This window comes from Pseudomonas sp. S44, from assembly GCF_016624805.1.
Lineage (GTDB): Bacteria > Pseudomonadota > Gammaproteobacteria > Pseudomonadales > Pseudomonadaceae > Aquipseudomonas > Aquipseudomonas machongensis.
This window is the reverse complement of sequence record NZ_JACVTY010000032.1, coordinates 1-57250: the sequence shown is the minus strand read 5'-3', so window position 1 is coordinate 57250 and position 57250 is coordinate 1. Positions and strand designations below refer to the sequence as shown.

The 57250-nt window shown below is 63.7% G+C and carries 48 protein-coding genes and 1 tRNA gene (1 of these 49 cut by a window edge); 22 read left to right on the top strand and 27 right to left on the bottom strand.

The window, feature by feature from the left end:
- Window positions 1-1291, bottom strand: partial view of a methyl-accepting chemotaxis protein gene (locus tag IAE40_RS21100; protein WP_197891900.1) — the 5' portion only. 584 nt of this gene lie to the left of the window's left edge; the window shows 1291 of its 1875 coding nt (coding positions 1-1291); the start codon lies at window positions 1289-1291; its stop codon lies beyond the left edge, outside the window.
- Between the two features lie 168 nt (window positions 1292-1459).
- On the opposite strand from IAE40_RS21100, the gene IAE40_RS21095 reads away from it, so the two are divergent.
- Window positions 1460-2935 carry a helicase HerA-like domain-containing protein gene (locus IAE40_RS21095; protein ID WP_200603805.1) on the top strand — a complete coding sequence of 492 codons (1476 nt, stop codon included), beginning with the start codon at window positions 1460-1462 and terminating at the stop codon, window positions 2933-2935.
- Between the two features lie 58 nt (window positions 2936-2993).
- On the opposite strand, the gene IAE40_RS21090 is transcribed toward IAE40_RS21095, so the two are convergent.
- Window positions 2994-4466: an inorganic phosphate transporter gene (locus IAE40_RS21090; RefSeq protein WP_054893788.1), complete on the bottom strand. Its 1473-nt coding sequence runs from the start codon at window positions 4464-4466 to the stop codon at window positions 2994-2996.
- Window positions 4467-4781: 315 nt separating this feature from the next.
- Window positions 4782-4982 (bottom strand): hypothetical protein, encoded by a 201-nt coding sequence (locus tag IAE40_RS21085; RefSeq protein ID WP_081255307.1) that lies wholly within the window; start codon window positions 4980-4982, stop codon window positions 4782-4784.
- Window positions 4983-5396: 414 nt separating this feature from the next.
- Here IAE40_RS21085 and pcaR point away from each other — a divergent pair, with 414 nt between their 5' ends.
- The 9 genes from pcaR to pcaC all read left to right on the top strand — a co-directional run bounded on the left by pcaR (window position 5397) and on the right by pcaC (window position 15099).
- A complete protein-coding gene (gene pcaR, locus IAE40_RS21080) occupies window positions 5397-6266 on the top strand; it encodes a pca regulon transcriptional regulator PcaR (RefSeq protein ID WP_153773157.1) in 870 nt (289 codons plus the stop codon).
- Window positions 6267-6568: 302 nt separating this feature from the next.
- A complete protein-coding gene (locus IAE40_RS21075; RefSeq protein ID WP_063545964.1) occupies window positions 6569-7915 on the top strand; it encodes an MFS transporter in 1347 nt (448 codons plus the stop codon).
- A gap of 327 nt (window positions 7916-8242) precedes the next feature.
- The gene (locus IAE40_RS21070) at window positions 8243-9091 is read left to right on the top strand and encodes a CoA transferase subunit A (RefSeq protein WP_054893784.1); all 849 of its coding nucleotides are present in this window, start codon (window positions 8243-8245) and stop codon (window positions 9089-9091) included.
- A complete protein-coding gene (locus IAE40_RS21065) occupies window positions 9088-9867 on the top strand; it encodes a CoA-transferase subunit beta (RefSeq protein ID WP_054893783.1) in 780 nt (259 codons plus the stop codon). The genes IAE40_RS21070 and IAE40_RS21065 overlap by 4 nt, the downstream gene beginning before the upstream one ends.
- Window positions 9864-11069: a 3-oxoadipyl-CoA thiolase gene (pcaF, locus tag IAE40_RS21060; protein WP_197891932.1), complete on the top strand. Its 1206-nt coding sequence runs from the start codon at window positions 9864-9866 to the stop codon at window positions 11067-11069. The genes IAE40_RS21065 and pcaF overlap by 4 nt, the downstream gene beginning before the upstream one ends.
- 172 nt (window positions 11070-11241) lie before the next feature.
- Window positions 11242-12531: an MFS family transporter gene (locus IAE40_RS21055; RefSeq protein ID WP_054893781.1), complete on the top strand. Its 1290-nt coding sequence runs from the start codon at window positions 11242-11244 to the stop codon at window positions 12529-12531.
- Between the two features lie 9 nt (window positions 12532-12540).
- Complete coding sequence (locus tag IAE40_RS21050) at window positions 12541-13893, top strand: 3-carboxy-cis,cis-muconate cycloisomerase (RefSeq protein WP_200603804.1); 1353 nt, start codon at window positions 12541-12543, stop codon at window positions 13891-13893.
- A gap of 11 nt (window positions 13894-13904) precedes the next feature.
- Window positions 13905-14696 (top strand): 3-oxoadipate enol-lactonase, encoded by a 792-nt coding sequence (gene pcaD / locus IAE40_RS21045; RefSeq protein ID WP_200603803.1) that lies wholly within the window; start codon window positions 13905-13907, stop codon window positions 14694-14696.
- 10 nt (window positions 14697-14706) lie between these two features.
- On the top strand, window positions 14707-15099 hold the full coding sequence (pcaC, locus tag IAE40_RS21040; protein WP_112899050.1) for a 4-carboxymuconolactone decarboxylase: 393 nt from the start codon (window positions 14707-14709) through the stop codon (window positions 15097-15099).
- A 64-nt stretch (window positions 15100-15163) separates the two neighbouring features.
- Here the strand turns inward: pcaC and IAE40_RS21035 are convergent, their stop codons facing one another.
- Window positions 15164-15688 carry an Mpo1 family 2-hydroxy fatty acid dioxygenase gene (locus tag IAE40_RS21035; protein WP_054894504.1) on the bottom strand — a complete coding sequence of 175 codons (525 nt, stop codon included), beginning with the start codon at window positions 15686-15688 and terminating at the stop codon, window positions 15164-15166.
- Window positions 15689-15780: 92 nt separating this feature from the next.
- On the opposite strand from IAE40_RS21035, the gene IAE40_RS21030 reads away from it, so the two are divergent.
- Window positions 15781-16476 (top strand): Crp/Fnr family transcriptional regulator, encoded by a 696-nt coding sequence (locus tag IAE40_RS21030; protein ID WP_054894503.1) that lies wholly within the window; start codon window positions 15781-15783, stop codon window positions 16474-16476.
- On the opposite strand, the gene IAE40_RS21025 is transcribed toward IAE40_RS21030, so the two are convergent.
- From IAE40_RS21025 to IAE40_RS21005, 5 genes are all read right to left on the bottom strand, one after another.
- The gene (locus IAE40_RS21025) at window positions 16376-17359 is read right to left on the bottom strand and encodes a LysR family transcriptional regulator (protein WP_112899049.1); all 984 of its coding nucleotides are present in this window, start codon (window positions 17357-17359) and stop codon (window positions 16376-16378) included. The genes IAE40_RS21030 and IAE40_RS21025 overlap by 101 nt on opposite strands.
- Window positions 17360-17496: 137 nt before the next feature.
- On the bottom strand, window positions 17497-18702 hold the full coding sequence (locus tag IAE40_RS21020; RefSeq protein WP_442798253.1) for an OprD family porin: 1206 nt from the start codon (window positions 18700-18702) through the stop codon (window positions 17497-17499).
- 291 nt (window positions 18703-18993) lie between these two features.
- Window positions 18994-20448 (bottom strand): AdeC/AdeK/OprM family multidrug efflux complex outer membrane factor, encoded by a 1455-nt coding sequence (locus tag IAE40_RS21015; RefSeq protein ID WP_063545955.1) that lies wholly within the window; start codon window positions 20446-20448, stop codon window positions 18994-18996.
- Window positions 20445-23597 carry a multidrug efflux RND transporter permease subunit TtgB gene (ttgB, locus tag IAE40_RS21010; protein ID WP_054894499.1) on the bottom strand — a complete coding sequence of 1051 codons (3153 nt, stop codon included), beginning with the start codon at window positions 23595-23597 and terminating at the stop codon, window positions 20445-20447. Before ttgB ends, IAE40_RS21015 begins: the two co-directional genes overlap by 4 nt.
- Before the next feature lie 3 nt (window positions 23598-23600).
- Window positions 23601-24755: an efflux RND transporter periplasmic adaptor subunit gene (locus tag IAE40_RS21005; RefSeq protein ID WP_054894498.1), complete on the bottom strand. Its 1155-nt coding sequence runs from the start codon at window positions 24753-24755 to the stop codon at window positions 23601-23603.
- 254 nt (window positions 24756-25009) lie between these two features.
- On the opposite strand from IAE40_RS21005, the gene IAE40_RS21000 reads away from it, so the two are divergent.
- Entirely contained in the window at window positions 25010-25642 is a 633-nt protein-coding gene (locus IAE40_RS21000; RefSeq protein WP_065862401.1) for a TetR family transcriptional regulator, read from the top strand.
- A gap of 82 nt (window positions 25643-25724) precedes the next feature.
- On the opposite strand, the gene IAE40_RS20995 is transcribed toward IAE40_RS21000, so the two are convergent.
- Window positions 25725-27176, bottom strand: coding sequence for an MDR family MFS transporter (locus tag IAE40_RS20995; RefSeq protein ID WP_200603801.1), 1452 nt, complete (start codon window positions 27174-27176; stop codon window positions 25725-25727).
- A 377-nt stretch (window positions 27177-27553) separates the two neighbouring features.
- Here IAE40_RS20995 and IAE40_RS20990 point away from each other — a divergent pair, with 377 nt between their 5' ends.
- A complete protein-coding gene (locus IAE40_RS20990; protein ID WP_054894495.1) occupies window positions 27554-28423 on the top strand; it encodes an isocitrate lyase/PEP mutase family protein in 870 nt (289 codons plus the stop codon).
- Between the two features lie 18 nt (window positions 28424-28441).
- On the opposite strand, the gene IAE40_RS20985 is transcribed toward IAE40_RS20990, so the two are convergent.
- Together IAE40_RS20985 and IAE40_RS20980 are read right to left on the bottom strand one after the other, a co-directional pair.
- The gene (locus tag IAE40_RS20985) at window positions 28442-28615 is read right to left on the bottom strand and encodes a hypothetical protein (RefSeq protein WP_172964814.1); all 174 of its coding nucleotides are present in this window, start codon (window positions 28613-28615) and stop codon (window positions 28442-28444) included.
- Window positions 28616-28741: 126 nt separating this feature from the next.
- Window positions 28742-29650, bottom strand: coding sequence for a LysR family transcriptional regulator (locus IAE40_RS20980; protein ID WP_125931524.1), 909 nt, complete (start codon window positions 29648-29650; stop codon window positions 28742-28744).
- 104 nt (window positions 29651-29754) lie between these two features.
- On the opposite strand from IAE40_RS20980, the gene IAE40_RS20975 reads away from it, so the two are divergent.
- A complete protein-coding gene (locus tag IAE40_RS20975; protein WP_200603800.1) occupies window positions 29755-30630 on the top strand; it encodes an MBL fold metallo-hydrolase in 876 nt (291 codons plus the stop codon).
- 30 nt (window positions 30631-30660) lie between these two features.
- The gene (locus tag IAE40_RS20970; protein ID WP_200603799.1) at window positions 30661-31275 is read left to right on the top strand and encodes an NAD(P)-dependent oxidoreductase; all 615 of its coding nucleotides are present in this window, start codon (window positions 30661-30663) and stop codon (window positions 31273-31275) included.
- A 74-nt stretch (window positions 31276-31349) separates the two neighbouring features.
- Here the strand turns inward: IAE40_RS20970 and IAE40_RS20965 are convergent, their stop codons facing one another.
- Window positions 31350-32225, bottom strand: a complete 876-nt coding sequence (locus IAE40_RS20965) for a LysR substrate-binding domain-containing protein (protein WP_065862396.1) — start codon at window positions 32223-32225, stop codon at window positions 31350-31352.
- Window positions 32226-32337: 112 nt separating this feature from the next.
- Between IAE40_RS20965 and IAE40_RS20960 the strand changes: the two genes are divergently transcribed.
- Window positions 32338-33972 carry a 5-guanidino-2-oxopentanoate decarboxylase gene (locus tag IAE40_RS20960; RefSeq protein ID WP_200603798.1) on the top strand — a complete coding sequence of 545 codons (1635 nt, stop codon included), beginning with the start codon at window positions 32338-32340 and terminating at the stop codon, window positions 33970-33972.
- 21 nt (window positions 33973-33993) lie between these two features.
- On the opposite strand, the gene IAE40_RS20955 is transcribed toward IAE40_RS20960, so the two are convergent.
- Window positions 33994-34917, bottom strand: a complete 924-nt coding sequence (locus IAE40_RS20955) for an AraC family transcriptional regulator (protein WP_065862394.1) — start codon at window positions 34915-34917, stop codon at window positions 33994-33996.
- Window positions 34918-35119: 202 nt separating this feature from the next.
- On the opposite strand from IAE40_RS20955, the gene IAE40_RS20950 reads away from it, so the two are divergent.
- Window positions 35120-35413 (top strand): putative quinol monooxygenase, encoded by a 294-nt coding sequence (locus tag IAE40_RS20950; RefSeq protein WP_054894488.1) that lies wholly within the window; start codon window positions 35120-35122, stop codon window positions 35411-35413.
- A gap of 111 nt (window positions 35414-35524) precedes the next feature.
- Entirely contained in the window at window positions 35525-35758 is a 234-nt protein-coding gene (locus tag IAE40_RS20945) for a hypothetical protein (protein WP_125931529.1), read from the top strand.
- Here IAE40_RS20945 and IAE40_RS20940 read toward each other — a convergent pair whose 3' ends face one another.
- Together IAE40_RS20940 and IAE40_RS20935 are read right to left on the bottom strand one after the other, a co-directional pair.
- Window positions 35759-36364 carry a flavin reductase family protein gene (locus IAE40_RS20940; RefSeq protein WP_200603797.1) on the bottom strand — a complete coding sequence of 202 codons (606 nt, stop codon included), beginning with the start codon at window positions 36362-36364 and terminating at the stop codon, window positions 35759-35761.
- 118 nt (window positions 36365-36482) lie between these two features.
- Complete coding sequence (locus IAE40_RS20935) at window positions 36483-36809, bottom strand: hypothetical protein (protein ID WP_200603796.1); 327 nt, start codon at window positions 36807-36809, stop codon at window positions 36483-36485.
- Window positions 36810-37164: 355 nt separating this feature from the next.
- Between IAE40_RS20935 and IAE40_RS20930 the strand changes: the two genes are divergently transcribed.
- Complete coding sequence (locus IAE40_RS20930) at window positions 37165-37917, top strand: COG4705 family protein (RefSeq protein WP_200603795.1); 753 nt, start codon at window positions 37165-37167, stop codon at window positions 37915-37917.
- 117 nt (window positions 37918-38034) lie between these two features.
- Here IAE40_RS20930 and IAE40_RS20925 read toward each other — a convergent pair whose 3' ends face one another.
- From IAE40_RS20925 to bglX, 4 genes are all read right to left on the bottom strand, one after another.
- Window positions 38035-39354, bottom strand: a complete 1320-nt coding sequence (locus IAE40_RS20925) for an MFS transporter (protein ID WP_200603794.1) — start codon at window positions 39352-39354, stop codon at window positions 38035-38037.
- A 279-nt stretch (window positions 39355-39633) separates the two neighbouring features.
- Window positions 39634-40971, bottom strand: coding sequence for a sigma-54-dependent transcriptional regulator (locus IAE40_RS20920; protein WP_153773144.1), 1338 nt, complete (start codon window positions 40969-40971; stop codon window positions 39634-39636).
- On the bottom strand, window positions 40965-42722 hold the full coding sequence (locus tag IAE40_RS20915) for an ATP-binding protein (protein WP_112899039.1): 1758 nt from the start codon (window positions 42720-42722) through the stop codon (window positions 40965-40967). The genes IAE40_RS20920 and IAE40_RS20915 overlap by 7 nt, the downstream gene beginning before the upstream one ends.
- A gap of 116 nt (window positions 42723-42838) precedes the next feature.
- On the bottom strand, window positions 42839-45130 hold the full coding sequence (bglX, locus tag IAE40_RS20910) for a beta-glucosidase BglX (RefSeq protein WP_200603793.1): 2292 nt from the start codon (window positions 45128-45130) through the stop codon (window positions 42839-42841).
- A gap of 201 nt (window positions 45131-45331) precedes the next feature.
- On the opposite strand from bglX, the gene IAE40_RS20905 reads away from it, so the two are divergent.
- A complete protein-coding gene (locus IAE40_RS20905; RefSeq protein WP_200603792.1) occupies window positions 45332-45949 on the top strand; it encodes a TPM domain-containing protein in 618 nt (205 codons plus the stop codon).
- Between the two features lie 103 nt (window positions 45950-46052).
- Window positions 46053-47261, top strand: a complete 1209-nt coding sequence (locus IAE40_RS20900) for a class I SAM-dependent methyltransferase (protein ID WP_200603791.1) — start codon at window positions 46053-46055, stop codon at window positions 47259-47261.
- Between the two features lie 107 nt (window positions 47262-47368).
- Here IAE40_RS20900 and IAE40_RS20895 read toward each other — a convergent pair whose 3' ends face one another.
- From IAE40_RS20895 to IAE40_RS20880, 4 genes are all read right to left on the bottom strand, one after another.
- A complete protein-coding gene (locus IAE40_RS20895; RefSeq protein WP_200603790.1) occupies window positions 47369-49921 on the bottom strand; it encodes a TonB-dependent receptor in 2553 nt (850 codons plus the stop codon).
- A gap of 115 nt (window positions 49922-50036) precedes the next feature.
- On the bottom strand, window positions 50037-50990 hold the full coding sequence (locus tag IAE40_RS20890; protein ID WP_197891925.1) for a FecR family protein: 954 nt from the start codon (window positions 50988-50990) through the stop codon (window positions 50037-50039).
- Entirely contained in the window at window positions 50987-51514 is a 528-nt protein-coding gene (locus IAE40_RS20885; RefSeq protein WP_063545935.1) for an RNA polymerase sigma factor, read from the bottom strand. The genes IAE40_RS20890 and IAE40_RS20885 overlap by 4 nt, the downstream gene beginning before the upstream one ends.
- Window positions 51515-51601: 87 nt before the next feature.
- The gene (locus tag IAE40_RS20880) at window positions 51602-52621 is read right to left on the bottom strand and encodes a DUF4917 family protein (protein ID WP_200603789.1); all 1020 of its coding nucleotides are present in this window, start codon (window positions 52619-52621) and stop codon (window positions 51602-51604) included.
- Window positions 52622-52749: 128 nt separating this feature from the next.
- Between IAE40_RS20880 and IAE40_RS20875 the strand changes: the two genes are divergently transcribed.
- Window positions 52750-53820, top strand: a complete 1071-nt coding sequence (locus tag IAE40_RS20875) for a glycerophosphodiester phosphodiesterase family protein (protein ID WP_200603788.1) — start codon at window positions 52750-52752, stop codon at window positions 53818-53820.
- Here IAE40_RS20875 and IAE40_RS20870 read toward each other — a convergent pair whose 3' ends face one another.
- The 3 genes from IAE40_RS20870 to IAE40_RS20860 form a co-directional block, all read right to left on the bottom strand.
- Window positions 53821-55521 (bottom strand): SulP family inorganic anion transporter, encoded by a 1701-nt coding sequence (locus IAE40_RS20870; RefSeq protein ID WP_200603787.1) that lies wholly within the window; start codon window positions 55519-55521, stop codon window positions 53821-53823.
- A gap of 203 nt (window positions 55522-55724) precedes the next feature.
- A tRNA-Gly gene (locus IAE40_RS20865) sits at window positions 55725-55798 on the bottom strand.
- Window positions 55799-55909: 111 nt separating this feature from the next.
- Entirely contained in the window at window positions 55910-56791 is an 882-nt protein-coding gene (locus IAE40_RS20860; RefSeq protein ID WP_054894471.1) for an alpha/beta fold hydrolase, read from the bottom strand.
- Window positions 56792-57250: the final 459 nt, after the last annotated feature.

The following is a 57250-nucleotide window of genomic DNA, read 5'->3' as shown; positions in this document are numbered from 1 at the left end:
TCATCGCCTGGATATTGTGCTCGACCACCTGCTGCCCTTCTTCGGCGAGCAATCGGGCAGAGCTGGCATGCTGCGAGGCTTGTGCGGCATTGCCGGCGATTTCCTGGGCCGCGGCGCCCAGCTCGTTGATGGCGGCGGCGACGCTGTTGGTGCGGTTGGCCTGCTCGTCCGAGTTGAGCATCGAGGAGTTGGAGGCGCTGACCACCCGCAGCGCCACTTCGTTGACCTGCTCGGTGGCCGAGGAGACTTCGCGAATCGAGCTGTGCACCCGTTCGACGAAGCGGTTGAATGCGCTGCCGAGCACACCGAACTCGTCATGGTTATGGATGTTCAGGCGCTTGGTCAGGTCGCCTTCACCTTCGGCGATGTCCTCCATGGCACGGGTCATGGTGTGCAGCGGTTGCATCAGCACGCGGATCAGCAGGCCGAGCAGGGCGATGATGATGACCACCGCCACCAGCGTGGCTATCACCGCCGAGTTACGGAAGGTGCTGAGCATGCTGAAGGCTTTGTCCTTGTCCACCGACAGGCCGATGTACCAGTTGGCCGAAGGCAGGCCCTGGATGGGGGTGAAGGTGAGCAGTCGCGCCTGGCCGTCGACCTGCACCTCGGTCAACTCGCGGGACAATTTCGGGGTGTTCTGTGGGAAGGCCTCCGACAGCGATTTCATCACCAGGGCATTGTCCGGGTGCACCAGGATCTTGCCCTGGTCGTTGACCAGGAACGCGTAGCCCATGCCGCCGAAGTTCAACGAGTTGATGATCTGTACCAGGCCGTCCAGCGCCAGGTCGCCGCCGACCACGCCGACATCGCTGGAAACCTTGTCGAGGATGCCCATGACCATCTTGTTGGTGGTCATGTCGATGTAGGGTTCGGTGAGGAGAGGGCTGCTGGCGGCCATGCCATCCTTGTACCAGGGGCGTACGCGCGGGTCGTAGCCGTCGGGCATCTTGCTGTCGGGGCGCACGCTGAAGCTGCCGTCGACCTTGCCCAGGTAGACCGTGAGGAAACTGGAGATCAGCGCCTGTTGCCCCATCAGGGTTTCGGCATCGGCCGGATGCTGGGCGATATTCTGCGCAAGGTTTTCCACCAGCCGGATCCGCCCTTCGAACAGGTTACGGATCGTGGTGGACGTGGACTGGCCCATTTCTGCCAGGTAACTCTCCAGATTGGCGCGAATGGCATTACGCTGGAGATAGTCGTTGTACAACGTGAACAGCGCAAAGGCCAGTATCACGATCAGAGAGGCCGCCAAGAGAATCTTGTGGCTGAAACGAAGGCTTTTGTTCATGACGTCGTCGGGTCCGCTAAGGTTTTATCGGGTCGCTCGCACGAAGCACAGCAGAAAACAGTGCAACAATCCGGTGAGCCTTGGTGGGTTGTGTCCTGTATTTCGGGTCAATATCGCCTCTGCATATCGGCCGCTTTTAGGCAAAGCTTGAGAAGAGGATGAAATAAGATGTCGGATTCTTCGCAAATCGTTGTAGGTGCCGGTCTAGACGGCATGCCGGTCAGCCAGGCCATGCGCTTGGCCAACCGCCATGGACTGGTCGCCGGAGCGACCGGCACCGGCAAGACCGTGACCCTGCAGCGTCTGGCCGAGGTGTTCAGCGACGCGGGTGTGGCGGTGTTCGCGGCAGACGTGAAAGGAGACCTGTGTGGCCTGGGGGCGGCGGGTTCGCCCCAGGGCAAGGTGGCCGAACGCATTGCCGGGATGCCGTGGCTCGCCCACCAGCCCAAGGCCTACCCGGTGAGCCTGTGGGACATCGCCGGGCAGAGTGGTCATCCGTTGCGCACTACCCTCAGCGAAATGGGCCCGTTGCTGCTGGGCAACCTGCTTGAACTGACCGACAGCCAGCAGGCGGCACTCTATGCGGCGTTCAAGGTTGCCGACCGCGAGGGGCTGTTGCTGCTGGACCTGAAAGACCTCAAGGCGCTGCTCGGGCATCTGAAGGACAACCCGCAGCTGCTGGGCGAGGACGGCGCGCTGATGACCACCGCTTCGACCCAAGCCTTGCAGCGGCGCCTGGCCACGCTGGAACAGCAGGGGGCCGAGGCGTTGTTCGGTGAGCCGGCGCTGCAACTGGAGGATCTGCTGCGGGTCGATAGCGATGGCCGCGGGCGCATCCACCTGCTTGACGCCAGCCGCCTGGTGCACGAGGCGCCAAAGGTCTATGCGACCTTCCTCCTGTGGCTGCTGGCCGAGCTGTTCGAGCAACTGCCGGAGCGCGGCGACGCCGACAAGCCGGTGCTTGCGCTGTTCTTCGACGAAGCGCACCTGCTGTTCAACGGGACACCCAAGGCCCTGCAGGATCGCCTGGAGCAGGTGGTGAGGCTTATCCGTTCGAAGGGTGTGGGGGTGTACTTCGTTACCCAGTCCCCGGGCGACCTGCCCGATGCCGTGCTGGCGCAGTTGGGCTTGCGCATCCAGCATGGACTGCGGGCCTTCACTGCCAAGGAGCAGAAGTCGCTCAGGGCCGTGGCCGACGGTTTTCGTCCCAATCCTGCCTTCGATACCCTGACGGTGCTCACCGAACTGGGGATCGGCGAGGCGTTGGTGGGCACCTTGCAGGACAAGGGGACACCAGAGGTCGTCCAGCGCGTGCTGGTGGCGCCGCCGCAATCGCGGATTGGCCCGCTCACCACGGCGGAGCGCAGTGCACTGATCGCGCAGTCGCCTCTGGCAGGACGTTATGACAAACCGATCGACCGTGAGTCGGCCTATGAATTGCTGACCCAGCGCAAGGGCGAGCCGGTGGAGCCGGCGCCTCAGCCCAAGGCTGACGCAGACAGTCTGGCGGACAAGGCGGGTGAATTCTTGCAGAGTGCGGCAGGGCAGGCGATCAAGTCGGCGGTGCGCCAGGCCGCCAACCAGTTGGGCAGGCAACTGGTGCGAGGCTTGATGGGATCTTTGCTGGGAGGCAAGAAGCGCTGAGTTTCCCCAAGGCATGAAAAAGGCGCCGTCGCGGGCGCCTTCTTCAATGCTGCAGGTGTCAGCCGATCGCTTTGGAGGCGAGCCAGAACAGGCCAGCCGCCAGGCCCATCGAGGCTGGCAGGGTCAGTACCCAGGCCAGCAGGATGGTCTTCACCGTGCCGCCTTGCAGGCCGCTCTTGTTGGCGACCATGGTCCCGGCAACACCCGACGACAGTACGTGGGTGGTCGAGACCGGCAGGCTGAACACGTTGGCCATACCGATGGCGCAAGCTGCGGTGATCTGTGCCGACATGCCCTGGGCGTAGGTCATGCCCTGCTTGCCGATCTTCTCGCCAACGGTCAGTACCACACGCTTCCAGCCGACCATGGTGCCCAGGCCCAAGGCCAGTGCGACGGCGACGATCACCCAGAACGGGGCGTATTCGGTGGTTGCGGTGAGGTCCTTGCGCAGTTTTTCCAGGTCGGCCTTCTCGCGGCTATCCAGCCCTGGCAGTTTTCCGACCTTTTTCGCAGTGTCGTCCAGGCACAGCAGGTAACGACGGACTTCCACACGCTGTTCGGCGTTCAGGTCACGGTAGTCGGTCACGCCCTGGAGCGAGGTCTGCAGCGCGGCAATGGTTGGCTCGGTCTGTTGCGGGTTGCAACTGAACTGCTCCGGCAGGTCGTTCGACTTGGCCTTGCCCAACGCCAGGAACTCGCCAAGCGTGGCGGCATTGCGCTGGTAGAACTGGCTCATGTGCAGGGTGGCGTCGCGGGTGCGCTCGATCTGGTAGGTGGTGCTGTTCAGGTCGAGAACGAACTTGGCCGGGACGATACCGATCAGCACCAGCATGATCAGGCCAATGCCTTTCTGGCCGTCGTTGGAGCCGTGCACGAAGCTCACGCCCATGGCCGAGATCACCAGCACCAGGCGGTTCCAGAAGGGGGGGTGCTTCTTGTCGTCGAGCTTGCGGCGCTGGTCGGGGGTCTTGTGCATCTTCGACAGCGGGCGCCACCATTTCAGGCCAATCAGCACCAGTGCGGCAACGGCGAAGCCGGCCATGGGCGAGACCACCAGCGACATGGCGATGTCGATCGCTTTCTGCCAGTTCACGCCGTCACCCAGCGGGATGTCGCTGAGCAGTGCGTTGGCCAGGCCAACCCCGAGAATCGAGCCGATCAGGGTGTGCGAGCTGGACGCCGGGATACCGAAATACCAGGTTCCCAGGTTCCAGGTGATGGCGGCGGCGAGCAGGGAGAAGACCATGGCCAGGCCATGCCCGGTGTTCACGTTGATCAGCAGCTCGACCGGCAGCAGGTGCACGATGGCATAGGCCACCCCGACACCGCCGAGCAGAACCCCGAGGAAGTTGAACACACCCGAGAAGAACACGGCCAGGTGCGGCGGCATGGCTTTGGTATAGATGACGGTGGCTACCGCGTTGGCGGTGTCATGAAAGCCATTGATGAACTCGAATGCGAGCACGAAGGTGAGGGCGAGCACCAGGCTCACGGCTACCCAGGCATCCAGTCCGCTGAATAAATCGATCATGAAGGTTTTCTGGCGGTCGTAGGGGGGCCGGATTATGCCAGAAAACCATGGCAATCGATGCACCCGTGACAGACAGATGGCAGCTTTTCTAATGCGGCCATGCCGGTTCGGCGGTAGGAAGCAAAGCGAAATCGACGAATAAAAAACCGTTAATTTCGTTGAAATGCAGCGAATACGCGATCAATCGAAGGGTTTCACGGGATTCAAACGATTGTATGAAATTTGTGTAATTCCATTTCATCATCGTCGATTGCAGAAAAAGCGCACGGCGCCATGGCGTTCAGCGCCATGGCGCATTGCGATCACGCCCTGAGCTCAAGGCTCTTCGGGGCGCCGTTCCTTTTCCATCTTCTCCAGTTCCTCGGAGAAGGCTTGGTCAAGGAGGCTGGCACGTTTGCGCCAGGGTTTGCGTTCCGGTTCCGGTTGGGCAGCATAAGTGGTGACTTCACCACCATAAACATCCTTGTAACGTTCTGCCTGGCGCTCGAGTTCGGCGCGCAGTTCATCTTTCGTCACAGTATCGACCTGATAAATTGAAGAGGTTCTCGGTACGGGCGTGTAACACGCGGTGCGCGTGGATCCATTCCCTGCGTGCATACAGACCCGGGCGCCGAATTATAACCGTCGAATCACCAATGGCCACGGCCTTTACTCAAGCCTGATTGTGCAGTGGGAAGTTGACCCGTTGTACTTGGGAAGTTGGAGGCGACGTACCGAGTAAAGTTCGGATAAACAGTGCAGAAATGAAAACGGCCTCGCTGGTAAGCGAGGCCGCTGCCTTTAGTCTTCTACGGTGGGTACCTGACCAGTCTCTCCAAAGAAGCCACAAGGGCATGAGAAAGGTATAAGCAAACGTGTCGGCGGTCAATTGCGATTATCGGCCGCTTGTTCGATAATCGCACGAAGCGCCGTTTTTTTTGAGGTCTGCCGATGAACGATGAAACCAACGCTTCCACGCCCAGCGATCCGCAGCGTGCCGTCTCGCCTTCCCTGGCACCGCCGATCGTCGCATCGCCGGCCAAGCGCATTCAGGCGTTCACCGGCGACCCCGACTTCATGACGTCTCTGGCCCGGGGGCTGGCGGTGATCCAGGCCTTCCAGGAGCGCAAGCGCCATCTGACCATTGCCCAGATCAGTCACCGCACGGAAATCCCCCGCGCCGCAGTGCGTCGTTGTCTGCACACCTTGATCAAACTCGGTTACGCCACGTCCGACGGACGTACCTATTCGTTGCTGCCCAAGGTGCTGACGCTGGGACATGCCTACCTTTCCTCGACGCCGCTGGCCGTCTCGGCCCAGCCCTACCTGGACCGTATCAGCGAGCAACTGCACGAAGCGGCGAACATGGCGACCCTCGAAGGCGACGACATTCTCTACATCGCCCGCTCGGCGACGGTGGAGCGTCTGATTTCGGTCGACCTGTCGGTGGGTGGCCGCCTACCGGCCTATTGCACCTCCATGGGCCGAATCCTCCTGGCGGCACTGGACGACACCAGCCTGCGCGAGTACTTCGAGCGCGCCGATCTCAAGGCTCGAACCAGCCGCACCTTGCATGAGCCCGAGTCGCTGTTCGCCTGCATCCAGCAGGTGCGCGCCCAGGGCTGGTGTGTGGTCGACCAGGAGCTGGAGCAGGGGTTGCGCTCGATCGCCGTGCCGATCTATGACGCTTCAGGGCAAGTGCTGGCAGCACTGAATGTCAGCACCCACGTCGGACGGGTGACGCGCAACGAACTGGAACAGCGCTTCTTGCCCATACTGTTGTCGGCCAGCCGCGATCTTTGCCATCAGTTGTTCGGTTGAGCGTCTGGGATGGCGCGCCGCCGCAATAGGTGGACAAGCGGTAGAACTATTCTTGTGCGATAAACGCACAATGTCGTTCCTCGTGAATTGCGCCCGCCGCAGGTGCTGATTAATGTTTCTCGCAACGGTCGGCGCTGCCGACCGGACAATAACAACACGAGACAAGCCCATGACCACTGTCCCCTCGCTGCCTTGCGCAGTTGCATCGTTACCCAGCTGATTTCAACGCCCGTACCGGTTTCTTTAGCCCTGCGCCTTTTGGTCGCAGCGGTGTACCCGCGCCCATCTTCTGGATAACAACAATGAACAAACCGCAAACTGCTGTCGGCAACTGCCTCGATGTACAGTCGTTCATCAACGACCAGCCGCTGTCCCGCTATCAATGGCGGGTGGTGATCCTGTGCTTCCTGATTGTCTTCCTCGATGGCCTGGACACCGCAGCGATGGGGTTCATCGCTCCGGCGCTGTCCCAGGAGTGGGGGATCGACCGTGCCAGCCTGGGCCCAGTAATGAGCGCCGCACTGATTGGCATGGTCTTCGGTGCCCTGGGTTCCGGGCCGCTGGCAGACCGCTTCGGTCGCAAGGGCGTGCTGGTCGGTGCGGTACTGGTGTTCGGCGGTTTCAGCCTGGCCTCGGCGTACGCCAGCAATGTCGATCAACTGCTGGTGCTGCGTTTCCTGACAGGCCTCGGCCTGGGTGCTGGCATGCCCAATGCCACGACCCTGCTGTCCGAATACACCCCGGAGCGCTTGAAGTCGCTGCTGGTGACCAGCATGTTCTGCGGCTTCAACCTGGGCATGGCCGGTGGTGGCTTCATCTCTGCCAAGCTGATCCCAGCCTACGGCTGGCACAGTCTGCTGGTGCTGGGCGGTGTGCTGCCGTTGCTGCTGGCGGTGGTGCTGCTGGTGTGGTTGCCGGAGTCGGCGCGTTTTCTGGTGGTGCGCAATCGCGGCACCGACAAGGTGCGCAAGACGCTTGCCCCGATCGCTCCGGCCGTGGTTGCCCAGGCTGCGAGCTTCAGCGTACCGGAGCAGAAGGCCGTGGCTGCGCGCAACGTCTTCGCGGTCATCTTCTCTGGCACATATGGCCTGGGCACCGTGCTGCTATGGCTGACCTACTTCATGGGCCTGGTGATCGTCTACCTGCTGACCAGTTGGCTGCCGACGCTGATGCGCGACAGTGGCGCCAGCCTTGAAACGGCAGCCTTCATCGGTGCGCTGTTCCAGTTCGGCGGCGTACTCAGCGCCGTGGCGGTGGGCTGGGCGATGGACCGCTTCAATCCGCACAAGGTCATCGGCATCTTCTACCTGCTGGCCGGGGTGTTTGCCTACGCGGTGGGTCAAAGCCTGGGCAACATCACGTTGCTGGCTATTCTGGTGCTGGTCGCGGGGATGTGCGTGAACGGAGCACAGTCGGCGATGCCTTCGCTGGCAGCGCGCTTCTATCCGACCCAGGGGCGTGCCACGGGGGTGTCGTGGATGCTGGGCATTGGCCGTTTCGGCGCGATTCTCGGAGCCTGGAGCGGGGCGACGCTGCTGGGGCTGGGCTGGACTTTCGAGCAGGTGCTGACCGCGCTCCTGGTGCCGGCCGCGCTGGCGACCGTCGGGGTTATCGTCAAAGGCTTGGTGAGTCACGCTGACGCCACCTGATCAGGCCTTGGGGGGGGGCTTTTCGCGGGCAAGCCCGCTTCCACAGGGATGGACTGCCCCCAAGAAGTTGGACACAAATCCAACCCTTGGGGCAGTCGAGGGATTGGGCTGGCCTTTAGATTTTGAGCAAGACAGTTACTCCCTTGTGGGAGCGGGCTTGCCTGCGAAAAGGTCGCCACCCGTCATCATCGGTAACGCATTCAAACCGTTCGATAACCGCACAAAAGGTCGATTATCGGATTGTTTCCCCACCCCCGGTCTCCTTAATCTGAGCCCATCGCAGCGACGCTGCACTCAAACCCGACTCAGCCTGACCAGGAGTCTCCAATGGCAGCAATCCTCTCGCTTCATGATGCCGTGAAGCAGTTCGTCCACGACGGCGACAGCGTTGCCCTCGAAGGTTTCACCCACCTGATTCCAACCGCCGCCGGTCACGAAATCATCCGCCAGGGCAAACGCGACCTCACGCTGGTGCGCATGACGCCGGACCTGATCTACGACCAACTGATCGGTGCCGGTTGTGCGCGCAAACTGATCTTCTCGTGGGGTGGCAACCCTGGGGTCGGCTCGCTGCATCGCCTGCGCGACGCCGTGGAGAAACAATGGCCGCACGCGATCGAGATCGAAGAGCACAGCCATGCCGACCTGGCCAACGCCTACGTTGCCGGCGCCTCCGGCCTGCCGTTCGCGGTATTGCGTGCCTACGCCGGCTCCGACCTGCCCAAGGTCAACCCGCTGATCAAGTCGGTCACTTGCCCGTTCACGGGCGAAGTGCTGGCTGCCGTGCCTTCGGTTCGCCCGGATGTCACCGTGATCCACGCGCAGAAAGCCGACCGCAAGGGCAACGTGCTGCTGTGGGGCATCCTCGGGGTGCAGAAGGAAGCGGCCCTGGCCGCCAAGCGCTGCATCGTCACAGTCGAGGAAATCGTCGACGACCTGCAAGCGCCGATGAACGCCTGCGTACTGCCGACCTGGGCGCTCAGCGCAGTGTGCCTGGTACCGGGCGGCGCGCACCCGTCCTACGCCCATGGCTACTACGAGCGCGACAACCGCTTCTACCAGGCCTGGGACCCGATCGCGCGCAACCGCGAATCCTTCACGGCCTGGATCGACACCTACATCCGCGGTACCACCGACTTCACCGAATTCAAGCGCAAGCTGGAGGCTGAACAATGAGCTACTCCACCTCCGAAATGATGACCGTGGCCGCGGCCCGTCGCCTGCGTAACGGCGCCGTCTGCTTCGTGGGGATCGGCCTGCCGTCCAAGGCCGCCAACCTGGCGCGCCTGACCTCGTCGCCTGACGTGGTGCTGATCTATGAGTCTGGCCCGATCGGTGCCAAACCGAGTGTGCTGCCGCTGTCGATCGGCGATGGCGAGTTGGCCGAGACCGCTGACACCGTGGTGCCGACCGGCGAGATCTTCCGCTATTGGCTGCAGGGCGGTCGTATCGATGTGGGCTTCCTCGGCGCCGCCCAGGTCGACCGCTTCGGCAACATCAACACCACCGTGGTCGGTGACTACCACGCGCCCAAGACTCGCCTGCCGGGCGCGGGCGGTGCGCCAGAGATCGCAGGCTCCGCCAAGCAGGTGCTGATCATTCTGAAGCAGTCGCCGCGCGCTTTCGTCGACAAGCTCGACTTCATCACCTCGGTCGGGCACGGCGAGGGCGGCGATTCGCGCAAGCGCCTGGGCCTGCCCGGCGAGGGGCCGGTGGGCATCATCACCGACCTGTGCATCATGGAGCCGGAAGTCGGCACCCACGAATTCGTCGTTACCTCGATCCATCCGGGCGTGACCCGCGAACAGATCGTCGCCGCCACCGGCTGGGCGATTCGCTTTGCCGATGACGTGCAGGCCACCGCCGAGCCGAGCGAGACAGAATTGACCGCTCTGCGTGATCTTGAAGCCCGTACTGCAGCAGCCCATGGCCAGAGCGCAGGAGAAGCCTGATGCGTGACGTATTCATCTGCGACGCGATCCGTACCCCGATTGGCCGTTTCGGCGGCGCCTTGGCTGGTGTGCGCGCCGACGACCTGGCGGCGGTGCCGCTCAAGGCGCTGGTCGAGCGCAACCCGCAGGTTCGCTGGGATCAGCTCGACGAAGTGTTTCTCGGCTGCGCCAACCAGGCCGGCGAGGATAACCGCAACGTCGCGCGCATGGCGCTGCTGCTGGCTGGCCTGCCCGAGAGCATTCCCGGCGTGACCCTCAACCGCCTCTGCGCTTCGGGCATGGATGCGGTCGGCACGGCGTTTCGCGCCATCGCCAGTGGCGAGATGGAGCTGGCCATCGCCGGTGGCGTCGAGTCGATGTCTCGCGCGCCGTTCGTGATGGGCAAGGCCGAGAGTGGCTACTCGCGCAGCATGAAGCTTGAAGACACCACCATCGGCTGGCGCTTCATCAACCCGTTGATGAAGGCGCAGTACGGTGTCGATGCCATGCCTGAGACTGCCGACAACGTTGCCGACGATCAGCGGGTCTCGCGTGCCGACCAGGATGCCTTCGCCCTGCGCAGCCAGCAGAAGGCCGCCGCCGCCCAGGCAGCAGGTTTCTTCGCCGAAGAGATCGTGCCGGTGCGTATCGTCCACAAGAAGGGCGAAACCCTGGTCGAGCAGGATGAACACCTGCGCCCGGACACCACCCTGGAAGCGTTGGCCCGGCTCAAACCGGTCAATGGCGCGGACAAGACCGTCACTGCTGGCAATGCGTCGGGTGTGAACGATGGCGCCGCGGCGCTGATCCTGGCATCGGCCGATGCGGTGAAGAAACACGGCCTGACCCCACGTGCCCGTGTCCTGGGCATGGCCAGTGCCGGCGTGGCGCCGCGGGTGATGGGCATAGGCCCCGTGCCTGCGGTGCGCAAGCTCACCGAGCGCCTGGGTATCGCCGTGGCTGATTTCGATGTGATCGAACTCAACGAAGCCTTTGCCAGCCAGGGCCTGGCGGTGCTGCGCGAGCTGGGCGTGGCGGACGATGCGCCACAGGTCAACCCCAATGGCGGAGCGATCGCCCTGGGGCATCCGCTGGGCATGAGCGGCGCGCGGCTGGTGCTGACGGCGCTGCACCAACTGGAAAAGAGCGGCGGGCGCAAGGGCCTGGCAACCATGTGTGTCGGCGTGGGGCAGGGGTTGGCGCTGGCCATCGAGCGGGTTTGACCTGTGCCGTCCTCTTCGTGGGCAAGCCGCTCACGCCATCCTGTGGGAGCGGGCTTGCCCGCGAAGAGGCCGGACCTGCAAGACATAAGGCTAATGGTCAGCCCCCAAGCGGAACGAGAGTGTTACCGGGTATGTCTAGAATTGATGGTAACCCTCGAGGAGTAAGCACGCCATGACCGCAATCCATTACACGGGCGAGGAGCGTAAAAGCCGTATCTTCGCCATCGTCGGGGCTTCTTCCGGCAACCTGGTGGAGTGGTTCGACTTCTATGTCTATGCCTTCTGCGCCATTTACTTCGCCCCGGCGTTCTTCCCCTCCGACGACCCCACGGTGCAGTTGCTCAACACGGCCGGGGTGTTCGCCGCAGGCTTTCTGATGCGCCCTATCGGTGGCTGGATTTTCGGCCGTCTGGCCGACCGTCACGGGCGCAAGAACTCGTTGATGATCTCGGTGTTGATGATGTGCGCAGGCTCGTTGCTGATCGCCTGCCTGCCGACCTATTCGAGCATCGGTACCTGGGCTCCGGCGCTGCTGCTGTTTGCGCGACTGGTCCAGGGCCTGTCGGTCGGCGGTGAGTACGGCACCACCGCGACCTACATGAGTGAGGTGGCCCTGCGCGGCCAGCGTGGATTCTTCGCCTCGTTCCAGTACGTCACCCTGATCGGCGGCCAGTTGCTGGCGGTGCTGGTGGTGGTGATCCTGCAGCAATTGCTCACTGAAGAAGAACTGCGCGCCTGGGGCTGGCGCATTCCGTTCGTGGTCGGCGCCGTCGCCGCGCTGATTTCGCTGATGCTGCGCCGATCGCTGAAAGAGACCAGCAGTGCCGAGACTCGCCAGGATAAAGATGCCGGCAGCGTCAGTGGCCTGTTCCGCAACCACGCCGCAGCCTTCATCACGGTGCTGGGCTATACCGCTGGCGGTTCGTTGATCTTCTACACCTTCACCACCTACATGCAGAAGTACCTGGTCAACACGGCCGGCATGAACGCCAAGAGCGCCAGCTTCGTGATGACTGGCGCGTTGTTCCTGTTCATGATCCTGCAGCCACTGTTCGGCATGTTGTCCGACCGTATCGGCCGACGTAACTCGATGCTGTTGTTCGGCGCGCTGGGCACTCTGTTCACCGTGCCGTTGCTGATGGCGCTCAAGACCGTGACCAGCCCGTTCATGGCCTTCGTGCTGGTGACCCTCGCGCTGTGCATCGTCAGTTTCTATACCTCCATCAGCGGCCTGGTGAAGGCCGAGATGTTCCCACCTCAGGTGCGTGCCTTGGGTGTGGGCCTGGCCTATGCCGTGGCCAACGCGGTCTTCGGCGGTTCGGCCGAATACGTCGCCCTGGGCTTGAAGACGCTGGGGATGGAGAACACTTTCTACTGGTACGTGACCGCCATGATGGCGGTGGCCTTCCTGTTCAGCCTGCGCCTGCCCAAGCAGGCGGCGTACCTGCACCATGATCACTAAGGACGTTGCATGAGCAACCAACTGTTCGATGCCTACTTCACCGCCCCGGCCATGCGCGAGGTGTTCAGCGACCATGGCCGCCTGCAGGGCATGCTCGACTTCGAGGCTGCCCTGGCGCACGCCGAGGCTGACGCAGGGCTGGTGCCGCACACCGCGGTGGCAGCCATCGAGGCGGCATGCAAGGCCGAGCGCTATGACGTGCAAGCGTTGGCGCAGGCCATTGCGGTGGCTGGCAACTCGGCGATCCCGCTGGTCAAGGCACTGGGCAAGGTGGTTGCCAGTGGCGTGCCGGAGGCCGAGCGTTATGTGCACCTGGGGGCTACCAGCCAGGATGCGATGGACACTGGCCTGGTTCTGCAACTGCGTGCTGCCCTGGGGTTGATCGAGGCAGATCTGGAAAAGCTCGCCGACACCCTCGCACGCCAGGCTTTGCTGCATGCCGACACGCCGCTGGTGGGGCGCACCTGGCTGCAGCACGCCACGCCTGTGACGCTGGGCATGAAGCTGGCCGGTATGCTCGGGGCGTTGACCCGACACCGCCAGCGCTTGCAGGAGCTGCGTCCGCGCCTGTTGTGCCTGCAATTCGGGGGTGCCTCTGGCAGCCTTGCGGCGCTGGGCAGCAAGGCGTTGCCAGTGGCCGAGGCGCTGGCGGCACAACTTGGCCTCGCCTTGCCCGAGCAGCCCTGGCACACCCAGCGCGACCGCCTGGTGGAGTTCGCCTCGGTACTGGGCCTGATTGCCGGCAGCCTGGGCAAATTCGGTCGCGATATCAGCCTGTTGATGCAGACCGAGGCTGGCGAGGTGTTCGAGCCTGCTGCGCCGGGCAAGGGCGGCTCTTCGACCATGCCGCACAAGCGCAACCCTGTGGGTGCAGCGGTGCTGATCGGCGCCGCGACCCGCGTGCCGGGGCTGCTGTCGACGCTGTTCGCCGCCATGCCCCAGGAGCACGAGCGTAGCCTGGGCCTGTGGCATGCCGAATGGGAGACCCTGCCAGACATCTGCTGCCTGGTCTCCGGCGCCCTGCGCCAGGCACAACTGATCGCCGAGGGCATGGAGGTGGACGCCGAGCGCATGCGCCGCAACCTTGAACTGACTCAAGGCCTGGTGCTGGCCGAAGCGGTGAGCATCGTGCTGGCCCAGCGTCTGGGGCGCGACAAGGCCCATCACCTGCTGGAGCAATGCTGCCAGCGCGCGGTGGCCGAACAGCGCCACCTGCGTGCCGTGCTCGGCGACGAGCCACAGGTCACCGAACAGCTGTCTGGCGAAGCGCTCGACCAGTTGCTCGACCCTGCCCATTACCTCGGCCAGGCCCGCGTCTGGGTGGCGCGTGCTGTGGCCGAACATCAACGTTTCACTGCTTGAAGGAGACCGCTGTGGCGCATTTGCAACTGGCCGATGGCGTATTGAACTACCAACTCGAAGGCCCCGAGCACGCCCCCGTGCTGGTGCTGTCCAACTCGCTGGGCACCAACCTGCACATGTGGGATACCCAGATGCCGCTGTGGACCGAACACTTTCGAGTACTGCGCTACGACACGCGCGGTCATGGCGATTCGCTGGTCACCGAAGGGCCGTACAGCATCGAACAACTGGGGCGTGATGTGCTGGCGCTGCTGGATGCTCTGCAGATCGAGCGCGCGCATTTCTGTGGGTTGTCGATGGGCGGCCTGATCGGTCAGTGGCTCGGCATCAATGCAGGTGAGCGTTTGCAGCGTCTGGTGGTGTGCAACACGGCGGCGAAGATCGGATCGCCTGAAACCTGGAATCCGCGCATCGAAATGGTCTTGCGCGACGGCGCCGAGGCCATGCGTGGGTTGCGTGATGCGTCCATCGAACGCTGGTTCACCCCGGCGTGGTCGAGCGAGCACGCGGATCAGGTCAAGCGCATCACCGACATGCTCGCAACCACTTCGCCACAGGGCTATGCCGCCAACTGCGGAGCGGTGCGCGATGCCGATTTCCGCGATCAGTTGGGAGTGATCAGCGCGCCGCTGCTGGTGATTTCCGGGGAGGCCGATGCGGTGACGCCGCCCTCGGGTGGCCTGTACATCCAAGAGCATGTGGCAGGCGCCGAGTACACCGGCTTCCTGGCTGCGCATCTGTCCAATGTCGAGGTCGGCGAGGCGTTCAGCCGTCGCGTGCTCGATTTCCTGTTGGCCCGCTGAGGAGTACGCCATGGATGAGAAACAACGTTACGACGCTGGCATGCAGGTGCGTCGTGCGGTGCTGGGCGATGCCCATGTGGACCGCAGCCTGGAGAAACTCAACGACTTCAATGGCGAGTTCCAGGAGATGATCACGCGCCACGCCTGGGGCGATATCTGGACCCGCCCGGGGTTGCCACGCCACACCCGCAGCCTGATCACCATCGCCATGTTGATCGGCATGAACCGCAACGAGGAACTCAAGTTGCACCTGCGCGCGGCGGCCAACAATGGCGTGACCCGCGAGGAGATCAAGGAAGTGATCATGCAGAGCGCGATCTATTGCGGGATCCCGGCGGCCAATGCGACCTTCCACCTGGCCGAGTCGGTGTGGGATGAGCTTGGGGTCGAGTCGCGGGCCTAGGCCATAGATCCCCACCGAATTCTTCGCGGGCAAGCCCGCGAAGAATTCAGCACTGTTCCAGCATCTACACCGCCGCCTTCTTCCCGCGCACCGCTACCGGCCCGGCGTTGGCTTCCACCTGCTGCCTCAGCCCGGCACACAGCCCAAGCATGAACGCCAGTTCTGCAACCACGAACAGTGGCCCGATGATCAAGCCGCTGACATCGTCGACGAAGGCGGGTTTCCTGCCCTCGTAGGCATGCCCGACGAACTGGATGATCCAGCCCAGCACGAAGGCCCCGAGCCCGGCACTCAGCCACAGCCCGGTGCTTTGCAGCGCCAGCCATTCGCCTGCCCACAGGCACAGCCCCAGCAACACGCCCATCACCAGCCCGAAGCGCAGGTCCAGGCGCAGGTAGAACCACACCGACGCTGCCGCCACCAGCAGCGCTGGCGACAGCCAGATGCCGGCGACAGGCCAGCCGGGTCGTGACAGCAGGATGCTGACCGCCAGCACGATCAACGGAATGCCGACGAAGTGCGTGGCGATGTTGCGCGGGTCGCGATGATAGGCCGCGTATTGACTCAGGTGTTCGACGAGGTTTTTCATTGTTGTTCCTCCATCAGGGGTAGCGACAGCTTGCCCCGTTCATCCGCCGTCGTCTGTCGCCTGGCCGACAGAGTCCGTTCAGAAGAGGTGTCATGGACAACCCCCAAGCCTGGCGTGCGCAGTTGAGCCACGGCCAGTGGTTTCGGCAGTTGCCCGCTCAGGTTCAGGATAGCCTGCTGGCATTGGCGCGTTCACGTGAGCTGGCGGCCGGACAGTGCCTGTTCCAGCGTGGTGATCCGCCCTGCGGTTTGTATGCGGTGCTGGAGGGCGCCATGCGCGTCGGTGCGGTCAGCCGTGAGGGCAAGGAAGCGCTGTTGACGTTGGTCGAGCCGCCTTACTGGTTCGGCGAGATCAGCTTGTTCGATGGCCAGCCACGCACCCACGATGCCTTTGCCGAAGGTGTCACGCAGCTGTTGTGGATCCCTCAGGCCGCGCTGCTCGACTGGTTGGCGCAGCATCCGCAGCACTGGCGCGACCTGGCTTTGCTGATGAGCCACAAGCTGCGCTGGGTGTTCGTCGCGCTTGAGCAGCAGCACTTGCTGGCCGCGGGGCCGCGTGTGGCCCATCGGCTGTTGCAGATCGCCGAAGGCTATGGCGAGCGCGATGTTGCCCAATGGCGCCTGCAATTGTCGCAGGAGCAACTGGCGCTGATGCTGTCCCTGTCGCGCCAGACCATCAACCAGATCCTCAAGGCGCTGGAGCAGGCGGGGGTGGTGCAACTGGGCTATGGCGAAGTGCTGATCCTCGATGCGCCGAGGCTGCGGGAGATGGCCGCGCATCCAGGCTGACCAAGGTATCGATCATCGCCCGTGCTGCCGGTGACAGGCGATAGCCGCTGCGGCTGATCACCCCGCAACGCACGCTCAGCACTTCCAGCCCCGGCGGCAGGTTGCGCCAGTGCAGGCGTACCAGGCGCCCCGCGGCCAGGTCCTCGGCCACGGCTTCCTCGCTGGCGCTGCCGAGAGTATCGCTGGCCAGCACCACGCTGCGCAGCACTGCCAGGTGTTCGGTCTGCAGGTGTGGGATGAAGTCGCTGCGTCCGCTGAGATTGGCCAGGCGCTTGCGTACACCGGGGGTGAGCAGGGCGCTGGCCAGGGGGTAGGCGAACAGGTCGTTGGTCGACAGGCTGTCCTTGGCTAGCAGCGGATGGCCGGGGCGGCAGAAGAACAGGCCCGGGCGCGGGTTGAGGGGCTCGGTGTGGAAGTTGGGGTCGGCCTCGAAGGGGCGGATATCGTCGACGAAGAACTCGATCTGCTCGCGGCGCAGGGCCTGGCCCAGGCGTTCGGCATTGTCCACCAGCAGCTCGGTGCGAATCCCCGGATGCTGGGTGATGAACTGCTGCAGGGCGTCGGGTACCAGTCGTGCAGCCAGGGCTGGGCCGCTGCCGAAATGCAGTTCGCCGGCGTCGAGCTTGGTCATCTGCAGCACGTCGTTGCTCAGTTGTGCGGCCCCCTGAACCAGGCGCCGGGCATGTTGCAGCACCACCTGGCCTTCGGGGGTTGGTTGCAGCGCCTTGTTGCCGCGATCGACCAGGGCGCAGCCGAACTCCTGCTCCAGGCCCTGGATGGCGCGACTGAACGCGGGCTGGGTAATGCCCATGGCTTCGGCAGCGCGGACGAAGCTGCGGTACTCGGTGAGGGCGATGAAATAGCGCAGTTGGCGAAGGTCCATATCGAGATTCTGCGGAGTAGAGAGGGCTCGTTTTAGACCTTGTTACTTATTCCGTCAACGATGGTTTAGTTAGTTGTTTAGCTGTTTTTGTTATTTATAGGGGCGGGTAAGCCCGCCCCCCAAGCGCGGCGCGACTTTCACAACAGGCTGAACGGATAACTCACGATCAGCCTGTTCTCGTCGAAGGCGTTGGTGCTGAAGTCCCTGCGCATGGTGGAGTTGCGCCATTTCACCGACAGGTCCTTGAACGTACCGGACTGGATCACGTACGCCAGTTCGCTCTCGCGCGCCCACTCCTTGCCATCGGTGATGCTGCCGACATGCACGTTGTCCCCCTTGATGTAGCGGTTCATCAGGGTCAGCCCGGGGATGCCGACGGTGGCGAAGTTGAAATCGTGGCGCAGTTGCCAGGAGCGTTCCTTGGCATTCTCGAAGCTGGCGTTGTAGCTGTCGTTGGCCAAGGTGCCGCCGCTGGTGCCGTTGACTCGCATCCACTCGTCATCGCCGCCGACCTTCTGCAGGCCGACATAGAACGTATGACCCTGATAGCGCGCCGAAAGCATGGCCGAGGCGGTGCGGTTGTCCAGCTTGCCGGCACGCTCGGCGCCGTCTTCCTTGCCGATGAAGTAACCCAGGTTCGCCCCCAGGGTCCAGTCGCCCAAGGGCTGGCTGTGCACCAGGTTGAAGTACTGCTGGCGGTAGATATCCTTGAGCTGGGCGTCCCACACCCCGACCAGGGTGCGCTTGTCGTTGAAGCTGTACTCACCCCCTGCAAAGTTGAAGCGGTCGGAGGTGAAGCCCGGGCGGCTGAACAGCGCCATGTCCTCCATGCTGGCGTCGTTGCGCGGGCTGTTGCCACGGAACTGGCCGGCGTACAGGGTCAGCCCGGCGATCTCCCTGGAGGTGATCTGGCCGCCGCGGAAGGTCTGCGGCAGCGAACGACCATCGTCAGAGCGCAGGATCGGCAGTACCGGCATCCATTCGCCGACCTTGAGCTCGGTCTGTGAAATCCTGGCCTTGAGCGCGGCACCCAGGCGGCCGAAGTCGTCGGCGGGGCGACCATCGTCGTGCACCGGCAGCAGCTGCGTGCCGGCCGTCCCCTTGCCGCCATCGAGCTTGACCGAATACAGCCCCAGCACATCGACGCCAAAGCCGACGGTGCCCTGGGTGAACCCGGAACGCGCGTCGAGGATGAAGCTTTGCGTCCATTCCTCGGCCTTGCCCTGGGCCTTGGCAGGGTCGACGAAGTTGCGGTTGATGTAGAAGTTTCGCAGGTTGAGGGTGGCCTTGGCGTCTTCCAGGAAGCCGCCGTCGGCGGCGAGGGCGGGGAGGGCGCAGGACATGGCCAGAAGGCCCGGCAGCAGGGGGCGTGCGGGTTGCAAAATGCTCATCTGTCGTGGATCTCTTGTTTTTATGGGCGAGTCGGAGCGCTGCGGCCGGAGGCTGCAGGTCGACGCTTTATTGATGAACTTGTGCAACGTTGCGTGAAGGATGGTGCGTGATCGGAGCTGCGGCGAGCAATTCGTCGGAAGTGGAACGGGGCGATAATCGAACGCATTGTGTGAGGCGGGGTGTTGTTGCCGGAAAACAAAAAGCCCACCGCGAGGGTGGGCTTGATGCTTTTGCCGGATCACTCAGCCTTTGGGCGAGTCCACCGAAGCCTGCTGGTTGGCCTGTCCGGTCTGCTCGTACCAGCCACCGCCGAGCGCCTTGTACAGGTTGACCTCGCTGGTCAGCTGCGACAGGCGATCGCTGATCAGCGCCTGCTGGGCACTGAACAGGTTGCGCTGGGCGTCGAGGAAGGTCAGGTTGCTGTCGATACCGATGCGGTAGCGACGCTCAGCCAGACGGTAGTAATCCTGGTTGGCGGCAACCAGGTCACGCTGGGCCTGCAACTGCTCTTCGAAGGTCTTGCGCGCCGCCAGGCCATCGGAGACTTCCTGGAAGGCGGTCTGGATGGTCTTTTCGTACTTGGCGACGTTGATGTCCTTCTGGATCTTCGAGTAGTCCAGGCTGGCGCGCAGGCTGCCGGCGTTGAAGATCGGCAGGTTGATCTGCGGTTGGAACAGCCAGGTCCCCGAACCACCCTTGAACAGCCCGCCCATGTCCGGGCTCAGGGTGCCGGCGTTGGCGGTCAGGCTGATGCTCGGGAAGAACGCCGCGCGGGCTGCGCCGATGTTGGCGTTGGCAGCTTTGAGCAGGTGTTCGGCTTCCTGGATGTCCGGACGCCGCTGCAGCAGGTCGGACGGCAGGCCCGCTGGCACGTCGGCCAGTTGGTCGGCGTCGAGCTTCAGCGAGGCCGGCAGGTCCGCCGGTACACCGGTGCCCAGCAGCACGGTCAGGCTGTTCAGGTCCTGCGCCACCAGGCGCTGGTACTGCGACAGCTTGACCCGCGCGCCTTCGACAGCGGTGCGCGCCTGGCTCAGGTCAAGTGCGGAGGCCACGCCGACCTCGTTGCTGCGGCGGGTCAGGTTGTAGCTTTCTTCGTAGGTCTTGAGCGTTTCTTCGGTCAGCTTCAGCAGCGCCTGGTCGGCCTGCCAGGTGTAGTAGGCGTTGGCCACGCTGGCCACCAGGCTGATCTGCGTGGAGCGACGTGCCTGCTCGCTGGACAGGTAGGTCTCCAGTGCCTGTTCACTCAGGCTGCGGACGCGGCCGAACAGGTCCAGCTCATAGGCGCTGACGCCCAACGTTGCCGAGTACTGGCTGGTGATGTTCGCTTCGCCGGTCTGCGACAGGTTGCCCGGAACCCGCTGACGGCTGCCGCTGCCGGTGGCCGAGACCGCCGGGAACAGGTCGGCGCGCTGGATGCGGTACTGCGCACGGTAGGCATCGATGTTCAACGCGGCCACACGCAGGTCGCGGTTGTTGACCAGCGAGGTCTGGATCAGCTTCTGCAGCGCCGGGTCGTGGAAGAACTGGCGCCAGCCCTGTTCGGCGGCGGCCACGTCTGCCGACTGGGTCGGCGAGTACGCAGGGCCTTGCGGCCACTGCGCGGCCACCGGCGCTTCCGGGGTCTGGTAGTCAGGAATAAGCGAGCAGCCGCCGAGAATGAAAGCGGTTACCGCCAGGGACAACAAAGACTTGGTCATTGCCCAGCCTCATTACGTGGAGTTTCAGGGGTGGCGTCGGTGTGCGGCTCTTTGCTGCCGAACAGCGACGACACTGCTACGAAGAACAGCGGTACCCAGAAGATCGCCAGCACAGTCGCACTGATCATGCCGCCGATCACCCCGGTGCCGATCGCGTGCTGGCTGCCAGAGCCTGCGCCGCTGGCGATGGTCAACGGTACCACGCCGAGGATGAATGCCAGAGAGGTCATGATGATCGGGCGCAGACGCATGCGGCACGCCTCGATCGTCGCATCGAACAGGCTCTTGCCCTGTTCGTGCAGCTCTTTGGCGAACTCGACGATCAGGATGGCGTTCTTCGCCGCCAGGCCGATGGTCGTCAGCAGGCCGACGAGGAAGTACACGTCATTCGACAGCCCGCGCATGCTGGTGGCGATCAGTGCACCGATGATACCCAGCGGCACCACCAGCACGACGGCGATCGGGATCGACCAGCTTTCGTACAGCGCTGCCAGGCAGAGGAACACGAACAGCAGCGAAAGGGCGAACAGCGCCGGCATCTGCGAACCGGAGAGCTTCTCCTCGTAGGACATGCCGGTCCAGGAGTAGCCGATGCCCGACGGCAGTTCGCCGACGATGCGTTCGACCTCGGCCATGGCCTCACCGGTACTGTAGCCAGGCGCCGGGGCACCGAGGATCTCGACTGCTTCCACGCCGTTGTAACGCGACAGCTTCGGCGAGCCGTAGGTCCATTCACCGGAGGCGAAGGAGGAGAACGGCACCATCTCGCCCTGGCCGTTGCGCACGTACCACTTCTGCAGGTCTTCGGGGCTCATGCGGGCACTGGAGTCGCCCTGGATGTACACCTTCTTGACCCGGCCACGATCGATGAAGTCGTTGACGTAGCTGCCACCCAGCGCGATCGACAGGGTGTTGTTGATGTCGGCAATGGTGACGCCCAGGGCACTGGCGCGCTCATCGTCGACGATCAGCTGGTACTGCGGCTCGTCGTTCAGGCCGTTGGGGCGCACGGCGGAGAGGATCTTGCTCTGCGAGGCCTTGGCCAGGAACTGGTTGCGCGCTTCCATGAGCTTCTCGTGGCCGACGCCGGCACGGTCCTGGAGGAACACGTCGAAGCCGGTGGCGTTACCCAGTTCGAGCACTGCTGGCGGTGCGAAGGCGAACACCATCGCATCGCGGAAGCTGAAGAAGTGCTGCTGGGCGCGGGTCGAGAGATTGAACACGCTGTTCTCGGCCGAACGCTCGCCCCAAGGTTTGAGCATGATGAACGCCATGCCCGAGCTCTGGCCACGACCGGCGAAGTTGAAACCGGTCACGGTGAACACCGACGACACGGTGTCGGCTTCGTCCTTGAGAAGGTATTCGCGCATCTTGTCGACGACCACCTGGGTGCGTTCGGCACTGGAACCGGCCGGGGTCTGCACCTGGGCGAAGAGCACGCCCTGGTCTTCTTCAGGCAGGAACGCGGTGGGGATGCGAGTGAACAGCCAGATCATGCCCACCACGATCAGCGCATAGGCCAGCAGGAACGGGATCTTGTTGCGCAGGATGGTACCGACACTGCGCTCGTAGCCCTTTACGCTGCGGTCGAAGTTACGGTTGAACCAGCCGAAGAAGCCGCCCTTGGCCGTGTGGTGCTCACCCTTCTTCAACGGCTTGAGCATGGTCGCGCACAGCGCCGGGGTGAAGATCAGTGCCACCAGCACCGACAGGCCCATGGCCGATACGATGGTGATCGAGAACTGGCGGTAGATCACGCCGGTGGAGCCGCCGAAGAAGGCCATCGGCAGCAGTACCGCCGAAAGCACCAGGGCAATACCCACCAGTGCGCCCTGAATCTGCTGCATCGAGCGCTTGGTCGCTTCCTTGGGGGGCAGCCCTTCTTCGGACATCACCCGCTCGACGTTTTCCACGACGACGATGGCATCGTCCACCAGCAGGCCGATGGCCAGGACCATTGCGAACATGGTCAGGGTGTTGATGCTGAAGCCTGCGGCGGCAAGGATGCCGAAGGTGCCCAGCAACACCACCGGAACGGTCATGGTGGTGATGATGGTGGCGCGGAAGTTCTGCAGGAACAGGTACATCACCAGGAACACCAGGACCACGGCTTCGATCAGGGTGTGGATTACCCCGCTGATCGATTCGGTGACCACTGGCGTGGTGTCATACGGGAACACTGCCTTGACCCCGGGCGGGAAGAACGGCTCGAGGTCGCTGATGGTCTTGCGCAAAGCCTTGGCGGTATCCAGGGCGTTGGCGCCGGTTGCCAGCTTGACCGCCAGGCCCGATGCCGGCTTGCCGTTGAACTGTGCGCTGACCGCGTAGTTCTCGCCGCCCAGCCCGACCTTGGCGACGTCACGCAGGCGCACCTGCGAGCCATCGCTGTTGACCTTGAGCAGGATCTTCTCGAACTGCTCGGCGGTCTGCAGGCGAGTCTTGCCGATGATGGTGGCGTTGAGCTGGGTACCCGGCATCGCTGGCAGGCCACCGAGCTGGCCGGAAGAAACCTGCACGTTCTGCGCAGTGACGGCGGTACGTACATCAACCGGGGTCAACTGGAACTTGTTGAGCTTGGCCGGATCGAGCCAGATACGCATGGCGTACTGGGCACCGAACACCTGGAAGTCACCCACGCCGGCAGTCCGCGAGATCGGGTCCTGCATGTTGGAGACGATGTAGTTCGCCAGGTCGTCCTTGGTCATGCTGCCATCTTCGGACACCAGGCCGATCACCAGCAGGAAGTTCTTCACTGCCTTGGTGACACGGATACCTTGCTGCTGCACTTCCTGCGGCAGCAGCGGGGTGGCCAGGTTGAGCTTGTTCTGCACCTGCACCTGCGCGGTGTCGGCGTTGGTACCCTGCTCGAAGGTAGCGGTGATGGTCATGCTGCCGTCGGAGTTACTTTCCGAAGACACGTAGCGCAGGTTGTCGATACCGTTGAGCTGCTGCTCGATGACCTGTACCACGGTGTCCTGCACGGTCTGCGCCGAGGCGCCCGGGTAGGTCACGGCGATGGCGATGGCCGGCGGCGCGATGCTGGGGTACTGGTTGATCGGCAGTTTCAGGATCGACAAGGCCCCGACCAGCATGATCACCAAGGCGATCACCCAGGCGAAGATCGGGCGATCGATAAAGAACTTCGACATGGTTTACTCCGCTTTGGCGTCGGCTTTCGCGGCGCTGGCCTGTTCAGGGCTGCCCGGCTTCTTGACGTTGGTGGCTTCGCTGACCTTGACCTCGACACCTGGACGCACGAACTGCAGCCCCTCGGTGATCAGGCGGTCGCCCGGATTGAGGCCTTCCTCGATCAGCCACTCGTTGCCCAGCGTGCGGCTGGCCTTGAGTTGACGCAGTTCCACCTTGTTATCCTTGTTCACCACCAGTGCCGTGGGCGAGCCCTTGAGGTCGCGGGTCACACCTTGCTGTGGGGCTAGGATCGCGTTGGCATTGACACCAGCTTGCAGGCGGGCATGCACGAACATGCCCGGCAGGAGGGTGTGGTCCGGGTTGGCGAACACCGCACGCAGGGTCACCGAGCCCGTGGTTTCATCGACCGAGACTTCGGAGAACTCCAGGCGACCTTCACCGGCGAACGTGCTGCCGTCTTCAAGCACCAGTTGCACCTTCGCGGCATTGTCGCCAGCCTTCTGCAGCCGGCCGCTTTCCAGATCACGGCGCAACTTGAGCAGTTCGGCGGTGGACTGAGTAACGTCGACGTAGATCGGGTCGAGCTGCTGGATGGTGGCCATGGCGTTGGTCTGGCCATTGCTCACCAGCGCGCCTTCGGTGACCGACGAGCGTCCGATGCGACCGCTGATCGGCGCCAGCACCTTGGTGTAGCGCAGGTCGATCTGCGCGCTCTTGAGCGAGGCTTCGGCCTGCAATCGTTTGGCATTGGCGTCGTCATATTCCTGTTTGGAGACGGCCTGCTCGTCGATCAGCTGCTTGTAGCGCTCGGCCAGCGAGCGGGTAGCCTGAAGGTTGGCCTGGGCATTACCCAGGTTGGCTTCATAGACGGCGGGATCGATCTGGTAGAGCTGCTGCCCTTCCTTGACGTCGCTGCCTTCCTTGAACAGGCGCTTGAGAATGATGCCATTGACCTGTGGACGGACTTCGGCGACGCGATAGGCGCTGGTGCGCCCTGGCAGTTCCGAGGTCAGGGTGAAGGCCTGCGGCTGCAGGGTGACGACGCCGACCTGAGGAGCCTGCGCTGCAGGCGCGGCTTCTTCTTTCTTGCAGCCACTGAGCAGGGTTGCAAGGGCGACGGCGGAAACCAGGGCGGTAACGGCTGGCTTGAATTGCATGAGGATCCTCGGGTCGCAGGAGCAGGGGGAGCTCAAGAATAGTGGAAGAGTCTTGTCAGAAAAATCGCTATCGAGTGGATTAGTAGCTTACTAACGAATATACTTACATTCATGGTTGTTTGTAAATACCGCGTGGTGGTACCAGGCTACTACCGCAAAACGTGATTAATGCATCCGGGAGTCGCCCTGCAGAGGCGAACCCGGCCCAAAGCCCAGGCGATTCTTGTGCCGGGCTCAGATGAGGTTGAGCTGCCATGGTCCGTCGAACCAAAGAGGAAGCCCAGGAAACCCGCGCCCAGATCATCGAGGCGGCGGAAAAGGCTTTCTACAAGCGCGGAGTTGCGCGAACCACCTTGGCCGATATCGCCGAGATCGCGGGCGTCACCCGTGGTGCGATCTACTGGCATTTTAGTAACAAGGCCGAGCTGGTCCAGGCGCTGCTCGACAGTTTGCATGAGACCCATGACCATCTCGCGCGTGCCAGCGAAAGCGAGGACGAGCTCGATCCGCTCGGCTGCATGCGCAAGCTGCTGTTGCAAGTGCTCAACGAGCTGGTACTGGACGCCAGGACCCGGCGTATCAATGAAATCCTGCATCACAAGTGCGAGTTCACCGATGAGATGTGTGAAATCCGCCAGCAGCGACAAGGCGCCATCGTCGAATGCCACGAAGGCATTTCCCGCGCCTTGGCCAATGCGGTACGCCGTGGCCAGTTGCCCGCCGACCTGGATGTCGAGCGGGCGGCCATCGCCATGTTCGCCTATGTCGACGGCCTGATCGGGCGCTGGTTGCTGCTCCCGGACAGCTTCGACCTGTTGCGCGATGCGCAAAAATGGGTCGACACAGGGTTGGATATGCTGCGCTTGAGCCCGGCCCTGCGCAAATGACACTTTGTTAAGGATTGTGATGAAGTTTTTCCCGGCAGGATTAAGCCGGGGTTAAAAGGGCCGCTTTGCGGCCCTGGCCTTTTCAATGCCCCCGTAACTGCCGGTCTGGCAACGCCAGTGCCGCCAGCAGCCCCAGCACTGCCGCGGCGGCACTGGCCAGCAGCAGGTACCGGAACGTCACCAGCAGATGCGCCTGGGTCGCCGGATCCGTCTCGCCGCCCTTCAGGCTGCCCAGCAGCGGGTTGCCCAGCACCTCGAGCCCTCCGAGATGCAGCAGCGCCAGCAGCAGGCTGGACATGCAGGCCACGCCCATCGCCCCACCCAACGAGCGGAACAGGTTGGTGGTGCTGGTGGCCACACCGATATCCTTCATGTCCACCGCGCTCTGCGTCCCCACCAGCGAGGTCGGGAACTGCAGCCCGCAGGCGATACCGGTCAACAGCATGAACAACCCGCCCAGCCAGGCTGACTGCGGCGGTGTGAAGGCCATGCCGAGGATCGCCAGCGGCATCAGCAGTGCGCCCGCCAGGATCTGTGGTTTGTAGCGACCGGTGAATGTCGTCAGGCGGCCTGCGCTGAAGGCTCCCAGTGGCAACCCCATCGCCAACGGCAGCAGGTGCAGCGCGGCACTGTCGGCGCCGGCACCGGTGATGCTCTGGAAGCGCAGCGGCATGAGCATGGTCAGCGAGATCGACTGGAAGCTGGCGAAGAAGATCACGCACCAGCACAGCACGGCGACCCGATTGCCGAACAGTTTCAGTGGCAACAGCGGCTCCTGGGAGCGGCGTTCGTGGGCGACGAACAGCACCAGGCCCAGTACCGCGCAGGCAAACAGGGCCAGCACCGGCGCCGCGGTCCAGGCATGCCCTTGACCCACCAGGGTGATGCCCAGCAACAAACTGCCCAGGCCCAGGATCAGCAGCAGTGCACCGATATAGTCGACCTGTGCTTCCCGGCGTTGGACCGGCATGCCCATCAGCGCGCGGCGGATCACCCACCAGGCGCAAAGCCCCAGCGGCAGGTTGATCCAGAACACCCAGCGCCACGACAGGTATTCGGTCAGCCAGCCGCCGAGCACCGGGCCAGCCACGCTGGCCAGGGCGTACATGCTGCTGAAATAACCCTGGTAGCGCCCGCGCTCGCGAGGCGGGACGAAGTCGCCGATGATCGCCTGGCTGACCGAGACCATGCCGCCCGCGCCGATGCCCTGCAGCACGCGCGCCAGCACCAGTTGTTCCATGTTCTGTGCCAGGGCGCAGAAGATCGAGGCCAGGGTGAACAGTGCGGTGCCGGTGAGGATCATGCGCCGACGGCCATACAGGTCGCCCAGCTTGCCGTAGATCGGCACGGCCACGGTCATGGCAACCATATAGCCGGAGATGACCCATGCCAGCAGGCCGACATCGTTGAACTGGGCAGAAATGGCCGGCATGGAGACGGCGACGATGGTCTGGTCGAGGGCACCAAGAAGAATCGCCAGCATCAGCGCGCTGAGCACGCTACGCAAGTCGGCGGGGGGCAGGGCGGCGGTCACGGGGTCACACCTTGTGGTCGGAGGTAGTGAAATTGTGCTGTTCGTCGGCGGCCCGTGGCGAGTGAAATGGCTGCGAACGAGACGGGGATTGTAACCTGAGTTAGGTAGCTTCCTATGTACTGTCTGCATCGCCTATGCACGATCGGCATAAGCGCTTTCACACGAACGCGCATGGCCGCGTGATATCGTGCAGGTTCATAGCAGCCGAAATACACTGGTTTGCACCCATTTGGTGCATTGTGACCCAGGTTTCCGCATCGCTGTAATCCCGCACTTCTCTTCCACTCTCTGCATGTCATGCCTATGGCAGGGCGGAGGGTCCCGGTTCAGGGGCGGTAGTCAGCCAGTTCGACTTTTCACGTTTATGCGGAGTGATCATGCCCAAGGCTTCCCACCAAGATCTGCGTTTTGCCTTCCGCGAACTGCTCGCGTCGGGTTCGTGCTATCACACAGCTTCAGTCTTCGACCCGATGTCGGCGCGCATTGCCGCAGACCTGGGCTTTGAAGTCGGTATCCTCGGCGGCTCGGTCGCTTCCCTGCAGGTGCTCGCCGCCCCGGACTTCGCCCTGATCACCCTGAGCGAATTCGTCGAGCAGGCCACACGCATTGGCCGCGTCGCCCAGTTGCCCTTCATCGCCGATGCCGACCATGGTTATGGCAACGCGCTGAACGTCATGCGTACGGTAATCGAGCTGGAGCGCGCCGGCGTGGCGGCGCTGACCATCGAAGATACCCTGCTGCCGGCCCAGTTCGGTCGCAAGTCCACCGACCTGATCTCGGTGGAAGAGGGCGTCGGCAAGATCCGTGCAGCGCTGGAAGCGCGAGTCGACTCGTCGCTGTCGATCATTGCCCGGACCAACGCTGGCGTACTGACCACCGAGGAAATCATCGTCCGCACCCAGAGCTACCAGAAGGCCGGTGCCGACGGTATCTGCATGGTCGGGGTGAAGGATTTCGAGCAACTGGAGCAGATCACCGAGCACCTGAACGTGCCGCTGATGCTGGTCAGCTACGGCAACCCGAACCTGCGTGACGACGAGCGCCTGGCGCGCCTGGGCGTGCGCATCGTGGTCGATGGCCATGCGGCGTACTTCGCTGCGATCAAGGCCACCTACGACTGCCTGCGATTGCAGCGCGGGCAGCAGAACAAGTCCGAGAACCTCAGCGCCACCGAGCTTTCGCACACCTACACCCAGCCTGAGGATTACATCCGCTGGGCCAAGGAGTACATGAGCGTCGAGGAGTGACCGACAGGCGTTGTCGGGCTACCTGAGGGCGCTCAGCGTTGCGGTGTGCGGGACGCAGTGCTCGTGTGCGCAACTGGCTGCGGTACTGGGCTGGCTGCGCAACAGCTCGACGCGCCAGCAGGCCGAACCATAGAGCCCGGCCACGGCGACCAGGGCCAGGACGATCACGCACCGTCTGGATTTGATGCCCATGTTGCCTACCTCCTGCTGTGACCACAGGTGATACTTGCAAGCATAGGTCAGGTCGCAGCAATTGCCTGGAGCGAACATCGAGATCGGTGCGATTTGCGTCACAGCGGCGCAAGGCCGCTCCACGCACTAATCCAGCTCCCGATCCCACTCCGGTTCTTCGCTGAAGCGTTGGGCAAGAAAGTCCAGCATGCTGCGCAAGGTCGCGGGCATGTGTTTGCGTGAGGTGTAGACCGCATTGAGGTTCAGCTCCCGCGGTCGCGCCAGGGGCAGTAGTTTCACCAACTCGCCGCGACGCACTGCGCAGGCGGCCTGGTAGGTCGGCAGCATGGCGATTCCGGCACCGGCCAGGGCGGCCTTCTGCAAGGTCAGGGCTTCGTTGGCGCTGATATTGCCCTGCACGGGCACCGCGACCTGTTCACCGGCCACCTCGAAATGCCACAGGCTGTGGCCGAAGTAGGCGTGGGTCAGGCAGTTGTGCTGGGTCAGGTCCTCGACTCGCTGCGGCGTGCCGTACTCGCGCAAGTAGGCGGGGCTGGCGCAGACCACCGAACGGCAGACGCTCAGGCGTCGGGCAATCAGGTTCGGGTCCAGGTCGTTGCTGGTGCGGATCGCCAGGTCGATGCGCTCGTCAACCAGGTTGACCGTGCGATCGAGCATCTGCAACTCCACCTTCACCCCCGGATAGCGTTTCACGTACTCCGCCACCGCATCCACCAACTGCGCCTGACCGAACGAGGTGCTCACGCTGATGCGCAACTCGCCGCGCGGCGCATCTTCAGGCGCACGCACCGCTGTCTGCAGGTCGCAGGCCAGTTCCAGCATCTGTCGGCAGCGTGGCAGGGTGTCCAGGCCCGCGGCGGTCAGGCTCAGCTTGCGCGTGGTGCGCTGCATCAAGCGTGCGCCGACCCACTCCTCAAGCTCCGCGAGATAGCGCGACACTACAGGCCTGGAAAGCTCCAGGTGATCTGCCGCAGCCGACTGGCTACCCAGGTCGACGACGGTGACGAACACACGCATGGCGTTCAGACGGTCCATGATTTGCCCGATTTCAGAAACAAACTATGTTCAAGCATCGCATTTTTTGTGATGGATCGGGCAACTAAGCTGTGCTCCATCGTCCCGCTTTCAGGAACCTCACCATGTCGATTTTCACTCCACTGCGCAGTCTGATGCTGGCCTGTGTCGCCCTGACGGGCCAGGCAATGGCGGCCGATCCGCTGCACCTGGATGTCTACAACCCAGGCCATGACGCACTGTTCCCGGTCAGTTCGGTGATCGTCAGTGGCGAGCGGGAGGCTGTGCTGGTGGATGCGCAGTTCGGCAAGGCCCAGGCCGAGCAGGTGGCTGAGCGCCTGCGTGCCAGTGGCAAGCGGCTGACCACCATCTACATCAGCCATGGCGATCCGGACTATTACTTCGGCCTCGACACCCTGACCCAGGCGTTTCCAGACGCCAAGGTGGTCGCCTCCGCTGCCACTGTGGCGCACATCCGCCAGACCATGGACGCCAAGCTGGCCTACTGGGGGCCGCAGATGGGCGCCGACAAGCCCGCGAAACTGGTCGTACCCCAGGTGTTGGCCGGTAACCGTCTCGAGCTGGAGGGGCAGGCGCTCGAAGTCGTTGGCCTGGACGGCCCGCAGCCCGAGCGCAGCTTCGTCTGGATTCCCTCGATCAAGGCGGTGGTCGGTGGTGTGGTGGTTTCCGAGAACATTCACGTATGGATGGCTGACACCCAGTCTGCCCAATCCCAAACCGACTGGCTGGCAACGCTTGCACACATCGAAAAACTCGCCCCGCGCACGGTGATCCCAGGCCACTACCTGGGACAGAGCAGCCGTTCGCTGGATGCCGTGCGCTTCACCGCAGGCTACATCCGCGCCTTCGACAGCGAAGCGGCCAAGGCTCGTGATGCGGCGGCGCTGATTGCTGCAATGAGCAAGCGTTATCCGAACCTGGCCGATGAAAGTTCCCTGGAGCTCGGGGCCAAGGTCGCAAAAGGCGAAATGAAGTGGTAACCCCCTTACAACCCTGATGGAGTGTTTCCCATGAGCAAGATCGCAATCATCGGTGCCACCGGCCGCGCCGGCAGCCAGTTGCTGGAAGAGGCTCTGCGCCGTGGCCACAGCGTGGTCGCCATCGCACGCGATACGTCTTCGCTGCAGGGCCGTGAAGGTGTCACGGTCAAGGCGCTGGATGCCAAGGACAGTGCTGCGCTGCAGGCGGCAGTCACAGGCGTGGACGCTGTGCTGAGCGCTGCGCACTTCTCCACCCTTGCGCCGCAGGCGATCATCGAGCCGGTCAAACGCGCCGGGGTCAAGCGACTGCTGGTGGTCGGCGGTGCCGGCAGCCTGCTGCTGCCGTCGGGGCAGCGGGTGATCGACAGCCCGGACTTCCCCGAGGCGTACAAGGCCGAGGCCAGCGCCGGCGTGGGCTTTCTCGATACCTTGCGCCAGGAGCCGACCCTCGACTGGACCTTCCTTTCGCCTTCGGCCGAGTTCGTCGAGGGTGAGCGCAGCGGGCGCTATACGCTGGGCAAGGATCACCTGCTGATCGGCGCCGATGGCAAGAGCTGGATCACCTTCGCCGACTACGCCATTGCCTTGATCGACGAACTGGAAAAGCCTGCCCATACGCGCCAGCGCTTCACTGTCGGCTACTGAGGTGTCGCTGCCAGTTTTTCGCAGGTGAATCGCGGCGCAGTACATGCTGCCGAGCTCATGGGGTCGCAGGGCCGCTAAAGACTGGCGCGTGCCTGCAGCCACTCCAGTAATTCGCCCAGCCCCGGCGGCAGGCTTTTCGACGGGCAGACCAGGTAATAGCCTTTGCCCGTCATCACCTTCAGCGCAAAGGGCATGCATAACCGCCCACTGCGCAGGTCATCGCCGATCAGCGCCCAGTCGCCGATGGCCACCCCGGTCCCCTGGGAGGCCATGGCCATCGCCATGTCCAGTGTCTCGAAATGCTGGCGTCGGCCCTGTGGCTCGAACGCAGCGCCGGCCGCTTGCAGCCACAGGCGCCAGTCACGCTCGTCGCGCGAGGGGTGCAGCAGCATGTGCCGCGCCAGGTCCTCCACTCGCTCCAGAGGCATGCCGCCTTGCAGCAACGAGGGGGCGCACACCGGTGTCAGTTGCTCGTCGAACAGCTTGCGCACCAGCGATCCCTGGGCGGGCGGGCTGCCATACACCACTGCCGCATCGAAGCCTTCATGACGAAAGTCCACGCCGTGCTGCACCGTCGTGGTCAGTTCCACCGGCACATCCGGGCGCAGCGCCTGCCATTCCATCAGCCTCGGCAGTAGCCAACGCATCACGCAGGTCGGGGCTTTGAGCTGCAAGGTAGCGGTGCGCGCGCCAACCTCGCGCACGCCCTGTTCGATCAGGGCGAACACTTGCTGCACCCGCGGCAGCCAGTCCTGACCTTCACGGGTCAGGCTCAGGCCACGGGCCTGGCGCTGAAACAAGGGGTAGCCGAGTTGCTCCTCGAGCCCGGCGATCTGGCGGCTGACAGCGCCCTGGGTGATGTGCAGATGCTGGGCGGCACGGGTGAAATTGCAGTGCTGGGCGGTGACCAGGAAGGTGTGCAGGGCGGGCAGGGGAGGGAGTCGTTTCATCGTGGCGAGCCATGATCTGGAGACATGGCTAGTATGTGTTTTTTTGCATTGTCGCGGTAGCCGCAGCTTGATTCCATGAGCACTGATTTCAACAAGAATCAGGGTAAAGACGATGGCAACCTGTGGCGAAGTACTGGTCAAACTCCTCGAAGGCTATGGCGTAGACCATGTGTTCGGGATTCCCGGCGTGCATACCGTGGAGCTCTATCGCGGGCTTGCGCGCTCGTCGATCCGTCATGTCACGCCGCGCCACGAGCAGGGCGCCGGCTTCATGGCCGACGGCTACGCGCGTACGCGCGGCAAGCCGGGAGTGTGCTTCATCATCACCGGCCCCGGCATGACCAACATCACCACGGCCATGGGCCAGGCCTATGCCGACTCGATCCCCATGCTGGTGATCTCAAGCGTGCAATCGCGCAATGCACTGGGCGGTGGGCGCGGCAAGCTGCATGAGCTGCCGAACCAGTCTGGGCTGGTGGCGGGCGTTTGCGCGTTTTCCCAGACCCTGATGAGTGCCGATGACCTGCCGCAGGCGCTGGCCCGCGCCTTCGCCGTGTTCGACGGTGCCCGGCCACGCCCTGTGCATATCGAGATCCCGCTGGATGTGCTGGTCGAGCCAGCCGACCACCTGCTGCAGGCTCGCCCGGTGCGCACCAGCCGTGCGGGCGCCGCGCCGCAGGTGGTGGCACAGATGGCCGAGCGTCTGGCCAAGGCCCAGCGCCCGTTGATCCTCGCCGGTGGCGGTGCGCTGGCGGCAGGCGAGGCCCTGGCGCAACTGGCCGAGCAGCTCCAGGCGCCGGTGGCCCTGACCATCAATGCCAAGGGCCTGCTGCCGGTTGCTCATCCGTTGCAGATCGGCTCGACCCAATCGCTGCCGGCAACCCGTGCCCTGGTTGCCGAGGCCGACGTGGTACTGGCCATTGGTACCGAGCTTGCCGAAACCGACTACGACGTGACCTTCAAGGGCGGATTCGAGATCCCCGGCAGCCTGCTGCGCATCGACATCGATCCAGACCAGACCGTACGCAACTACCTGCCTGAGCTGGCACTGGTCGCCGATGCCAAGCTGGCTGCCGAAGCCCTGGTTGCAGCGTTGGCCGAGCAGCCTGCGGTGCGTGACGAACGCTGGGGCGCTGCCCGTGCCGAGCGCCTGCGCAACGACCTGGCTGCTGGCTGGGACCAACCGACCCTGAGCCAGACCCTTCTGCTTACCGCGATACTGGAAACCTTGCCCGATGCCGTGCTGGTGGGTGACTCGACCCAGCCGGTCTACACCGGCAACCTCACCCTCGACCTTGCGCGTCCGCGTCGCTGGTTCAATGCGTCGACCGGCTACGGCACGCTCGGCTATGCCTTGCCAGCTGCGATGGGCGCCTGGCTTGGCAGTGCTGAAGTCATGGCTGAACGCGCCCCGTCGGTGTGCCTGATCGGTGACGGCGGCCTGCAGTTCACCCTGCCGGAACTGGCCAGTGCAGTCGAGGCACAGGTACCGCTGATCGTGCTGCTATGGAATAACCAGGGTTACGAAGAGATCAAGAAGTACATGGTCAATCGCGCCATCGAGCCTGTGGGCGTTGACATCCACACCCCCGACTTCATCACCGTGGCGCAGGGGCTGGGGGCTGCGGCCGAACATGTCGGCGATGTGGCGCAGTTGCAGGCTGCGCTGGTGCTGGCGGTCGAGCGCAAGGGGCCGACCCTGATCCAGGTGGACCAGGCACAGTGGCAGGCAGCGGTGGCCGGCTGAGGCGCGCGCGGGCTTGCAGATTCAACCCGCGCTCGAGCGCAGGCGCGCCATGTCGCGAATTGGCGGCGCGCCGTACAGCCGGCTGTACTCCCGGCTGAACTGCGACGGGCTTTCATAGCCCACCCGATACCCCGCCACCGCGGCCTCCAACCCATCGTTGAGCATCAGGCGCCGGGCTTCCTGCAGTCGCAGTTGCTTCTGATACTGCAACGGGCTCATGGACGTCACGGCCTTGAACCTGTGGTGCAGGGTCGAGGTGCTCAGGTTCACTTCCCGGGCCAGTTCCTCGATGCGCAGCGGCAGGTGGAAATGCTTGTTGAGCCAGGTGATCGCCTGGCTCACGCGGTGGGTCTGGCTGTTGGCCAGGGCAATCTCGTACAGGCGATGCCCCTGCGGCCCGCGCAGCAGGCGGTAGAGGATTTCGCGGCGAAACAGCGGGGCCAGCATCGGGATGTCCCGCGGGCTATCGAGCAAGCGGACCAGGCGCAGCAGGGCATCGAGCAGGTGCGCATCGGTCTTCTCTACATACAGCCCAAGCCCGGACTGCACGCTGGGCACCAGCATCGGGCCGCTTTCGGCAATCAACTGGCTGATCTCTGCCGCGTCCAGGTCGATCCGCAGCCCAAGCACTGGGTTTTCCGGGCTGGCGTCGAGCCTCACCCGGCTGATCGGCATGGTCACCGACACCACCATGTAGTGCAGCGGGTCGTAGGCATACTGCTGATCGCCCAGGAACAGACTCTTGCTGCCCTGGGCCATGACGCAGAGGGCCGGCAGGGCCAGGCCCGGCTTCGAACGGATGTTGTCTTCATAGCGCGACAGGTACAGCTGCTCGATGGCCGTCGGTGGTCCGTGGGGATCGCCTGCGTGCCTCAGGATCAGGTCAGCGAGTTCCAGACGCTGGTTTTCCAGGGTCGGGTCGAGAGCGGCAAGGGCAGTGGTCATGATCGAATTCCTCCAGGGACCGGGCCAGCATAGATTTGGGCAACATCCGGCGCTAGCCAAATGCTGCCGACCGATTGCCTGATCCTGCATTGCGACAGGATCAGGCAATCGGCAGACAGAAATGGCCTAACGCAGTGTGCGGGCGAGGACCTAATCTTGGCAGCCTGGCTTTTCCGTCCCGCCTGCTTCAAGGAGATCGTTCATGACCTTGCATCAACCGGTCACACACTTGGCTTTCATCCGTGCCAGCAGCGGTCGTTCGGCGGAACTCGGCATGCGCCTGCGCGACCTGCTCGAGCCTTCGCTGCGCAGCCCAGGCTGTCTGGCGTTCACCGTCCAGCGCTCCCAGGTTGACGCTGACCTCTGGCTGCTCAGCGGCAGCTGGCAGGACCAGCAGGCCATGCGCGGTTACTTCGCTTCACCGACGCTCGAGGTCTTCGGCGACCTGCTGCAGGAGCGGGTGGTGGCGAGCATGGACCTGCAGACCTTCGATTGAGGGTTGGTCGCGGGTAACCTTCTCGCGGGCAAGCTTGCCCATGAAAAGGCCACTACCGTAACGCCTGCTGCAGTAAAATCCCGCCCCTCGTTCAACAGCTGGAGCACAGCAATGGCACGTAGAGAATTCCCGGGCTTCGAGGCCGTTTCGGCGATGGTCCCGATCGAAGGTGGCGGCTACCACGCGGCAATCGCGGTCAAGGCCCTGCACATGGGTGGGGCACCGCGCTTTCACAAAGTCCTGGAGGGCCAGGTGTTCACGTCGGCACTGGCCGCTGACGAGGCGGCCTGTGCCGAACTCGAACGCCTGCAGGGCGTCGGTGAAGAGGGCGAGCTGGCCTGGTGATCAGGCCTGCGGGCGACGCATCTTGAACAGGTTGCCCAGCTCGAAGTAATCCGCCGGGCCACCGCCACGCAGGATCGGCTCGGCGGCAGCAGTGTCGTAGATACCCTCTTTGAGCAGGTGCTCGGCGATGTGCACGGCCACCACTTCACCCAGGATCAGCCAGCTGGGCACCAGCTCCTGATCGGCACGCTTGAGCTGGATGATCTGGCTCACCTTGCACTCGAAGTTCACCGGGCTCTCACCCACCCGCGGCACGCCGACCACGTTCGAGGGCACCGGTGTCAGGCCGCTCAGCTCGAATTCGTTGATATCTGCAGCCACTGCCGCGCAGCTCTGGTTCATCTGCTCGGCCAGCGGGCGCGTGGCCAGGTTCCAGACGAACTCGCCGGTCTGTTCGATGTTGTTCAGGCTGTCTTTGCGCCCGACGCTGCAGAAACCGATGATCGGCGGAATGTAGTTGAAGGCGTTGAAGAAGCTGTAGGGCGCCAGGTTCAGGCGACCTTCGCGATCATGGGAGGAGATCCAGCCGATGGGCCGGGGGCCGACGATGGCGTTGAACGGGTCGTGGGGCAGGCCGTGGCCTTTGGCGGGTTCGTAGTAGTGCATCTGCGCAGGGCCTTGGCCCTTCCTCTGGGACGGACGAGGCGCCTAGTGTGCCAAGCCTTGAGCTGGCTGGGAATGATCAAGCCCGGCCAAAGCCGGGCTGGGTGACACGCATCAGTGATCAGCTGATGCGGTGGGCGTTGGTGCGGCTGAAGCCATCTTCAGCGAAGCGTTGGCCGCCAGTACGGTCGAAGCCGTCTTCGGCGAAGCGTTGACCACCAGTGCGGTCGAAGCCGTCTTCGGCAAAGCGTTGACCACCAGTGCGGTCGAAGCCGTCTTCAGCGAAGCGTTGGCCACCGGTGCGGTCGAAACCGTCTTCTGCGTAGCTGGCCGATTGGCTTTGTGCAGCGGCGAAGGTGTGGGCGTTGGTGCGGTCAAAGCCGTCTTCGGCGAAGGCACCTGCGGCGAAGACCGAAAGGGCCAGGGTCAGGATCAGTTGGTTTTTCATGGTCGTTGCTCCAGTAGATTCGAGGGGGTTTGTTCTTGCTATGAATCTCATGCTACGCCGATTAATTTGATTAAAAAGCGCAAAAAATTACGTAAAATAATCAATTTTATCGATGTGTTTGCGCGCGAGGTTTCCAAATAAGTAGCTGTCGGCTCTACCCCGCAGCATGCGGCATATCAAATATCCGAAAGCGTTCTGTCAGCGCTTGTAGGTTGCTCCACCTCAATTAATGGCGAGTTAAGGACTCAACCCTTCGTCGCTCTCGACGCCAAACGGTTTTTTCATTCCTTTCCAACCGATTTTTCAGACGTTCATCTTCAACATCGCCGCATTCCAGAAACCGGAGCGGCACGCGATGAATAAACTTCCGCAAATCACCTTGGCCTTCTGGGTCATGAAGATCTGCGCCACCACGCTGGGCGAGACGGCTGGCGACCTGCTGTCGATGACGCTCGACATCGGCTACGCCATAAGTTCGCTGTTGTTGATCAGTGTGTTCTTGCTGACGTTGCTCACCCAACTTTATTCCCGCCGCTATCACCCAGTGCTCTACTGGCTGGTGATACTGTCCACCAGCACCGCTGGCACCACCATGTCCGATTTCATGGATCGCACGCTCGGGTTGGGTTACGCCGCAGGTTCAGCGCTGCTGATCGGCATCCTGCTGTTGACCTTCGCCCTGTGGCGGCTGAGTGGTAATCCACTGGATGTCACGCGCATCCGCAGTCGTGCTGGCGAGTTGTTCTACTGGGTTGCGATCCTGTTCTCCAACACCCTGGGCACCGCAATGGGCGACTACCTTGCAGATGATTCAGGCCTGGGATTCGCGGGTGGCGCCCTGCTGATCGGCAGTGCCATCGTGTTGGTGGCTATGGCGCGTTACTGGACCCGAATCCCTGGTGTGGTGTTGTTCTGGGTAGCCTTCGTGCTGACTCGGCCATTCGGTGCAACCCTGGGCGATTTCCTCACCAAGCCATACGAAAAAGGCGGTCTGGACTTTGGCACGATCGGCTCGTCCATGGTGTTGGGCGCGATCCTGCTGGCGCTGGTGCTACTGGCCACCTACTACCAGCGTCGTCAGCCGCAGCAAGTGCTGGAAGTATCCTGACCTCAGGAAAAAAGGACTGACGCGAACGGTACAAATGCCCGCAGCAGAGCTTTTTTGCGGCCGCAAAAAAGGGCCGTTCCACCGGAACGACCCTTTTCAGTTACAGCGGACGCAGAATCAATCAGTGGTGATGCGCGAGTGCTGCTTGGTGTCCTTCATGGTCGCGTAGACCAGCAGCGAGCAGGCGATGCAGCCGGTGACGTACCAGTAGAAGCCGGTTTCCATGCCGGCGCTCTTGAACCACAGGGCCACGTACTCGGCGGTGCCGCCGAAGATCGACACGGTCAGTGCATAGGGTAGGCCGACGCCCAGGGCGCGGATCTCGGTGGGGAACAGCTCGGCCTTGACCACGGCGTTGATCGAGGTGTAGCCGCTGACGATGATCAGCGCCGCCATGATCAGGAAGAAGGCGCCCCACCAGGTCTGGATGGTGTGCAGGGTGCTGAGGATCGGTACGGTGAACAGGGTGCCCAGCACGCCGAAGGCGATCAGGATCGGGCGCCGGCCGATCTTGTCGGACAGCCCGCCGATCACCGGCTGCAGGCACATGAACAGGAACAGCGTGGCCGCCGAGATGGTGGTCGAGTCGCTGATGCTCATGCCGACGGTGTTGACCAGGTACTTCTGCATGTAGGTGGTGTAGGTGTAGAAGGCCAGGGTGCCGCCCATGGTCAGGCCGACGACGGTCATCAGCTCCTTGGGGTGGCGCATCAGGGTGCGCATCAGGCTTTCCTTGGACTTCTCCTTCTTGGTGAAGGACGCGGTCTCTTCCATCCCACGGCGCAGGTACAGCGCAACCACCGCGCACAGCGCGCCGATCACGAAGGGCACGCGCCAGCCCCAGGCATACAGCTCTTCGGTGGTCAGCACGTTCTGCAGGATGATCAGCACCGCCAGGGCGATGAGCTGGCCGGAAATCAGGGTGACGTACTGGAAACTGGAGAAGAAGCCACGGCGTTCCTTGCTGGCCATCTCGCTGAGGTAGGTGGCCGAGGTGCCATATTCACCGCCGACCGACAGACCCTGCATCAGGCGTGCGATCACCAGCAGGATAGGCGCGGCGACGCCGATGGTTTCATAGCCCGGCGTCAGGGCGATGACCAGAGAGCCTGCACACATCAGCAGTACCGAAGCCATCAGCGCAGCCTTGCGACCCTTGCGGTCGGCGTACAGCCCCATCAGCCAGCCACCGATCGGGCGCATCAGGAAACCCACGGCGAAGATCGCGGCGGTGTTGAGCAGTTGTGCGGTGGTGTCGCCAGCGGGGAAGAAGGCTTTGGCGAAGTACAGCGAGAATGCGGCGTAGACGTACCAGTCGTACCATTCGACCATGTTGCCGATCGAACCGCTGAAGATCGACTTGAGACGACTGGCGGTGGTTTTTTCCGCGGCGGGCGCAGTGGCCGCCCCGGCGGGCAGGGTGGTGGCGTTATCCATCAGGGATACCTTCTCGTTGTTTTTGTGAGGCGCGCGGGACCGCGGCTTGAGAAGGGTTTTGCAGAAGCTGTGCCAAATGAGGGCGTAACGATCCGAATGAGGTGCTGGCTGCCCCATTCGCGGGCACGCCAGCGCCACGGAAACGCTATGGATCAAGGCCTGCACTGTATCCGTAGGAGCGGGCTTGCCCGCGAACCGCCGCGCTGCTTATCCCGGCTGGGCATAGGCCGGATGAGCGGTAACCCGCCTATTGGCAGCTTTTGATCGGCAAGATTCCGCTCATTCGCGCTCGATAAAATCCTCGCGCATCAGGCCATGGCGCTGCATCTTCTCGTTCAGCGTCCGCCGCGGCAGTTGCAGCGTCTCCATGACCCCTTTGATCTCGCCCTTGTGCTGACGCAGCGCCGCGCGCAGGCACTGCAGCTCGAACGCCTCCATCTGTTCGCTCAGCGACTGACCTCCTGGCGCCACCTCGATGCTCGATGAACCCAGCCCCAGCGCATGGCGCTCGGCGGCATTGGCCAGCTCGCGCACATTGCCCGGCCAGTCATGGGCCAGCAGTTGCGCCAGCTGCGCGCCTGAAAGCGGCGGTGTGCTGCTGCGCCCCAGGCGCTCGGCGGCGGTACGGACGAAATGCTCGAACAGCAACGGGATGTCCTCGCGCCGCTCGCGCAGTGGCGCCAGACGCAGTTCGGCAACGTTCAGGCGGTACGCCAGGTCTTCGCGAAACCGCCCGGCGCGAGCCTCGTCGAGCAGATCGGGTTTGGTCGCGGCGATGATGCGCAAGTCGACGCTGATGCTCTGGTTGGCACCCAGGCGTTCGAGTTTCTGCTCCTGAATCACCCGCAGCAACTTGGCCTGCTGGGCCAGCGGCATGCTCTCGATCTCGTCGAGAAATACCGTGCCGCCATTGGCATATTCCAGCTTGCCGATGCGTTTGCCCTGGGCGCCGGTGAAGGCGCCGCTCTCATGGCCGAACAGCTCGGCCTCGAACAGGGTTTCGGGGATTGCCGCGCAATTGAGGGCGACGAAGGGTTTGTCGGCGCGTGGGCCGAAGTCGTGCAGGCATCGCGCCACGCGCTCCTTGCCGCTGCCGGTTTCGCCGCGGATCAGCACATTGACTGGCAACCCCGCCAGTTCCAGTACCTGCCGACGCAACTGTTGCAGGCCCTGGGACATCCCCAGCAGGGTCGCTTGCAGCCGTTCCTTGAGGTCGGCCTGCTGGTGCAGCGCGCGGTTTTCCAGCACCAGTTGGCGCTTGTCCAGGGCGCGGCGCAGGCTGCCCAGCAAGTGCTGCGGGGTGAAGGGTTTTTCCAGGAAGTCGTAGGCGCCGTTGCGCATGGCCTCCACTGCCATAGGCACATCGCCGTGGCCGGTGAGCAGGATCACTGGCAAGTCAGGGTCTTGCGCCTGCAGGCGCTCGAGCAGTTGCAGGCCATCCATGCCCGGCATGCGCACATCGCTGATGACCACGCCGGGGAAGTGCTGTGGCAGTTGCGCGAGACATTCCTCTGCGCGGGCGAACAACTGCACGCTGAAGCCGGACAGGCTCAGCCATTGCTCCACCGCGGTGCGGATGCTGGCTTCGTCGTCGACGACGATCACTGAATTCAACATGCAGGCTCCAGGTCGCGGGGCAGGGTAAGGCTGAAGCGGGCACCGCCAGGCAGGTTTTCGACCTGCAACTGGCCGCCGGCTTCATGAACGATGCCATAGGAAATCGCCAGGCCCAGGCCCAGGCCTTCGCCCACCGGCTTGGTGGTGAAGAAGGGGTCGAAGACGCGGGCCAGGTCGGCGTCCTTGATGCCGCCACCGGAGTCGAGCACGCTCAGGTGCCAGCGTTCGTCCTCGGCTTCGATGCGGATCTCCAGACGTTTGTAGCGCTTGTCGGCCATGGCGTCGAGGGCGTTGTGCAGCAGGTTGATCAGCACCTGTTCGAGGCGGATCGCGTCGCCGCGCACCCACGCAGGACGCGCCAGGTACAGCGCCACCTCGACCTGCTCGCCGCGAATGCGGGTGTCGAGCAGGTGCAGGGCCTGGTCGACCACGGTGGCCAGGTCGAGACGCTCGCGCAGCCCGCCTGGGCTATTGCGTGCGAAGGTCTTGAGGTGGCCGGTGAGAGCGGCCATGCGCGTGAGCATCTGCTCCAACGGCTCCAGCGCCTGACGCGCCTGTTCATGGCGGCCATGGTCGAGCAGTAGGCGCAGGGTTTCCAGTTGCATGCGCTGGGTGGTCAACGGCTGGTTGATCTCATGGGCCAGCGCCGCCGACATCTGCCCCAGCGCCGCCAACTTGGCCGACTGCACCAGGCCTTCCTGGGCAGTGCGCAACTCGCGTGTGCGCTCCTCGACCAGGCGCGTCAGCTCTTCGCGGCTGCGTTGGCGCAGGCGGGCGATGCGCAGGCGCTGGCTGACGAACAGCACGGCGAACACCAGGCTCAACCACACTGCGGCGCCAGACAACGCTGCGTTGCGGGCATCCTCGCTGACCTGCGGCTTGCGCAGCAGGTGCAGGGTCCAGCCTTCGGTGGCCAGCGGCAAGCTCTCCCACAGATAGTCGGCGCTGCCGTCCGGCCCCTGCACGCGGCTGAACGTGCTGCGTTCGTCGAAGCGGGTCAGCAACTGGTGCTGCAGAGGGACCAGGGGCTGTTTGTCGTACTGGCGGGTTTCGGCCAGCTCAGCGCGGTCTGCGGCAGTCAAGGGCTGCAGCTCGCGATAGCGCCAGCCGTTCTGGTTGGCGATGAAGATGATCCCGCGCGCATCGCTGACCAGCAGGATGTCGCTGCCCTGGCGCCATTCGCGCTCGAGCTCGGGGAACTCAAGCTTGACCACCATGGCACCGAGGAAGCGTCCGTGCTCGTCGTTCACTGCGCTGGACAGGAAATAGCCCGGCACGCCGCTGGTCACGCCGACGGCGTAGAAGCTGCCGGTGCCCTGGCTGCGGGTCTGTTTGAAATAGGGGCGAAAGCCATAGTTGGAGCCGACGTACGTGGTCGGCAGGCGCCAGTTGCTGGCTGCCACGGCGAGACCGGTGCGGTCGAGCAGTTCGAGGGTGGAGGAGTTGGCGGCGCCGTTGATGCGTTCGAGCTTGCGGTTCAGCGCATCCTGCAGCGATTCGCCGACCGGCCCGCGCAGGGCATCGATCAGCTCCGGGTCCAGCGCCAGGACGGCGGGCAGGGCGCGGTAGCGTTCGATGAGCGTATGCAGGCCGTTGGCGTAGAGGGTCAACTGCTCGCTGGCCCGGCGTGCGTCGGTCTGCATCGCCTGGCGCTTGGCGTGGTGCATCGCCCAACTGGCGCTGAGGGCAGTGCCGACCAGGATCAGCAGAATGATCAGGGCCAGGCGCAGTGCGCGGAAGGGTGAGGGCATGGTGCGGGTCCGGGCGTTCTGTTTAAAGTGCCGGCCCCTTCGCGGGTAAACCCGCTCCCACAAGAGCACATCCGACCCTGTGGGAGCGGGCGTGCCCGCGCAGTGGCCGCAGCGGTCTACAGCAACTCGAAGCTCTGCTGCTGCACGGCCTGCGAGTCCAGTCCGATCTGGACGTTGAACTGCCCAGGCTCGGCCACATGCTGCAACTGGCCATTGTAGAACTTCAGGTCATCCTCGCTGATGCGGAAGGTCAAGGTTCGGGACTCACCCGCCTTGAGCAGCACCTTCTGGAAGTTCTTCAGCTCTTTCACCGGACGGCTCATCGAAGCGCTGACATCCTGGATGTACAGCTGCACCACGGTTTCGCCATCGACCTTGCCGGTGTTCTTCACCGTCACTTCGGCCTGCAGGTTGTCACCGCGCTTGAGCGCGGTCTTCGACAGCGCAAGATCCGAGAGCTCGAAGGTGCTGTAGCTCAGGCCGTAACCGAACGGATACAGCGGGCCATTGGGCTCCTCGAAGTACTGCGAGGTGTAGTTGCCCGGCTTGCCCGGGGTGAACGGGCGGCCGATGCTCAGGTGGTTGTAGTACATCGGGATCTGCCCGACCGACCGCGGGAAGGTGATGGCCAGCTTGCCGGACGGGTTGTAGTCGCCGAACAGCACATCGGCGATGGCGTTGCCGCCTTCGGTGCCGCTGAACCAGGTTTCGAGGATGGCATCGGCCTGCTCGCGCTCCCAGGCGATCGACAGCGGACGGCCGTTCATCAGCACCAGCACCAGGGGTTTGCCGGTGGCTTTGAGCGCCTTGATCAGCTCGCGCTGTACCGCCGGAATCTCCAGGGTGGTGCGGCTGGACGACTCGTGGGACATGCCGCGCGACTCACCCACCACCGCCACTACCACGTCCGATTGCTTGGCGGCCTTGACCGCTTCATCGATCAGCACGGCGGCCGGGCGCGGATCGTCGATGATTTCTGGCGCCGCGAAGTTGAGGAAGTTCAGGTAGTCGAAGATCGCCTTGTCGCCGGTGATGTTCGAACCCTTGGCATAGATGACCTTGGCCTTGCCTTCGGTGGCGCGACGCAGGCCTTCGCGAACCGTCACCGAATGTTCGGGGCGGCCGTCGGCAGCCCAACTGCCCATCATGTCGATCGGGGCATCGGCCAGTGGGCCGACCAGGGCGATGGTGCCTGACTTCTTCAGCGGCAGGGCCTGCTTCTTGTTCTCCAGCAGCACCAGGCTGCGCCGTGCCACGTCGCGGGCGGCTTCACGGTGCAGGCGGTCGTCGCCGTAGTAGTCCTTGAGATCGGTCTCGGGCTTGCCGATGCGCACGTAGGGGTTCTTGAACAGGCCCATCTCGTACTTGGCGCCCAGCACTTCGCGTACCGCCTGGTCGAGCTCGGCCTGGGTCACTTCACCGGACTTGAGCAACCCCGGCAGCTCCTGGCCGTAGAGGGTGTCGTTCATGCTCATGTCGATGCCGGCCTTGATCGCCAGCTTCGCCGCCTCGCGGCCGTCGCGGGCGACGCCGTGGCGGATCAGCTCCTGGATGGCGCCGTGGTCGCTGATGGTCACGCCCTTGAAGCCCCACTCCTTGCGCAGCAGATCGTTCATCAGCCAGGTATTGGAGGTGGCCGGTACGCCGTTGATCGAGTTCAGCGCTACCATCACCCCGCCCGCACCGGCGTCGAGGCTGGCGCGGTAGGGTGGCAGGTAGTCGTTGTACATTTTCGGCAGGCTCATATCGACCGTGTTGTAGTCGCGCCCGCCTTCCACTGCGCCATACAGGGCGAAGTGCTTGACGATGGCCATGATGCTGTCGGGCTCGGCCGGGCTCTTGCCCTGGAACGAGCGGACCATCACCTGGCCGATCTTCGAGGTGAGGTAGGTGTCTTCGCCGAAGCCCTCGCTGGTGCGACCCCAGCGTGGGTCGCGGGCGATGTCGACCATCGGCGCGAAGGTCATGTCCAGGGCATCGGCCGAAGCTTCGATGGCCGAGGTGCGGCCGACCTTGGCGATGGCGTCCATGTCCCAGGTCGCTGCCAGGCCCAGGCTTATCGGGAAGATCGTACGCTCACCATGGATGGTGTCGTACGCAAAGAACATCGGAATCTTCAGGCGGCTGCGCATGGCGGCGTCCTGCATCGGCCGGTTCTCGGGCGCTGTGCGCGAGTTGAAGGTACCGCCGATGCGACCGGCGGCGATCTCCTCGCGGATCTTTTCGCGCGGCATTTCCGGGCTGATACTGATCAGGCGCAACTGACCGATCTTCTCGTCGACGGTCATCTGGCTGATCAGATGGTCGATGAAGGCCCGCTTGTCTTCCAGGGGCGGGGCAGAGGTGGCGGCCACGGCCGCCTGACTGGCAAGGCCCATGGCCAGGCCCAGCAAGGACAGTTTCATCATCAATTCCGTTGTCGAGTGGTTCGCTCGCGGCCGATTTTTCGGACGGCTGTTGTTGTCTGGCCCGCTGGCGGTGTAACAGGTCGCTCCCCCATCCTCCCGCGGTCGCCGCGGATTATGCCTTATAAGTGGGGCTCGATGAGATACACTCTCGCGACCGCGTGCCGGGCTAACAACTATAAGAACGATCGAGAGACCGAAGGCATGACCCTTCTCAATGAATACGAACAACGCCAGGTTGCCGAAGCCATCGCTCGTGCCGAACAGCGCACCGACGCGGAGCTGGTGACGGTGCTGGCGCGCCACGCCGATGACTATGCCTACCTGCCGTTGCTGTGGGCCGTGCTGCTGGCGCTGGCGCTCCCCGGATTGGTGCAGGTGCTGCTGGGGTGGCCAGGGCTGCGTGGGCTGCTGGTGGCCCAGGTACTGACCTTCATCGCCTTCAGCCTGTTGCTGCGTAACCCGCGCCTGGCCGGCTGGCTGGTCCCACGGGTGCTGCGCCACCGCCGTGCCGCCGATCTTGCGCGGCGGCAATTTCGTGAGCAAAACCTGCAGCGCACCGAGGGGGCTACCGGGGTGTTGATCTTCGTCAGCGAGGCGGAGCGCTATGTGACCATCCTGGCGGACGAGGGCATCGCCCAGCACCTGGACGAACGAGCACGTGCCGAACTGGTGGCACGTTTTACCGCGCAGGTCTGCGCGGGGCGCACCTTGCAGGGGTTCGTCGAATGCATCGATGCCTGCGGCGAGTTGCTCGGCCAGCACCTGCCGCCGACGCGGCGGCGCAACCAGTTGCCCAACCAGCTGGTGATCCTGGATTGAACAGTGTGTGGCGGTGCGGGCCGACGATCGGGCCTGCACAGCCACTCAAGCCTGCAAACCTGTAGAATGCCGGCCATTGCGCATCTTGAGGCACCCCCTTCCCATGTCTTCCTCCACCCCCGCTGCGGACGCCCGCGCCCAGTTCCTGACCTTGCTGGGCGATGCCCTGCACAGCGAAACCCTGACCAAGCTGGTGCTGGCGCGCCATGTCGGTGCCGACCAGAGCCTGCAACGGATCATTGCAAAGCCTGTGCAGATCAAGGGCCAGCCCTGCCTGTCGCTGGTCTACCGTCACCAGACCCGCGACATCACCCGCAACCTGCCGCTGGATCAGGCCCAGGCCCTTGTCGCCGAGTTGTTGCCGGAGAGCTTTCGCAATGCCCATCTGTTCACCGCCGACGGCGAGGTGCAACTGGGGTTCAGCAAGAAGGGCAAGCCGCTGTTGCAACGCCACGGCACCCAGGTGCCGCGCGAGGCTGCGGCGGGCGGGCACGATCGTGAGAAGAAACGCTATCTGGAACTGTCGCGGCCATTTCTGCGCGATCTGGGCGTGACCGACACTCAAGGTGCGCTGATTCCGTCGATGTCGCGCAAGTGGAAGCAGATCAACAAGTTCATCGAGGTCTTCGCGCATGCCCTGGGCAGTGCGCCGCTGACTGCCGACCAGGTGCTGCGAGTCGCTGACTTCGGTTCGGGCAAGGGCTACCTGACCTTCGCCATGCATGACTACCTGCGCAACACCCTGGCTCGCGAAGCGCAAGTGACCGGCGTGGAATTGCGCCCCGACATGGTCGAGCTGTGCAACGCTGCCGCGGCGCGGCTGGAGCATTCTGGCCTGGAGTTCCAGTGCGGCGATGTGCGTAGCGTGGTGCCCGATGCCATCGAGGTGATGATCGCGCTGCACGCCTGCGATATCGCCACCGACTACGCCATCCATACCGGGATCCGCTGCGGCGCGTCGATCATCATGTGCTCACCGTGCTGCCACAAGCAGATCCGTCCGCAACTGCACAGCCCAGGGCTGTTGCAGCCCATGCTGCAGTACGGGCTGCACCTGGGCCAGCAGGCCGAGATGCTCACCGACAGCCTGCGCGCGTTGTATCTGGAAGCTTGTGGCTACGAGACCAAGGTGTTCGAGTTCATTTCGTTGGAGCACACCAACAAGAACAAGATGATCCTGGCGGTCAAGCGCAGACAGGCGGGGGATAACAGCGCACTGCTGGAGAAGATCGCCCAGCTCAAGGCGTTCTATGGGGTACAGGAGCATTGCCTGGAGAGCCTGTTGCGGGCCGATGGGCTCATTGCCGGCTGAGTACTGCCAGGCCCTGTGGGAGCGGGTTTAGCCGCAAACAGCACACCGCCAATGTTCGCGGTGGTTCGGCGCCCCGACAAGCTCGCCTCCACCGCGACTGGCGACAATCAGAAGAACCGCGTCACGCTGATCTTGGCATTGCGCCCTTGCATCAGCGCATTCTCCCCCGACAGCTCTGGTCGGGCCGACTCGTTGAACAGGTTGTCCACCGTCAGGTTGACCTCGGTACCTTTCAGGTAGGCCTGCTGCGGCTTCCAGTTGGCGAACAGGCCGTGGATCTGGTAGCTGCTGTTGGCGAACTGATCGTAGTAACGGTCACCCAGTACGCTGGCCGGCCCCTCGTAGTATTTGTCGCTTGGCAGGCGGTCGGTCTTGCGCACGAACTGCGCGGTCCAGCCGATCCGCGCATCCCAGGCCGGAATCTTCACCCCCAGCGTGGTGATCCATTTCGGCGCGGGAATATCCTTGGCCCACACATCCGGGCCCCAGGGGTTGGTGTAGGCGCCCTGGTGACGGCCGGTGATCCAGGAGAACGACGCCGAGCCGAACAGGTAGGTCGAATCGTAGAAGCTCTCGACCTCGAAGCCCTTGATCACCACATCGCCAATGTTGCGGTAGTTGGAGATCAGCCCGCCGCCACAGGTGTTGGCGATGCTGCCACCGGTGACCAGTTGCTGTGGGCAGCCGATGCCGGTGGCCTTGAAGATCTCGTCCTCGATGTGGTTGCGAAACAGCGTGGTGCGCACCTGGGCGCTGTCGTTGGCCAGCAGGAGGTTGTCGAAGTCGAACACGCTGCCCACGCGCAGGGCGGTGATGCGCTCCGGGTCCAGGTTGCGGCTGGTGGCGGTGCGGCTACCGCTGCCCTGGACTTCGTACTGCTCGTCCAGCACCGGCGCCCGCCAGGTCTTGCTGTAGTCGGCGAACAGGGCGGTGTTGGGCGTGACCTTCCAGAACACCGACAGACGTGGCGACCAGCCGCTGTAGGTCTTGTCGCTGTAGTCGTGGCCCGCGGCCGGGTTGTTGTACAGCGGGGCATCGTTGGGCTTGCCCTCGTTGGTCACCTGGTCGTAGCGCAGCGACGGGGTGATGGTCACATCACCCAGGGTGACGGCGTCCTGCAGGTAGTAGCCCTGGCTCCGCACCTTGCCGCTGGGCATGAAGTACGGCTGGTAGTGGCCGTAGTTGTAGCGCGGCGTGTCGTAGATGCCGCCCGGCATCCACATCTGCGTGTCGCGGTCGTGGCGGCGCACTTGCACGCCCGCCGTCAGTGCGTGCTCCAGCACGCCGGTCTCGAACAGGCTGGTGTTGGTCACGGCGAGCATACGGTCGCGGTACTCGGTGTCCATCTTGCGCCCGCCGGTGGCAGGCTGGAAGAACGCCGTGGCCAGGCGCTCGTCGGTCTGCTTGGTGTCGGAGTCGGAGTACTTCACTTCCAGGTCGACCCAGCGGTTGTCGATCGGCTGGTAGGTGTAGGTGGCCGACCAGGTGGTGTCGGTGGTGGTGCGGTTGGCCAGGAAGCGTTTGAGCGCCGCTTCGTAGCCGTACTTCTTGATGTCGGCGGCGGTGGGCGGCGTGGGGTAGGCGGTGGACGAGAACGGCGCCCAGCGTTCGCTCTGTGACTGTGACCAGGAGAAGCCCAGGCTGTGCTCTTCGTTGAAGTGCACGTTGCCCTTGAACAGTGCGCCGTCCAGGTCCAGGGCGCTGTTGGGCAGGCGCGTCGGGTTGATCGGGTAGCGGCCGTCCGGGTCGGGGATGTTGCTGGCCAGCTTCATGTCGCCGCCGTCGCGCTTGGTCAGGTAGGCCAAGCCATCGAAGCGGCCATCCTCGGTGCGACCGAACAGCGCCGAGCTGTACACCTGCTGGTGGTCGTTGCTGGCGTAGCCGTACTTGACCATCGCGCCGCTGTTGCGCCCTTCCTGGAGCAGGTCGCCGGCGTCCTTGGTGGTCATGTTGACGCTGCCGCCGAAACCGCCATTGCCGGTCTTGACCGAGTGCGGGCCTTTTTCCACCTCGATGTGCTTGATCAGCTCCGGCTCGATGAACACCGTGCCTTGCTGGTAGCGTTCGAAGCCGCTCTTGGTGGCGCCGTCGACGGTCATCGGCACGTCTTCGGCGTCGCCCAGGCCCCAGATGTTGATGGTCTGCCCGCCCGGCTTGGCCGAGCCGCCCATGTTCACGCCTGGCAGAGTGGCGAGCACGCTGGGGATATTGCTGGGCTGGTAGCGGTCGATCTGTTCCTGGTTGAGGGTCGAGCGTCCGACGTTCTGCGGTCCGATCTGCTGGCCGTCGCCGACGATGCTCATGGCGCCGAGCTGGATGCTGTTGTCGGCCTGCGGTTGCTCTTCGTTGAGCCGCACCACGTAGGTGTTGCCCATGCGCACCATGCTGAAGCGGCTGCCGGCAAGCAGGCGGGCGATCGCATCCTGCGCCTCGAAGGCACCTTGCAGGGCCGGGGCCTGGGCGTTGTGCAGCAGGGCTTCGTCGAACAGCAGCTGGACCTTGGCCTGCTGCGCCAGTTGGCTCAGCGAGCGCGCCAGCGGTTGGGCGGGCAGGTCGAACTGCTGCGGCGCGGCTTCGGCGGCCAGGCTGATGGCCAGGCACAGGGCGAGCAGGGTGGGACGAGTGGGCAAGGCTTTCAACGGACGCAACGCAGGCAACATGGATTCCCCCAAACGGCAAATGGCCGGAAAAAAGCCCGCCGTTCACGCGGCAGGCGGGGAGGAAGACGCGGTGTTGGGAAAAACCCTCACCTGCGAATGATTAAAATTCTCAAATTTATTTCGGCCGGTGCTCGATGCGCAGGCGGCCGTCGCCGAGCAGGGTGGTTTTTACCGGGAGCAACGCGGGCAGGGCGGTGAGCAGTGCATCCGGATCGTGCACATCGAGATTGCCCGACACCTTGTAGCGGCCCAGGCTCGGATCGGCGAGCAGCACCGGTTGCTGGCGGTACAGGCTCAGTTCGTCGATCAGGCTCGCCAGCTCACGGTTGCGAAAGCTCACGTGGCCATCGCGCCAGTCGGCCACCGGCTGCTCTCCGAGCTCCTGGCGCACCAGCGTGCCGCGCGCCGGGTCGTAGGTGACGCGTTGTCCGGCACCGAGCAGCAGCGCAGGCTGATGTTCGCCCGAGGTCTCGAAGACGACCTGGCCGTGGGCCACGCTCAGGGCCAGCTCGCGGTCGCCGCGGCGCAGGTCGAAGCCGGTGCCGACCACGCGCACGCGGGCACTCCCGGCATCGACGAACAGCGGGCGCTCCTTGTCGGGTGCCACCTCGATGTACAGCTGGCCGTGTTCGAGGCTGATCAATCGTTGTTCGGCGGTGAAGTCCAGGCGCAGGCGGGTCTGAGCGTTGACGAACAACTGGCTGCCATCGGGCAGGCGCACGCTGCGCATGCTGTCGCTGGCCGCCAGGTTCTGATGCATCGGTGCAGCGGTGCTGCCCAGGTTGCCGGCCAGCACCGCGCACAGCAGCGCCGCGGCCACCGCCAGAGCCGGACGCCAGCGCGGTGCCTGGCGTATGGGCAGGGCGACAGGCTGGCTGGCCTGTTTGAGCGCCGCCAGGTCGTCCCACAGCTGTTCGAACTGGCGATAGGCGCGCGCATGCTCCGGGTGCTGGATCCACAGGGCGAAAGCCTTGCGTTCATCACGCGACGGGGTATTGCGGTTGCGCGTGAACCAACTGGCCGCCTGGGCGTCGATCGGACGCTGGTCGATGTCGTCGATAAGGCTCATTGCGGCTGCTCCCTGCCATTGTCACTGTCCAGCCGTTGCTTGCATTGCAGCAGGGCGGCGGCGATGTGCTTCTCGACCATGCTTACGGAAATGTCCATGCGTTCAGCGATCTGTGCCTGGGTCAGGCCTTCGAAGCGGTGCAGCATAAGGGCTTCTCGTCGCCGCGGCGAGAGTTCGCCGAGCACTTCACGCAATTGATCCAGGCGTTGCGCGTGCTGGGCGTGGTCGAGTGGGTCGTTGTCGGCCGCTGTTTCGTCCTGGGCCTGGTCGTCGAGCACGGCATGGCGCACCTTCTGCCGACGCCAGTGATCGCTCAGCAAGTTGCGCGCCACCTGGAACAGAAAGGCGCGGGGTTGCTCGACTTTGGCCCGGTCGCGGTAGCCCAGCCATTGGGTGAAGACATCCTGGGTCATGTCGGCGGCGTCACTGGCATTGTCCATGCGCTTGCGCAGGAAATGCAGGATCTCGGCATAGAAGCCGCGGCAGGTGTCCTGGGTGGCTGGGTCGGGCTTGAGGCGCTGCATGCACGCTTTCCGGGCTGGCCTGGGAAGGAAAGGGTGCGGATCTTATCGAGAATTATTTACATTTACCAGATCGCCGCGGATGAATTGTCAGTGACGTCGCGCTTGCGCCAACGGCACCGGCAGTGCCAGTTCCGCGGCGCCGAGCGGGTGGCTGGTGGCGTCGAAGAAGTGCAGGGAAACGCCAGCAAGATCGGCGAAGCGCTTGGAAAAGTGCTGCTTCTGGTTGATGATCGAGGCTTCGTTCAGAGGCCGGATGGCGATGCTCAAGTGCTTGGGGCGGGCTTGGTGAATGGCTTGCAGCAGGTGTTCGTCGCTGCTGTCCAGGTGGTGGCCGAACAGGCATAGACCGTCGTGTTCGGTGGCCAACTGCGCGAGGCTCCAGGCCAGATAGTCCGAGTTGCGGATCGCCCGCAGCTTCTGCTCGCTGCGGTCTTCATTGACGAACAGCGGCACCTCGCCAGGGATGTTCACGGCGAAGCCGTCGAGCAGTTCGCTGCCGACAGCGCTGCGCTGGCGCGTGCTGCCGTCGGGCAGCTTGAGCAGGTGCATGCCACCGTGCAGGTGCAGGACCCGGGTGCCGGTGCTGGCGGTGCGGCGTACATCGAAGAAGCCTTCGTCATCGAACATCTGCGCGAAACCTTGGGGCGCATGTTCGATGGCCCAGGGCAGGATCAGGTCGTAGTTGCTGGTGTAGACGCTGCGGTACTGGCGCAGTGCGGCATTGATCGACGCCAGGGTGGCGCTCGACAACAGCGTGTGCGGCGGATGCACCGTGCGGGTGGCGTGGATCAACGCTTCCTTGATCGAGTAGTAGCGGTTCAGCGGCGCGGTCGAGTTGATCGCCAGGGCCGCGTTGGCCCGTACCGTGGTGTTCAGGGTGCTCAGCACCGGTTCGAACAGCTCGGTGCCCAAGGCCTTGAACAGCGCTTGGTCGCTGATCGCCAGGCCGCTCTTGCGTCCCGCGCGCTGCGCCTGTTCGAACAGCGAGAAGTAGCCGAACGGCTTCCACAGCACCCGACTGGCGCCGTTGCCCACCAACAGGGCGGTGCAGGAGTGGCGGGCGTTGAGATCGGGCCAGTTGGCCAGCTGGGAATCGAGAGAGGGCATCGCGCATCCGTGGGGCAAGGGTGAACGCGGGGACTTTAGCATGTCATCCAAGCTGTGAGAGGCTTGCGTCTCCAAGGAATCAGCTGCGCAGCTTCCCTTCTGAACGCGCAGCCCAAGAGGATCGATGAATGCGTATACCTGCTCTTCCGGCAATGGGCCTGGCCCTGCTCCTTTGCGCGATGAACGCTGCCGCCAGCGATGGCCCCTCCCTGGCCAAGGCCCAGCATGTCCCCCATCCGGCGGTGATCGCCCACCGCGGCGCCTCCTTCGATGCCCCCGAATCGACGCGAGCGGCCTATCTGCTGGCCCGTGAACTGGGCGCCGACTACCTGGAGCTCGACCTGCAGCGCACCCGTGACAACGTGCTGGTGGTGGTGCATGACGATGTGCTGGCGCGTACCAGCGATGTGGCCGAGCGCTTCCCCGAGCGGGCGAAGAGCCCGGTCAGCGATTTCACCCTCGCCGAGTTGAAGTCGCTCGATGCCGGCAGCTGGTTCAACAAGGCCTACCCGGATCGTGCCCGTGAGTCGTTCGGCAAGCTGCAGATCCTGACGCTGGACGAAGTGATCGATATCGCCGAAGGCAACCCCGAGCGCCATCCGGGGCTGTACATCGAGACCAAGGTGCCCAAGCAGTTTCCGGGCATCGAGAAGCAGCTCAAGGAAAAACTCGAGGCTCGCGGCTGGCTCGACAAGCCGGGCCGGGTGATCCTGCAGACGTTCGATCGCAACAGCCTGGCGCTGCTGCACCAGCAGATGCCACAGGTGCCGAAGATCCTGCTGCTGTGGATCGGCAAGGACAGTATCGAGCCGAAATCGGGCAAGGATTTCGCCGATTCCGCTGAACAGGACAAGGCCGCGTTCTATGCCCGCCAGGAACCAAAGGACCGTGAGGAATTCCTCCGTTGGCTGGATGCGGCCAAGGCCGGTGGCGCCATCGGTACAGGGCCTTCGGCGGTGCGCAGCAATCTGGGCGAGCAGAGCTATGCCGATCTGATCAAGCCATGGATGAACAAGGCCAGCCATGAGCGCGGCTTGCTGGTGCACGTGTACACCCTCGATGAGCGCGTGGACTTCGACAAGGCGATGAAGGCGGGGGTGGATGGCATCTTCACCAACCGGGCCGGGGAACTGCTGCGTTTTTATGGGCGTGCGCAGGTACCGGCCGAGGCGCAGTTGTTGAAGGCGCTGGGTTACTGATCACACGTTTTGCGCTGTGCTGCGCTCCCTGTTACGCCACACCCGATAGGCGCGGATACCGGCGCGGACCGAGCCGAACAGCAGCTTGTCTTCCATCTCCCGCGCCATCCCCGAGCGCACCAGCATGCGCAGGAAGGTGCCGCGGGCGCGGGCGATGGCGAAATGCACGCCTTGCGCTTGCAAGGTGTCGCGCACTTCGCGCAGGGCGGCGATGCCGCTGACGTCGATGCTGGTCACGGCCTCGGCATCGAACAGCACAGCCTTGGGCTCGGGATCGCGCTGCAGGGCTTCGAGCAGGCGCATCTTGAAGTAGTCGGCGTTGAAGAACAGGATCGCGTCATCGAAGCGGTACACCACCAGGCCAGGTACCGTGCGCGCGTCCTGGTGCTGGCGTACGTCGACCTGGCCTTCGATACCCGGTACCCAGCCGAGCACGGCGTCGGTGGGTTGGTAGATGGTGTAGAGCAGACGCAGGATGGCCAGGGTCACGGCAAAGACGATGCCCGGCAGCACGCCCAGGCCAAGCACGCCGATGGTGGTCAGCAGGCACAGCCAGAACTCGAAGCGGCTCAGGCGCCGGATCTTGCCCAGCGACTTGACGTCGATCAGGCCCCAACCGGCCATCAACAGCACGGCGCCCAGGGCGGCCTGGGGGATCCAGGCCATGGGAGCGGTGAAGAACAGCAGGATCAGCGCGATCACCAGCGCGGCGATGATGCCCACTAACTGGCTCTTGCCTCCGACCATGTCGTTGACCGCGGTGCGCGAGTCCGCTCCGCTGATGGCGAAGCCCTGGGAGATGCCGGCGGCCAGGTTGCTCACACCCAGGGCGACGAACTCGTGGTTGGCATTGATCGCGTAGCCATGCCGCGCGGCGAAACTGCGCGCGGTGAGCATGGCGCTGCAGAAGCTGACCGTGGCGATACCCAGGGCGTCGCGCAGCAGGCTCTTGGTTTCGGCCAGGTTGCTCTGTGGCCAGGCCAGCTCCGGGATGCCCGCAGGCACTGGGCCGAGGATCGCTACGCCGAATCGGTCGAGACCGAACAGGGCTGCGAGCACGGTGAACACTGCCACAGTCACCAGTGCCGCAGGCAACCTCGGATAGCGCCTGGGCAGCCAGATCAGCAGGGCCAGGCCACCGAGGCCGATGACCAGAGTCAGCCAATGGATCTCACCCAGGCGCTCGAGGAAATTGATCAGACTCAGCACGAAGCCATCGCCCTCGATGCGGAACCCGACCACTTTCGACAGTTGTCCGGCAATCAGGCTCAGGCCGATACCGTTGAGGTAGCCGATCAGGATCGGCCGCGAAAAGAAGCTGGCGATGAACCCGGCGCGGGCCAGGCCTGCCGCGATCAGCATCACCCCGACCAGTACCGTGACGATCACCGACAATTCGGCGATGCGCTGCGGATCGCCCATTGCCAAGGGCGCCACAGCCCCGGCGATCATCGCGCAAGTGGCGGCATCGGGGCCGACCATCAATTGCCGCGAGCTGCCGATCAGGGCGTAGACCATCATCGGCAGTACGCAGGCATACAGGCCGTACTGCGGCGGCAGGCCGACGATCTGCGCGTAGGCGATGGCGATCGGGATCTGGATCGCGGCCACCGACAGACCCGCCTGCAGGTCGGCGTGGAACCACTCGCGACGGTAGTGCAGGAGGTTGGCCAGGCCGGGCAACCAGCGGGAGAGAAACATGGGCAGTCCCTTGGAAATGTCTCTGGGTAGAGTAGGCGATATGCACCCGAAGCCGTCTCGCTTGCAAGCGAAATCCGGCCGCGCATTCAAGCGGATCGGCAAGGGGGTGGCCATGGGCCAGATCAATGGAAGATGCAGAAACGAAAAAAGAGCCGACGGCTCTTTTTACGGGCGCTGAAACCAGGGGTTTCAGGCGAGGAATCTGGAGCGGGTAGAGGGAATCGAACCCTCAACTAAAGCTTGGGAAGCTTTCGTTTTGCCACTAAACTATACCCGCTTCGCAGCGCGACTTTTTACCAGAACCCAAGCCTCATGAGAAGCCCAGGGTTGTAAAAAAGCCTGTCGACGACCTGAACCGGCGGGTAACGGCCACAGGTCGCCGGGCCGCTCAGATGGCCAACGCATGCTGCCCCTGCACGTAGGTGTAACGTTGGCGCGGCTCGCGTGCTGGCTTGAGGAAACCCAGCATGGCATTGCGGGTATCCTCGCAGGCGGTCTTGTGTTCCATGTCGAGGAAGTGGCCGGCATCGCGAATCACGCTGAACTGGCTCTTGCCCACATGGCGGCTGAACTGCCGGGCATCCTCGACGGTGGTGTACTCGTCACGTTCGCCGTTGATGAACAACACCGGAATATCGATGTTGCGCGCGCCCTTCAATGCCCGCTCCAGATCATGATCCAGCACCTGGTTGATGTGAAAGTGCATCTGTGCGTACTCGTGGCTGTCCAGGCTGCTTACGTGGCGGTAATTGAAGCGCTTGAACAGCGATGGCAGGTGTTTGCCGATGGTGTCGTTGACCAGGTTGCCGACCTGATAGCGATCGCAGGCCGACAGGTACTGGCAGCCGCGCTCCAGGTAGTCGCGCATCGGATCGTTGATCACCGGCGAGAACGAACTGACGATCGCCTTCTTCACCAGGCGTGGCTGGTGCGCCAGTGCCAGCAGGGTGCACGCGCCGCCCCAGGAGAACGACATCACGTGATCGGCACGGAAGTGCTCGATCAGCTCCAGCAGGATATGCGCCTCGGTCTCTTTCGTGAGCAGACGTTCCTGGCGGTTGTGTGGCTTGGACTTGCCGGCATAGGGCTGGTCGTACAGCACCACGTTGAATTGCGGATACAGATTGCGCACCGTCTGGGCAAAAGATGCCGTGGTGGCCAGCGAGCCGTTGATCAGGACGATCGTCTTCTCTGCCGTTTCCGCGCGATAGAACTCCGTGTAAACCCGGTACTGACCTTGGATATCAAGTACAGCGATTTCTGGCCTCATGTCATCGACTCCTGGCGCAAAAAGGGCACTCGCGTCATCTAGTGGCCTGCTCAGTCGTATCGATCGCTCGACATGGCTGCGCAGAACCCTAGGGTGCACGTTCCATATGACAGGTAGGCATTCGCCTTGAAGTGAAACCGGGGGCCCAGTGCCGATCCCGGTTGTGCGGGTCGACGGGTATTGTTGTAGGCGGGCGATCTGCCGTGCCCCAAGGCATCGAGACCCTGGGTGGCCAGCAAAAGGCGTCTTGGACTCCATGAGTGACCGATGAGTCACATGAAGACTGACGAATTGGATTCAAGCAGCCGTGCGCGGATCGTGCAAGTGCCGCCTGGGGGATCTTTTGCGCAAAACCGCCGGATGGTCGTTCTGGCGGCGCCCATGGGCGTGGGCTGGGGTGGCATGGCCGGGGGTTTGCCCCCCGGGCCCGTGAGGGCGGGGGGGTTGGGGGAAAAAAGT

Coding starts and splice junctions, on each gene's coding strand:
- IAE40_RS20955 (WP_065862394.1), bottom strand. CDS start 34,917: ATGACCACTGCCCTTGCCGCTCTCGACCCGACCCTGGAAAACCAGCGT.
- IAE40_RS21055 (WP_054893781.1), top strand. CDS start 11,242: ATGACCGCAATCCATTACACGGGCGAGGAGCGTAAAAGCCGTATCTTC.
- IAE40_RS20975 (WP_200603800.1), top strand. CDS start 29,755: ATGTCGATTTTCACTCCACTGCGCAGTCTGATGCTGGCCTGTGTCGCC.
- IAE40_RS20925 (WP_200603794.1), bottom strand. CDS start 39,354: ATGGATAACGCCACCACCCTGCCCGCCGGGGCGGCCACTGCGCCCGCC.
- ttgB (WP_054894499.1), bottom strand. CDS start 23,597: ATGTCGAAGTTCTTTATCGATCGCCCGATCTTCGCCTGGGTGATCGCC.
- IAE40_RS20920 (WP_153773144.1), bottom strand. CDS start 40,971: ATGTTGAATTCAGTGATCGTCGTCGACGACGAAGCCAGCATCCGCACC.
- IAE40_RS20965 (WP_065862396.1), bottom strand. CDS start 32,225: ATGAAACGACTCCCTCCCCTGCCCGCCCTGCACACCTTCCTGGTCACC.
- IAE40_RS20870 (WP_200603787.1), bottom strand. CDS start 55,521: ATGTTTCTCTCCCGCTGGTTGCCCGGCCTGGCCAACCTCCTGCACTAC.
- pcaC (WP_112899050.1), top strand. CDS start 14,707: ATGGATGAGAAACAACGTTACGACGCTGGCATGCAGGTGCGTCGTGCG.
- IAE40_RS20990 (WP_054894495.1), top strand. CDS start 27,554: ATGCCCAAGGCTTCCCACCAAGATCTGCGTTTTGCCTTCCGCGAACTG.
- IAE40_RS20885 (WP_063545935.1), bottom strand. CDS start 51,514: ATGCAGCGCCTCAAGCCCGACCCAGCCACCCAGGACACCTGCCGCGGC.
- IAE40_RS20940 (WP_200603797.1), bottom strand. CDS start 36,364: ATGCACTACTACGAACCCGCCAAAGGCCACGGCCTGCCCCACGACCCG.
- IAE40_RS20900 (WP_200603791.1), top strand. CDS start 46,053: ATGTCTTCCTCCACCCCCGCTGCGGACGCCCGCGCCCAGTTCCTGACC.
- IAE40_RS21000 (WP_065862401.1), top strand. CDS start 25,010: ATGGTCCGTCGAACCAAAGAGGAAGCCCAGGAAACCCGCGCCCAGATC.
- IAE40_RS20875 (WP_200603788.1), top strand. CDS start 52,750: ATGCGTATACCTGCTCTTCCGGCAATGGGCCTGGCCCTGCTCCTTTGC.
- IAE40_RS20960 (WP_200603798.1), top strand. CDS start 32,338: ATGGCAACCTGTGGCGAAGTACTGGTCAAACTCCTCGAAGGCTATGGC.
- IAE40_RS20860 (WP_054894471.1), bottom strand. CDS start 56,791: ATGAGGCCAGAAATCGCTGTACTTGATATCCAAGGTCAGTACCGGGTT.
- IAE40_RS21005 (WP_054894498.1), bottom strand. CDS start 24,755: ATGCAATTCAAGCCAGCCGTTACCGCCCTGGTTTCCGCCGTCGCCCTT.
- IAE40_RS20880 (WP_200603789.1), bottom strand. CDS start 52,621: ATGCCCTCTCTCGATTCCCAGCTGGCCAACTGGCCCGATCTCAACGCC.
- pcaR (WP_153773157.1), top strand. CDS start 5,397: ATGAACGATGAAACCAACGCTTCCACGCCCAGCGATCCGCAGCGTGCC.
- IAE40_RS20945 (WP_125931529.1), top strand. CDS start 35,525: ATGGCACGTAGAGAATTCCCGGGCTTCGAGGCCGTTTCGGCGATGGTC.
- IAE40_RS20970 (WP_200603799.1), top strand. CDS start 30,661: ATGAGCAAGATCGCAATCATCGGTGCCACCGGCCGCGCCGGCAGCCAG.
- IAE40_RS20950 (WP_054894488.1), top strand. CDS start 35,120: ATGACCTTGCATCAACCGGTCACACACTTGGCTTTCATCCGTGCCAGC.
- IAE40_RS21090 (WP_054893788.1), bottom strand. CDS start 4,466: ATGATCGATTTATTCAGCGGACTGGATGCCTGGGTAGCCGTGAGCCTG.
- IAE40_RS20905 (WP_200603792.1), top strand. CDS start 45,332: ATGACCCTTCTCAATGAATACGAACAACGCCAGGTTGCCGAAGCCATC.
- IAE40_RS20890 (WP_197891925.1), bottom strand. CDS start 50,990: ATGAGCCTTATCGACGACATCGACCAGCGTCCGATCGACGCCCAGGCG.
- IAE40_RS21095 (WP_200603805.1), top strand. CDS start 1,460: ATGTCGGATTCTTCGCAAATCGTTGTAGGTGCCGGTCTAGACGGCATG.
- IAE40_RS21020 (WP_442798253.1), bottom strand. CDS start 18,702: ATGTCCTGCGCCCTCCCCGCCCTCGCCGCCGACGGCGGCTTCCTGGAA.
- IAE40_RS21015 (WP_063545955.1), bottom strand. CDS start 20,448: ATGACCAAGTCTTTGTTGTCCCTGGCGGTAACCGCTTTCATTCTCGGC.
- IAE40_RS21065 (WP_054893783.1), top strand. CDS start 9,088: ATGAGCTACTCCACCTCCGAAATGATGACCGTGGCCGCGGCCCGTCGC.
- IAE40_RS20935 (WP_200603796.1), bottom strand. CDS start 36,809: ATGAAAAACCAACTGATCCTGACCCTGGCCCTTTCGGTCTTCGCCGCA.
- bglX (WP_200603793.1), bottom strand. CDS start 45,130: ATGATGAAACTGTCCTTGCTGGGCCTGGCCATGGGCCTTGCCAGTCAG.
- IAE40_RS21070 (WP_054893784.1), top strand. CDS start 8,243: ATGGCAGCAATCCTCTCGCTTCATGATGCCGTGAAGCAGTTCGTCCAC.
- IAE40_RS21030 (WP_054894503.1), top strand. CDS start 15,781: ATGGACAACCCCCAAGCCTGGCGTGCGCAGTTGAGCCACGGCCAGTGG.
- IAE40_RS21075 (WP_063545964.1), top strand. CDS start 6,569: ATGAACAAACCGCAAACTGCTGTCGGCAACTGCCTCGATGTACAGTCG.
- IAE40_RS20895 (WP_200603790.1), bottom strand. CDS start 49,921: ATGTTGCCTGCGTTGCGTCCGTTGAAAGCCTTGCCCACTCGTCCCACC.
- IAE40_RS20980 (WP_125931524.1), bottom strand. CDS start 29,650: ATGGACCGTCTGAACGCCATGCGTGTGTTCGTCACCGTCGTCGACCTG.
- IAE40_RS20915 (WP_112899039.1), bottom strand. CDS start 42,722: ATGCCCTCACCCTTCCGCGCACTGCGCCTGGCCCTGATCATTCTGCTG.
- IAE40_RS20985 (WP_172964814.1), bottom strand. CDS start 28,615: ATGGGCATCAAATCCAGACGGTGCGTGATCGTCCTGGCCCTGGTCGCC.
- IAE40_RS21050 (WP_200603804.1), top strand. CDS start 12,541: ATGAGCAACCAACTGTTCGATGCCTACTTCACCGCCCCGGCCATGCGC.
- IAE40_RS21035 (WP_054894504.1), bottom strand. CDS start 15,688: ATGAAAAACCTCGTCGAACACCTGAGTCAATACGCGGCCTATCATCGC.
- IAE40_RS20930 (WP_200603795.1), top strand. CDS start 37,165: ATGAATAAACTTCCGCAAATCACCTTGGCCTTCTGGGTCATGAAGATC.
- IAE40_RS21025 (WP_112899049.1), bottom strand. CDS start 17,359: ATGGACCTTCGCCAACTGCGCTATTTCATCGCCCTCACCGAGTACCGC.